The 57671-nt window shown below is 61.9% G+C and carries 40 protein-coding genes and 2 pseudogenes (2 of these 42 running past the window's edge); 15 read left to right on the top strand and 27 right to left on the bottom strand.

Annotation, left to right across the window (positions count from 1 at the left end; translation table 11 throughout):
* Together Q1W70_RS25230 and hppD are read left to right on the top strand one after the other, a co-directional pair.
* A protein-coding gene (locus Q1W70_RS25230; protein ID WP_182344492.1) for a DMT family transporter crosses the window boundary here: on the top strand, positions 1-478 show its 3' portion. It extends 464 nt beyond the left edge of the window; 478 of the gene's 942 nt are visible here — the last part of the coding sequence; its start codon lies off the left edge, out of view; its stop codon occupies positions 476-478.
* 246 nt (positions 479-724) lie between these two features.
* Positions 725-1802: pseudogene (gene hppD / locus Q1W70_RS25225) on the top strand (4-hydroxyphenylpyruvate dioxygenase).
* Between the two features lie 75 nt (positions 1803-1877).
* On the opposite strand, the gene rarD reads toward hppD, so the two are convergent.
* From rarD to Q1W70_RS25210, 3 genes are all read right to left on the bottom strand, one after another.
* Positions 1878-2759 (bottom strand): EamA family transporter RarD, encoded by an 882-nt coding sequence (rarD, locus tag Q1W70_RS25220; protein WP_166592775.1) that lies wholly within the window; start codon positions 2757-2759, stop codon positions 1878-1880.
* Positions 2760-2831: 72 nt separating this feature from the next.
* Positions 2832-3845 (bottom strand): aldo/keto reductase, encoded by a 1014-nt coding sequence (locus Q1W70_RS25215; protein WP_166592776.1) that lies wholly within the window; start codon positions 3843-3845, stop codon positions 2832-2834.
* A 114-nt stretch (positions 3846-3959) separates the two neighbouring features.
* A complete protein-coding gene (locus Q1W70_RS25210) occupies positions 3960-5270 on the bottom strand; it encodes an MFS transporter (RefSeq protein WP_166592777.1) in 1311 nt (436 codons plus the stop codon).
* A 166-nt stretch (positions 5271-5436) separates the two neighbouring features.
* Between Q1W70_RS25210 and Q1W70_RS25205 the strand changes: the two genes are divergently transcribed.
* Together Q1W70_RS25205 and Q1W70_RS25200 are read left to right on the top strand one after the other, a co-directional pair.
* Complete coding sequence (locus Q1W70_RS25205) at positions 5437-6558, top strand: sugar diacid recognition domain-containing protein (protein ID WP_182344496.1); 1122 nt, start codon at positions 5437-5439, stop codon at positions 6556-6558.
* A 126-nt stretch (positions 6559-6684) separates the two neighbouring features.
* The gene (locus Q1W70_RS25200) at positions 6685-7827 is read left to right on the top strand and encodes a glycerate kinase (RefSeq protein ID WP_166592779.1); all 1143 of its coding nucleotides are present in this window, start codon (positions 6685-6687) and stop codon (positions 7825-7827) included.
* 61 nt (positions 7828-7888) lie between these two features.
* On the opposite strand, the gene Q1W70_RS25195 is transcribed toward Q1W70_RS25200, so the two are convergent.
* The 6 genes from Q1W70_RS25195 to Q1W70_RS25170 form a co-directional block, all read right to left on the bottom strand.
* Complete coding sequence (locus tag Q1W70_RS25195) at positions 7889-8971, bottom strand: fimbrial protein (protein WP_166592780.1); 1083 nt, start codon at positions 8969-8971, stop codon at positions 7889-7891.
* 70 nt (positions 8972-9041) lie between these two features.
* Complete coding sequence (locus Q1W70_RS25190; protein ID WP_166592781.1) at positions 9042-11552, bottom strand: fimbria/pilus outer membrane usher protein; 2511 nt, start codon at positions 11550-11552, stop codon at positions 9042-9044.
* A gap of 37 nt (positions 11553-11589) precedes the next feature.
* The gene (locus Q1W70_RS25185) at positions 11590-12345 is read right to left on the bottom strand and encodes a fimbrial biogenesis chaperone (protein ID WP_166592782.1); all 756 of its coding nucleotides are present in this window, start codon (positions 12343-12345) and stop codon (positions 11590-11592) included.
* 92 nt (positions 12346-12437) lie between these two features.
* Positions 12438-12986: a fimbrial protein gene (locus Q1W70_RS25180; protein ID WP_185818015.1), complete on the bottom strand. Its 549-nt coding sequence runs from the start codon at positions 12984-12986 to the stop codon at positions 12438-12440.
* Positions 12987-13343: 357 nt separating this feature from the next.
* Complete coding sequence (locus tag Q1W70_RS25175) at positions 13344-18449, bottom strand: RHS repeat-associated core domain-containing protein (protein ID WP_302098279.1); 5106 nt, start codon at positions 18447-18449, stop codon at positions 13344-13346.
* Between the two features lie 77 nt (positions 18450-18526).
* The gene (locus tag Q1W70_RS25170; RefSeq protein ID WP_302098278.1) at positions 18527-19069 is read right to left on the bottom strand and encodes a hypothetical protein; all 543 of its coding nucleotides are present in this window, start codon (positions 19067-19069) and stop codon (positions 18527-18529) included.
* A 326-nt stretch (positions 19070-19395) separates the two neighbouring features.
* Between Q1W70_RS25170 and Q1W70_RS25165 the strand changes: the two genes are divergently transcribed.
* The 5 genes from Q1W70_RS25165 (at position 19396) to Q1W70_RS25145 (ending at position 30462) form a co-directional block, all read left to right on the top strand.
* The gene (locus Q1W70_RS25165) at positions 19396-21192 is read left to right on the top strand and encodes a hypothetical protein (protein WP_166592786.1); all 1797 of its coding nucleotides are present in this window, start codon (positions 19396-19398) and stop codon (positions 21190-21192) included.
* 50 nt (positions 21193-21242) lie between these two features.
* Positions 21243-23639: a hypothetical protein gene (locus Q1W70_RS25160; protein ID WP_185818018.1), complete on the top strand. Its 2397-nt coding sequence runs from the start codon at positions 21243-21245 to the stop codon at positions 23637-23639.
* A 16-nt stretch (positions 23640-23655) separates the two neighbouring features.
* Positions 23656-24996 (top strand): hypothetical protein, encoded by a 1341-nt coding sequence (locus tag Q1W70_RS25155; protein WP_302098277.1) that lies wholly within the window; start codon positions 23656-23658, stop codon positions 24994-24996.
* Positions 24993-26555 carry a hypothetical protein gene (locus tag Q1W70_RS25150; protein WP_302098276.1) on the top strand — a complete coding sequence of 521 codons (1563 nt, stop codon included), beginning with the start codon at positions 24993-24995 and terminating at the stop codon, positions 26553-26555. The genes Q1W70_RS25155 and Q1W70_RS25150 overlap by 4 nt, the downstream gene beginning before the upstream one ends.
* Before the next feature lie 79 nt (positions 26556-26634).
* The gene (locus tag Q1W70_RS25145; RefSeq protein WP_166591700.1) at positions 26635-30462 is read left to right on the top strand and encodes an RHS repeat domain-containing protein; all 3828 of its coding nucleotides are present in this window, start codon (positions 26635-26637) and stop codon (positions 30460-30462) included.
* A 5-nt stretch (positions 30463-30467) separates the two neighbouring features.
* Here the strand turns inward: Q1W70_RS25145 and Q1W70_RS25140 are convergent, their stop codons facing one another.
* The 7 genes and pseudogenes from Q1W70_RS25140 to Q1W70_RS25110 all read right to left on the bottom strand — a co-directional run bounded on the left by Q1W70_RS25140 (position 30468) and on the right by Q1W70_RS25110 (position 37117).
* Positions 30468-31202, bottom strand: a complete 735-nt coding sequence (locus tag Q1W70_RS25140) for a response regulator (protein WP_166591701.1) — start codon at positions 31200-31202, stop codon at positions 30468-30470.
* 51 nt (positions 31203-31253) lie between these two features.
* On the bottom strand, positions 31254-31538 hold the full coding sequence (locus Q1W70_RS25135) for a helix-turn-helix transcriptional regulator (RefSeq protein ID WP_166591702.1): 285 nt from the start codon (positions 31536-31538) through the stop codon (positions 31254-31256).
* A 278-nt stretch (positions 31539-31816) separates the two neighbouring features.
* Entirely contained in the window at positions 31817-32794 is a 978-nt protein-coding gene (locus Q1W70_RS25130) for a 2-hydroxyacid dehydrogenase (RefSeq protein ID WP_166591703.1), read from the bottom strand.
* Between the two features lie 20 nt (positions 32795-32814).
* Positions 32815-34114, bottom strand: a pseudogene (locus Q1W70_RS25125) (MFS transporter).
* A 111-nt stretch (positions 34115-34225) separates the two neighbouring features.
* The gene (locus Q1W70_RS25120; protein WP_166591705.1) at positions 34226-35212 is read right to left on the bottom strand and encodes a sugar kinase; all 987 of its coding nucleotides are present in this window, start codon (positions 35210-35212) and stop codon (positions 34226-34228) included.
* Entirely contained in the window at positions 35205-35987 is a 783-nt protein-coding gene (locus tag Q1W70_RS25115) for a sugar phosphate isomerase/epimerase family protein (protein WP_166591706.1), read from the bottom strand. The genes Q1W70_RS25120 and Q1W70_RS25115 overlap by 8 nt, the downstream gene beginning before the upstream one ends.
* An 80-nt stretch (positions 35988-36067) precedes the next feature.
* The gene (locus Q1W70_RS25110; protein ID WP_166591707.1) at positions 36068-37117 is read right to left on the bottom strand and encodes a LacI family DNA-binding transcriptional regulator; all 1050 of its coding nucleotides are present in this window, start codon (positions 37115-37117) and stop codon (positions 36068-36070) included.
* A 380-nt stretch (positions 37118-37497) separates the two neighbouring features.
* Between Q1W70_RS25110 and Q1W70_RS25105 the strand changes: the two genes are divergently transcribed.
* On the top strand, positions 37498-38439 hold the full coding sequence (locus tag Q1W70_RS25105; protein ID WP_166591708.1) for a fibronectin type III domain-containing protein: 942 nt from the start codon (positions 37498-37500) through the stop codon (positions 38437-38439).
* A 4-nt stretch (positions 38440-38443) separates the two neighbouring features.
* On the opposite strand, the gene Q1W70_RS25100 is transcribed toward Q1W70_RS25105, so the two are convergent.
* From Q1W70_RS25100 to Q1W70_RS25090, 3 genes are all read right to left on the bottom strand, one after another.
* The gene (locus Q1W70_RS25100) at positions 38444-39085 is read right to left on the bottom strand and encodes a DUF1345 domain-containing protein (protein ID WP_166591709.1); all 642 of its coding nucleotides are present in this window, start codon (positions 39083-39085) and stop codon (positions 38444-38446) included.
* Positions 39086-39219: 134 nt separating this feature from the next.
* Complete coding sequence (locus Q1W70_RS25095) at positions 39220-42318, bottom strand: multidrug efflux RND transporter permease subunit (RefSeq protein WP_302098273.1); 3099 nt, start codon at positions 42316-42318, stop codon at positions 39220-39222.
* Between the two features lie 16 nt (positions 42319-42334).
* Positions 42335-43492, bottom strand: coding sequence for an efflux RND transporter periplasmic adaptor subunit (locus Q1W70_RS25090; protein ID WP_166591711.1), 1158 nt, complete (start codon positions 43490-43492; stop codon positions 42335-42337).
* A gap of 251 nt (positions 43493-43743) precedes the next feature.
* Here Q1W70_RS25090 and Q1W70_RS25085 point away from each other — a divergent pair, with 251 nt between their 5' ends.
* Both Q1W70_RS25085 and Q1W70_RS25080 read left to right on the top strand, forming a co-directional pair.
* Entirely contained in the window at positions 43744-44445 is a 702-nt protein-coding gene (locus tag Q1W70_RS25085) for a response regulator (protein ID WP_185818022.1), read from the top strand.
* A 4-nt stretch (positions 44446-44449) separates the two neighbouring features.
* Positions 44450-45751 (top strand): ATP-binding protein, encoded by a 1302-nt coding sequence (locus Q1W70_RS25080; protein WP_166591712.1) that lies wholly within the window; start codon positions 44450-44452, stop codon positions 45749-45751.
* Between the two features lie 50 nt (positions 45752-45801).
* Here the strand turns inward: Q1W70_RS25080 and Q1W70_RS25075 are convergent, their stop codons facing one another.
* The 8 genes from Q1W70_RS25075 to Q1W70_RS25040 form a co-directional block, all read right to left on the bottom strand.
* Positions 45802-47196: an amidohydrolase family protein gene (locus tag Q1W70_RS25075; protein WP_166591713.1), complete on the bottom strand. Its 1395-nt coding sequence runs from the start codon at positions 47194-47196 to the stop codon at positions 45802-45804.
* Positions 47197-47226: 30 nt separating this feature from the next.
* Positions 47227-48579 carry a nucleobase:cation symporter-2 family protein gene (locus Q1W70_RS25070; protein WP_166591714.1) on the bottom strand — a complete coding sequence of 451 codons (1353 nt, stop codon included), beginning with the start codon at positions 48577-48579 and terminating at the stop codon, positions 47227-47229.
* An 89-nt stretch (positions 48580-48668) separates the two neighbouring features.
* Complete coding sequence (locus tag Q1W70_RS25065) at positions 48669-49721, bottom strand: CobW family GTP-binding protein (protein ID WP_185818024.1); 1053 nt, start codon at positions 49719-49721, stop codon at positions 48669-48671.
* The gene (locus tag Q1W70_RS25060; RefSeq protein ID WP_166591716.1) at positions 49718-50338 is read right to left on the bottom strand and encodes a UbiX family flavin prenyltransferase; all 621 of its coding nucleotides are present in this window, start codon (positions 50336-50338) and stop codon (positions 49718-49720) included. The genes Q1W70_RS25065 and Q1W70_RS25060 overlap by 4 nt, the downstream gene beginning before the upstream one ends.
* Positions 50335-51720, bottom strand: coding sequence for a UbiD family decarboxylase (locus Q1W70_RS25055; protein WP_166591717.1), 1386 nt, complete (start codon positions 51718-51720; stop codon positions 50335-50337). The genes Q1W70_RS25060 and Q1W70_RS25055 overlap by 4 nt, the downstream gene beginning before the upstream one ends.
* Positions 51721-51820: 100 nt before the next feature.
* A complete protein-coding gene (locus tag Q1W70_RS25050; RefSeq protein ID WP_129443729.1) occupies positions 51821-52726 on the bottom strand; it encodes an amidohydrolase family protein in 906 nt (301 codons plus the stop codon).
* A 4-nt stretch (positions 52727-52730) separates the two neighbouring features.
* A complete protein-coding gene (locus Q1W70_RS25045) occupies positions 52731-53660 on the bottom strand; it encodes an amidohydrolase family protein (RefSeq protein ID WP_166591718.1) in 930 nt (309 codons plus the stop codon).
* Between the two features lie 253 nt (positions 53661-53913).
* A complete protein-coding gene (locus Q1W70_RS25040) occupies positions 53914-54804 on the bottom strand; it encodes a LysR substrate-binding domain-containing protein (RefSeq protein WP_166591719.1) in 891 nt (296 codons plus the stop codon).
* Positions 54805-54922: 118 nt separating this feature from the next.
* Between Q1W70_RS25040 and Q1W70_RS25035 the strand changes: the two genes are divergently transcribed.
* The 3 genes in view from Q1W70_RS25035 to Q1W70_RS25025 are tightly spaced (at most 6 nt apart) and all read left to right on the top strand, a layout consistent with a single transcriptional unit that may run on beyond the window.
* Complete coding sequence (locus Q1W70_RS25035) at positions 54923-55387, top strand: (2Fe-2S)-binding protein (RefSeq protein WP_302098257.1); 465 nt, start codon at positions 54923-54925, stop codon at positions 55385-55387.
* Positions 55387-57585, top strand: coding sequence for a xanthine dehydrogenase family protein molybdopterin-binding subunit (locus Q1W70_RS25030; protein WP_302098255.1), 2199 nt, complete (start codon positions 55387-55389; stop codon positions 57583-57585). Before Q1W70_RS25035 ends, Q1W70_RS25030 begins: the two co-directional genes overlap by 1 nt.
* A gap of 6 nt (positions 57586-57591) precedes the next feature.
* Positions 57592-57671: the start of a LysR substrate-binding domain-containing protein gene (locus Q1W70_RS25025; protein ID WP_166591722.1), read on the top strand. It continues 856 nt past the right edge of the window; 80 of the gene's 936 nt are visible here — the first part of the coding sequence; the start codon lies at positions 57592-57594; its stop codon lies off the right edge, out of view.

Below are 57671 nucleotides of genomic sequence, written 5' to 3'. Positions count from 1 at the left end.
AGTGTTCGCCGGCGGGGCATGGTTTGCAGATCTGTTGCTTCTGGGCTGCGTGCTGGGCTGGGGCATCTATTCGTTGATCTCCAGAAACCTGAACCAGGCACTGGGCCCGCTGCACACCGTGACGTACTCGGTGGTCCTGGGCACCTTGATGCTATGGCTGACCTGCGCAGTGCGCGGTGAACTCCAGTGGCAGCTTCTTGCGCAGTTGCGCCCGGGACAAGTGATCAGCCTGTTGTACCTGGGTGTGCTGGGGTCGGCGCTGGCCTACATCTGGTACTACGATGGTATTCGCCGGATCGGCGCCACCCGCACCGGAGTGTTCATCGCGTTGAACCCGCTGACCGCAGTGATCCTCGGCGCGCTGCTGCTGGGCGAACAGATGACGGGCACGATGTACCTGGGGGGAGCGGTTATCCTGCTGGGCATCTACCTGTGCAACAAAGCCTTTGCAGCGACGGGAAAAAGGCGGATTTTATAGAGAAGGCGGACAAATTGTTTTACGCTGTGTAGAATCGGTTTACGCATATAAGAATAAGTCTTCTGGCAGCAGAAGCCTCGCCCACAAAAGCCTTGGGTCGACCATGAAGATATTTGGGTTCCAATTGATCTACGGTGATTTTCTCGCCCGCAGTGTGCGAGGCATCTCCTGCGCGCCACCCGCGCCTCTCAGCAGTGCTCACGACTAACGATCCGTTAATTAATAAAGCATGATGAGGCGTCAACCATGGCAGATTTATACGAAAACCCAATGGGCCTGATGGGCTTCGAGTTCATCGAATTCGCATCGCCAACCCCGAACACCCTGGAGCCGATCTTCGAGATCATGGGCTTCACCAAGGTCGCGACCCACCGTTCCAAGAACGTGCACCTGTATCGCCAGGGCTCGATCAACCTGATCCTCAACAACGAACCCAACAGCGTGGCGTCGTACTTCGCCGCCGAGCACGGTCCGTCGGTGTGTGGCATGGCGTTCCGCGTCAAGGACTCGCAACTGGCCTACAACCGCGCCCTGGAACTCGGCGCCCAGCCGATCCACATCGAGACCGGCCCGATGGAGCTGAACCTGCCGGCCATCAAGGGCATCGGCGGCGCGCCGCTGTACCTGATCGACCGTTTTGGTGAAGGCAGTCTCGATCTACGACATCGACTTCGTGTTCATCGAAGGAGTCGATCGCAACCCGGTCGGTGCCGGCCTGAAGATCATCGACCACCTGACCCACAACGTTTACCGCGGCCGCATGGCCTACTGGGCGAACTTCTACGAGAAGCTGTTCAACTTCCGCGAGATTCGCTACTTCGACATCAAGGGCGAATACACCGGCCTGACCTCCAAGGCCATGACCGCCCCCGACGGCATGATCCGCATCCCGCTGAACGAAGAGTCGTCCAAGGGTGCCGGGCAGATCGAAGAGTTCCTGATGCAGTTCAACGGCGAGGGTATCCAGCACGTTGCCTTCCTGGCCGATGACCTGATCAAGACCTGGGATCACCTGAAAAGCATCGGCATGCGCTTCATGACTGCGCCGCCGGACACCTACTATGAAATGCTCGAAGGCCGTCTGCCGAACCACGGCGAGCCGGTAGGCGAGTTGCAGGCCCGTGGGATCCTGCTGGACGGTTCGTCCGAGGCCGGCGACAAGCGCCTGCTGCTGCAGATCTTCTCGGAAACCCTGATGGGCCCGGTGTTCTTCGAATTCATCCAGCGTAAAGGCGACGATGGTTTTGGTGAAGGCAACTTCAAGGCACTGTTCGAGTCGATCGAGCGTGACCAGGTGCGTCGTGGTGTGTTGACCACCGACTAAGCCGTTACACCGATAAAAACTGTGGGAGCGAGCCGGGCGGCGCTCCGCTTGCTCCCACATTTGTTTTGCGTGTGCTTAAGGTCTACGTTGGCGAACCAGGTGCTTGAACCCCTCGAACACCAATACCAGCACCGCCAGCCAGATCGGGATGTAGGTCAGCCATTCCCCCGCCTTGATGCTTTCCCCCAGCAACAGCGCCACCCCCAGCAACAGCACCGGCTCGACATAGCTGAGCAGCCCGAACAGGCTGAACGGTAGCAGTCGGCTGGCAATGATATAGACCACCAGGGCCGAGGCACTGATGATCCCGAGCACGGGAATCAGCAGCGTCAGCCAAGGGTGCTGGTCGAACACGCCGAAGCCTTGTGCGCCGTTGTGCACGAACCAGTACGCCACCGGCAACAGCAGCGCCATGTCCAGCCACAGGCCGCCGAGGTTGTCGGCCGCCAGGCGTCGGCGCAGCACGAAGTAAGTCGGGTAACCGATGGCCACCAGCAAGGTCGCCCAGGAAAAACTGCCCACCTGGTACAACTCATTGAGCACGCCCAGGGTCGCCAGGCTCGCGGCAATCTTCTGCAGGTATGACAGGCGCTCGCCGTAGACGATACGCCCGGTCAGCACCATGGTCAGTGGCAGCAGGAAATACCCCAGGGACACATCCAGGCTATGGCCGTTCAACGGTGCCCACATGAACAGCCACAGCTGCACGCCGAGCAGGGCGGAAGACACCAGCAAGCCACCGACCAGCAGCGGTTTGGCCGCCAGCCGCCGCAGGATCTCCAGCACCCGTTGCCACTCCCCGGATACCAGCATGAACACGGTCATGCACGGCACGGTCAGCAGCATGCGCCAGCCGAAAATTTCCACACCGTCCAGGGGCGACAGCAGTGAGGTGTAGAAGTACATGACGGCAAACAGCACCGAGGCCGACACCGATAGAGCAATTCCTTTAGACAAGCTGTCCTCGCGACACTGAGCATAAACAGAGAAGGATACGTGGTTTGAGCGACGAACATCGCTCCAATGGCTTCAGCGACTCAGTGCCGTGCGCCCCGAGACAAAATGGCTCACATCGTTGAACCCCGGTGTCGAGGCATGCCCCGGCGTTACCAGTGAATCGATGAAGGCTTCGTCCTCGGCGCTGATCTTCACGTCCTGCGCCTTGGTGTAGGCGTCCCACTGCTCCTCGGTGCGTGGGCCGACGATGGCCGAGGTGACCGCGGCGTTGTTCAGCACCCAGGCGATGGCGAACTCGACCATGCCGACACCGCGCTGCTGGGTGTACGCCTGGATCTGCTGGGCGATGCGCAGTGACTCGACCCGCCATTCGGTCTCCAGGATGCGCTTGTCCTGGCGGCCGGCGCGGCTGTTGGCGTCGGGGCGGGTGTCGGGCGCGTACTTGCCACTGAGCACGCCACGGGCCAGCGGGCTGTAGGGCACGACACCAAGGCCGTAGGCGTTGGCGGCGGTGATCTGTTCGGTTTCGGCCTGGCGGTTGACGATGTTGTACAACGGCTGGCTGATCACCGGCCGGTCGACGCCCAGTTGCTCGGCGACGCGAATCACCTCGGCGATGCGCCAGCCCCGATAATTGGACAGGCCCCAGTAACGGATCTTGCCCTGGCGAATCAGGTCGCCCATGGCCGACACCGTCACGTGCAGCGGGGTGTTGTGGTCTTCGCGGTGCAGGTAATAGATGTCCAGGTAGTCGGTGTCCAGGCGGGTCAGGCTGGCATCGATCCCGTTGAAAATGTGCTTGCGGCTCAGGCCGCTGCGATTCGGCAGGCCGTCCACCGGGCCAAAGCCAACCTTGGACGCCACCACCCACTCATGCCGGTTGCCGGCAATCGCCTCGCCGACGATTTCCTCGGAGCGACCCTGGGTGTAGACGTCGGCGGTGTCGATGAAATTGATGCCCTGGTCCCAGGCCTTGTCGATGATTCGCAACGCGTCTTCGGTGCTGGTCTGCTCGCCAAACATCATGGTGCCCAGGGTCAGCGTGGACACTTGCAGTCCGGAGTGGCCCAGTGTGCGGTAGCTCATGACGAATTCCTTTTACCCGTGGGAAAGGCTCAATCAAATACCAGAAGGGCGATGTGGGCAACCGCAATTATCCAGAGGTGGGGACGGGCCGACCCGCACCCACCGTGGATCAGGTCAGACGCGCAACGTGCGGGTCATGCGCAACGCCAGCAGGCTGCCGCCGACAATCACCGCCGCCAGCACATACAGCGCCGCATCGGTGGAGCCGCTGGCGTCCTTGACCCAGCCCACCAGGTACGGGCTGAGGAAGCCGGCCATCTGGCCCATGGAGTTGATCAGCGCCAGGCCACCGGCGGCGGCACCGGCGCTGAGCATGGCGGTGGGCACCGGCCAGAACATCGGCAGGCCGGTGAGTGCGCCCATGGTGGCGATGGTCAAACCGAGAATGGCGATGGCCGGGTGCGCGGCAAAGTTGACCGCGATCAGCAAGCCCAGCGCGCCCATCAGCATCGGTACCACCAGGTGCCAGCGACGCTCCTTGTGCAGGTCCGCTGAGCGTCCGACGAGCAGCATGAACACCGCCGCCAGCAGGTAAGGAATCGCACTGAGCCAGCCGATCACCAGGTTGTCGCTGAAACCGAGGTTCTTGATGATCGACGGCAACCAGAAGTTGATCGCGTACACGCCACTCTGAATGCAGAAGTAAATCAGGCCGAAGGCCCAGATCGCCGGGTTCTTGAACACCGCCAGCAGCGAGTCGGTGGCCGTCTTCGGCTTGTTGGCGCGATCAATTGCCTGGTCGGCCTCGAGTACCGCGCGCTCGTGCGGCTTGAGCCATTTGGCGCTGGCAAAGTTATCGCTGAGCAGGAAGTACGCCAGTGCCCCGAGGATCACCGTGGGGATGCCCTGCAGCAGGAACATCCACTGCCAGCCGGCGAGGCCACCTTGACCCGCGGCGAAGTGGTTGAGAATCCAGCCGGAAAACGGGCTGCCCAGCAGGCCCGAGACCGGGATCGCCGACATGAACAGCGCCATGATGCGGCCACGGCGGAACGTCGGGAACCACTGCGACAGGTACAGCACCACGCCGGGGAAGAACCCGGCCTCGGCGGCACCGGTGAACAGGCGCAGGGTGTAGAACTCGGTGGGCGTGGTGACGAACAGCAGGCAGGTGGACAACGTGCCCCAGGTGATCATCATCAGCGCGATCCAGCGCCGTGGGCCGAAGCGGGTCAGCGCCAGGTTGCTCGGCACGCCGCACAGCACGTAACCGATGAAAAATATCCCGGCCCCGAGGCCGTACACGGTTTCGCTGAATTTCAGTGCATCGAGCATCTGCAGTTTGGCGAAGCCAACGTTGACCCGGTCCAGGTAGTTGAACAGGTAGCAGATGAAAATGAAGGGGATCAGGCGCAGGGTAATGCGCTTGTAGACGGCGTTTTTATCGTCATCGGTGGCCAGGGTGGCAGCGGCGCTCTGTGACATGGCGGGTCTCTCTTTATTATGATTTTTTGCGGTGCGAGGGTAACGTGACCGCCTGAAGAGTCTCGGTCACCCATTGGCGGAAGTCTTTGTGCCTGAGCACAGCGATTACGCCAAGCGCCTGTGCGGGTGAACAACCACAGCCCCAGGTTTTCCAGGAATACGCCCCATGTTCGAACTTGATCACGACCTGGCCCAGGATATCGTCGACCGGGCGATGGCCATTCTGCCCTACAACGTCAACGTCATGGACAGCCAGGGGCTGATCCTGGGCAGTGGCGAGCCGGAGCGGGTCAACACCCGGCATGAAGGTGCGCAACTGGTGCTGGCCAACGGTCGGGTGGTGGAAATCGACGCCCAGACCGCGGTGCACCTCAAGGGGGTGCAGCCGGGGATCAACCTGCCGTTGCTGCTCGATCAGCGCCTGATCGGCGTGCTCGGCATCACCGGTGAACCCGAGCAACTGCGCACCTACGCCGAACTGGTGCGCATGACCGCCGAAATGCTGGTGGCCCAGCGCAATCAACAGGCCGAACAGCAATGGCGCCGCCAGCGCTGCGATGATCTGCTGGCGCTATTGCTCAGTGAGGCGGGGGACTCGCCGCGGTTGATCGACGAAGCCCAGCAAATGGGGCTCAAGCCGCAACTGGCGCGCACCCCGTACCTGTTCGAGTTGGGCCTGGAGCACGGCAACGGCCAGACCGCCGAAGCCTTGAGCGCCTGGCTGAGCTCGCGCTACCCCGACAGCTGGTGCGTGAGTTCGGCCAAGTCCTCGTTGTTGTGGTGCCGCCCGACCAGCCACCCGGTGGAGAACCCGCGGCTGCTGGAGAAACTCGACGGTTTGGGCTGGAACATCCAGCGCATTGCCGTGGGAGGTCAGGCCGATGGCCTGCAAGGCCTGCGTCGTTGCTATCGGCGGGTCGGTGACTTGCTGGCCTACGGACGCGACGTGCTGCCGCACAGCCGCCTACTGACCCTCAACCGCTACCGTCTGCCGGTGATGCTCTGGCGCCATCGCAACGATGATGCACTCGATGAGCTACTCACCCCCCTACGCAAGGTCATCGCCAAGGACAGCAACGGCCAGTTGCTGGCGACCTTGCGCAGTTGGTGCGAGCACGACGGCCAGAGCCAGGCGTGCGCCGATGCCCTGGGGATCCACCGCAACAGCCTGCGCTATCGCATGGAGCGGGTAGCCGAACTCAGCGGAGTCGACCCGCTGCGGCTGGACGGCATGCTGGCGCTGTACCTGGGCGTACAACTGTTGCCCCAGCCCTGCGCAGACCTGTAGGCGCAAGGCTTTACCGTTGGGTTTTGTAGAAATGAACAATAAACCCTCTCCACCCTTGTGCAGCGGACTGGCGTCATTGGCTGGGGCAACTGGCAGCATGCTCTGCATAACCACCGGAGAAACCCCATGAAGATCGTCATCGCCCCCGACTCGTTCAAGGACAGCCTGAGTGCCATCGATGTGGCCGATGCCATCGCCCTGGGGCTGGCCGAGGTCTGGCCGGATGCGCAGATGGTCAAATGCCCGATGGCCGACGGTGGTGAAGGCACGGTCGAGGCGATTCTCGTGGCCTGCGCGGGGGCGTTGCGCCGTACCCGGGTGCAAGGGCCGCTCGGCGAGCCGGTCGATGCCCACTGGGGCTGGCTGCCTCAGAGCCAGACCGCAATCATCGAAATGGCCGAAGCCAGTGGCCTGCAGTTGGTGCCACTGGCACAACGCGATGCCTGCATCAGCAGCACTTACGGCACCGGTGAGCTGATTCGCGCAGCCCTCGATGCCGGTGCGCAGCGCATCATCCTGGCCATCGGCGGCAGCGCCACCAACGACGGCGGCGCCGGTGCGCTGCAGGCGTTGGGCGTGGGCTTGTTCGATCAACAGGGGCAGTCGATCCGCCATGGCGGTCTCGCACTCAAGGACCTCGCCCACATAGGACTCAATGAAATGGACCCGCGCCTGGCGCAGGTCCGTTTCGAAATCGCCGCCGACGTCAACAATCCACTCTGCGGTCCTCACGGAGCTTCAACGATTTTCGGTCCACAGAAAGGTGCGACGCCCGAACAGGTGCAGGCACTCGATCTGACCCTTGGGCATTTCGCCGATCTGTGTGCGCAGGTGCTGGACAAGGACGTGCGCGATGAGCCCGGCAGCGGTGCCGCTGGCGGCCTGGGATTTGCCGCCAAGGCGTTTTTGCAGGCGCAGTTTCGTCCCGGCGTGGAGGTGGTGGCGGAGTTGGTCGGCTTGGCGAATGCCATTCGCGGTGCCGATTTGGTGATCACCGGCGAAGGGCGTTTCGATGCGCAGACCCTGCGCGGCAAAACCCCCTTCGGTGTCGCGCGAGTCGCCCGGCAGCAGGGCGTGCCGGTCGTGGTGATCGCCGGCACCCTCGGTGAGGGCTACCAGCAGATGTATCAACATGGCGTCGATGCCGCCTTTGCCTTGCCGTCTGGGCCGATGAGCCTGGCGCAAGCGTGCAGCGAGGCGCCGCGCCTGCTGCGTGAGCGGGCAGTGGATATCGCCCGGCTCTGGTGCCTCGGGTTGCCCCGGGAATGACCTTGCGCCCGCCCGGTACCTGCCAACGGGTTGTCGGCCCCCTGCAAAGGGCCGATTCCGGCTAGCGGTAGGTGAGCGTGAAGTTCAGCGCGCCCTTGGCAACTCCGGGGCGGACATCGCGGCTCGGCCCGGTCTGGTATAAGCGCGCGGTAAAGTCCAGTACCGTTCCACTGGCGCTGATCGGTATCAGTGGCACTGGCGTATTGAGCTCCACGGGCGTCGTGCCATCTCTTTTAAGCAACTGAATCCCGATGCCCTGGGCGGTGGAGTCAGGAGACAGGCCGAACACGCCCGGCACCGATGGCGGTACCGGCGCGGCACTGGCGTCCTCGAACTGGATGGTGGCAGTGGCGATGTTGGCGTTGCTGGCATCCGCTTCGCAGTCATTGAGGGTAATGCTGAACGGGATCGCGGTAGTGGTGTAGCCGGGGCTGGTGAAGTCTCGCTGATCCCATTCGCCGAGTTGTACCGGGTCGGCGCTGACGGTGTTGCTGCCACAATGGGCCTGGATCACGGTACCGGCGAGTCCGGCAGTGAAGACCTTGCCGGCGATACCCGTGACGCGGCCACTGAACAGTTCTGTGCCGTCGAACGTCTGCGGGCCGGGAGGGATGGGCCCGGTCTTGATCAGGGTGATGCGACTCTCCAGCGTGGATATATGGATGAATGTCACGCCGACATTGTGCGCGTTGTGTGCATTGAACGGCACGGTGGTATCGCCATGGTCGGGGACAAAGGCGTTTGAAGCGCTGCCATTGAACGGGAAGCCCAGCGAGAACAGCGCGCCCACTCCCGGGATGTTGGTTCTCAGCACACTCAAGGGCGCCAGGCCACCGTAGATACCCGCCGCCGGTGGTGCGCTGGCTTGGGCATTGAAGATCAGGCGAACGTCACCGTTGTTATAGCAACGTGCGGTCAGTCCTTCGTTGTTGTGGGTTCTTTTAAACAGGCGCTCGGTACCAATGATGCTGCCGACGGGCGCGTCCCGTGGAACGTAAACGGTGCCCACGTCCTGGAAATGGGTCATGGGCCCGGGGACTGTTCTCCATTCGCAGGTGTTGAACGGGTCTGCCATTACCCATGAGGCCTGGCAACTGGCAACCAGGCCCAGGGCGGTAATCAGGCTGCGGATGGATGGTGTCATGGGGTCTCTCCGAAATGCACGGCTCGCACGGCAACAGCGCGGGCGGTGCGTGAGTGAGGCAAGATGAGGATCAGCGGCACGTCAGCGCCTGCAGGCGGTAGCCTTGCGCTTGCTCCATGCTCTGCGGGTCGATCGATAGCTGACATTGCGCCATGGCTTGTTCGCCCCAGTGCACATCGAGGGTTTGCGCCTCCATGCCGGTCGACAGCATGACCTGGCCGGCTTGACCGACCATGCCGATGACGTTGCCTTCGCGATCCTTCAACTGTGCGCCGAAAGGCAGTAGCTGCCCGCCAGCCGTTCGGCCGGTGATCACCAGGCGGGTGACCGTGCGGGCTGCGAAGCTGGCCTTGACCACGGCGCCACGCCGGGGCACGAGTTGCGCGGCAGCGTTATCGATTTCCACCTCGGGGCCCAATTGATCGGTGTTCAGTTCCAGATGATTGACCCGATACGGGCGCAGATACGGTGCCAGGGCATAGCCGCGCTCATTGGTCCTGGCCCCCGCTGCGTTCTGGATGCCGACGCCAGCGGTGTCCGGGACCTCCACCAGGGCCGCAGTCTCTCCCAGGTACGGCCCCAGTTCGATGCCACCTTCATGCACCAGCAGCGCACCGCTGGCATTGACCGATAGGTTGCGATAGTCGCTGCCTTGGGTGACGCCTGCGCCGACGCTGCCAAAGGCGGCCTGATAACCCAGGGAAAGGGCCGCCGAGCGTTGCTGGGCGTCATTGTTGCTGACGGCAGCCTGATAGCTCAGTTGACTGTCATTGAGGCTGCCGCCCAGGCTTGTCCGTTGATTGAACTGCTCGCCACTTTTCTGGAGGTCGAAGGTGGCGTTGGCCGAATGACCGAAATCCAGGGGCATGCTGATGCTCAGGCCGACCAGCCGGTCACTGGCGCGAGAGTCGTTGAGTGACTGCGAGGCGAACAGGTTGTAGCCGACGCGCTTGTAGTGAGTGCTGAAATTGAGCTGGTACTGGCGCTGCACTTCGCTGCTTTGCCAATAGTCCTGGTGGGACAGGGTCAAGCTCAGCGAACTGCGAGGGCCGATGTTCTGGTAGACCGACGCCTCCAGGCGGCTGCGTCGACTGCCATGCCAGCCTGAGTCCTGGCTGCGCTGGCGCACGGCCTCATCAAAATCGCGATAGCCTTCGGTGGAGTAGCGATAGCCGGCAAAGCGCAGGTTGGTCTTGGAGGCAAAGGACTTGCCGTATTTCAGGGCATAGCTCATGCCCTCCAGGCTATGGCTGTCGCGCCTGTCGACCACGGCGCTGGAGTGGGTCAAGTCCAGGGACAGTGCGCCCCATGGCCCCAGGTCCCTGGATGCGCCGATATTGCCAGCCTGGTAAAAGTCGCTCGCGATCACCCCGCCATACAGGGTCGAGTTCCAGGCGATGCCTGTCGCCAGGGTGCCTTGCCAGAACAGCGGATCATCCAGCCCGTAGGCGCCGTTGTAGTGACCCAGGGCACTGCTGTAACGCCAGACACCCTCGCGCAGGAGATTGCTGAGGGTGGAGAAGGATTGGCTGAAACGTCTGACCTGGCCGTCAGCCTCGGTCAGGACAATCTCCAGTTCGCCGCTGCCACCGTTGGTGCTGAGGTCGTCGATCTGGTACGGCCCGGCGCTGACATACGTGGAGTAGATCGGGTAACCGTTCTGAAAGATTTCGAGTTTCGCCCGGGTTTGCGCTACGCCCCGGATGATCGGGGAATAGCCTTGCAGGACATCCGGCAGCATGCCCAGGTCGGTGGCAATCATCGCGCCCTTGAACGGCAGGCTTTTGAACACTTCGCCGCTGGTGAACGCTTCACCCAGTGTCAGCGTGCCGAGGGTGCCCGGCAGGTCGCGCTGGGCGTAGGTGTAGGCGCTGCTCCACTCACGCTTCTCGCCGGCGTTCTGGCGCAACGACTGGTTGCTGCGCAAGCGCCAGCCCCCCAGGTTGATCCCGCTGTTGAGGTACAGATCGTCACTGTTCTGGCGGCCGCGATAGCGGTTGCTGACTTGTTGCGCGGAGGCCTGATAGTTGACAAAGGCGGCATTGATGCCGTGGTCCCAGCGTGCGGGGTCGACTTGACCGAGGACATCCCGGCGCATGGCAATCTGCGGGATCGAAAGACTCAGGAGCAGTTGGCTGCTATCGAATTCGACCAGGGCACCGGGTATCAGCGCCAGCAGGTCGACACAGGAAGACTGCATCAGCGCCGGATCAGCCAGGCTGTCGATGCGCACGCCCATTTCGCTGAGCAGCTCGGCGCTCAGGCAGGGCTGGAGTTGATCACCTGCGGGGCTGAGCACGAATTCGAGTTCGCGGCGACCGAAGTACACCCGATTGACCTGGATATCGACCTCATAGCGTCCCGGCCCCAGGTCGTTACCCAGGGTCAAGGCGTTGAGCGCCAGCACGCCGGCGTCGCTGGCATGGTCGGCGTTCTGGCGCATGAAACCGGATTGAAATTCAACGACAGTGGCCATGGCAGGCCGGGTATCCATCAGGCTGGCAATACCGATGCCGGTCACCAGCAGGTGGGTCGCGCGCAATCGAAAGGGCGCCCGTTGGTGTGCAGGCAATAGAGTCATGGGCAGGTTCCTGGCCGTGAGCGTGTTCGATGCTGTTTCAAGGGACGGTTTGAATCGGCAAGGTCAGCGCCTGGGTGTAGCCGCCGTAGTCGTTGATGGTCGAGAACTCCACCTGCAATCCCGCGTGCGGCTTGATGCCGTCAAGGGTGTAGGTCTGAGTGCTCAGGGGGGCGAGCATCTGGGCGTTGGGCAGAGCCTGTTGTTGACCGTGGCCCTTGACTTCAAGGCGGGCGAAAGAGACATGAAAGGGGGTTGGGTTGTTGACCCGCAATTGCGTCTTGCCGTCGGCCTGGGTGATCGACCACTGCAGATCCTTGAGGCGCGCGACGGGGTTGTCCTTGAGTTCGGCCGGTCGATAGAACAGTTTGATTCGGGTGCGCAGGGCGATGTTCAGGACGTTGCCTTGCTCGGTACTGGCCTGGGGAATCTCCTGGACGTTGAAGTAAAACAGCGACTCGCGATCCGTGGGCAGGGTATTGGGCAGACCGTTGATCTGCACGTGCTGTTCCTTGCCCGGATTGAGGCGGAACAAGGGCGGGGAGGGGATGAACGGGACTGCAGTGCGGGTGTCATCGGCGGCCGTGTTGACCCAGGTCTGTACCGCAAAGGTGCGGTCACTGGGATTGGCGACGATCATCGAAGCGCTGCGCTTGTCACTGTCGAACACCACACGGGTGCCATTGAGCGTGAGGGCCGCTTGGCTGGCGGGGAGGTAGGCGGTGAGCATGAGCGCAGTCATGCAGGCTGCAAGGGTCGGGCGGACAGCGGCCGCCTGTTTGATCGAACCGAACATAGGTCTTTACCTTTGGCCTGGCTGAAAGCGCCAGCCAGGACACGTGTGGATACCCCTTGTTCAGCACGGCGAACAAGGGGCAGGAGCGGGGATCAGTTGATGGCGACAACGAACTGGATATCGGCCGACGCCACGCCCGCGGTGACCGTGGTGGCTGTCGAGCGGTAGTAGGCGTTGAACTGCAGGTCGGTTGGTGCGCCGACGTTCAGGTCATAGTCGGCGGAGGCCGCGCCCGGTGCGAGTGCGGCGCCGCGTTGGTCGCGCATGGAAATCACCACGCCTTTGGCGCCATCCAGCCCGGGGGTGACCTGGAAGTAGTTGCCGCTAGGGTCGGGTATGCCGTTGAAGGTGGTATTGGCCACGCTGCCCGCGGTGATCGCGCAGCCCGCACCACCGCTGACACGCAAGGAAAAGCGCTTGCCGCTGTGTTCCTGGCCCACGGCGGTGAAGCGACTGGCGTCGACGCTGCCCATTTTTACCAGGTCGCCGACCGAGCCGTCATCCGGGTTGACGATTTGAATCGGGCAGGTGCTGCTGGTGACCTTGCCCTCGAACTTGACTGTGCCGCTGCTGGCGAACGCCGAGGCACCGAGCAGGCTGGCACTCAGGCCCAGCGAAAGGGCAAGTAAAGATTTTTTCATGGTTTGAATCCTTTTGGTCTAGGTCGCGCCAGGCATTGAAGGATCGAGACAGTGCCGAGGTAGCGCTGTTGGAAAAATGCGGTGTCAGGAACACCGGGTGTCTCGATGGCGGCGATTCTAGGAAGCCCACAGGGCTGCGGATATGAGAGATCTCTCAGTCTTGCGGGGCGTGTGTAAGTGATTGCGAATGGGGCAGCCGGTCAGGGGCAGCGGGCATGGCTGGGGCTGGAATGCAAAAGGCCCCGCATCGTTGGATGCGGAGCCTTTTACTGGATGGCCACCTAATGGCCGGGTTTTAGAAAGGGCTGCTCAGGTGTGGAGCATGGTGCGCCTGAGTGGCTGCTGTGGGTCAACTGATTAATCATTGAATGCATCAATGTAATTAGGGCCCCAGCCTTGTTGCCGATTGTCAGCGGTGTTGAGGGCTTTGCCCCGACCCAATACCCCCTTGTACCAACCAATTTGGTTCTTGACAGTCCAATTCTTGCGAACCGGTGTGACTGGCTCAACAATCGGCCCTGAAGCATCGCTACTGCCACTGAGGCTGCTGGTCCGGCTTGGCGATCTGATTGGATTTACTGCTGAGTGGGGGTTGCCGTCCAGAATGTCCGAGAGACTCGGGCCATTAAGCGAAGTACCAGATCCTGTGCTAGCCCTGGATCTGGATGACCCCACGCTGCCAGAGCCAACACCGATAGATCGAGTTGACCCACCGATTACACCAGAGCCTGCGCCAGCCGATCGAACCGACGCCGTTGCGCTCTGAATAGCATAGGTAGTCCCGGCGATTGCCGGAACTGCAACAAGCCCAGCTACCGCAGCAGTCTTCAAGCCCGCTGCGAGACTCGCTGCTGCCTTCGCCGCTGCCTTCGTCGCCAAGTGCGCCATCGCTCTTGTGACCAGCCCCGCTCCAATGGTGACGAAGCTGCCCGCGAGTCCGGCCCACATGGCGATACTCATCACGTCTTCGTTCTCATCCAGAGTGGCCCAGATCGCTAAACCCAGTGCGCCGACGCTCAGCAATATCCCCAAGACGCCCGCCACCAAACCCAATGACAGGCCACCTGTGAATGGAGTGAATGCCACTGCCACAATCAAGGAAATGACCATCCCTGCCACCGCCAACCACTTCTGCCACCACGGTCTCTTGGGCTCTACGATAGGATCTACATACCCTGGTCCAATCGGTCGCCTGTTGTTGATGGCTCGATGTCCATTGGGGTCGCGGAAGGCGATAGGGTTACCCTGGCAATAGACATAGGGGTTGGGCCCGCCAGTACCAAACGGGCTGAACGAGTCGGGACTGTGAAAACGCAACAGGGCCGGGTTGTACACTCGATAGCCTCGGCCCAGCAGGTACCAGCCGCAGATGGCCTCGCGCACCTCGCCGTTGAACGCCAGCAAAGTGGTTACTTCCTCCTCGGCGCTGCGTTGCCCATAGGCGCTGTAGACGATGCTGTGCAGTGTGCCTTGCAGGCATTCGCCAATCACGCTGGGGCTGGCATCGGTCATCAGCAGCAGCGTGCGGTCGTGGGTGTGCAGCTGCTGTTCGGCCAATGGCAGGTCGCCATGGAACAGGTACTGGGTGTGGACGCTGCCCTGGCGGGTGTGGCTCAGGCTGTACCCCTCGTAGTTGCGCAGGGTTTCTTCCTGCAGGCCCTCGCGTACGCCAATCAGGTGATTATGCCCGTCGTAGCGGTAGGTGCTTAGAGTCTGCTCGTTGTCGGCGTCCTTGACCGACAGCAGGCGTCCCTGGCTGTTGTAGTTCAGGCGCTGACCCTGTTCGTCATTGAGCATATGGCCATCGGCGTCGTACTCGAAGGCCTGCCGCGCCTTGTAACCGCCTTCGACGTAAGTGTGGGTCACTTCCTTCAACTGGCAGGAATCGTCGTCGGCGTAGGTGAATTGCGCCCTGTCATTGCGCCCATTGGCGAAGATTGTCAGGCAAAGCTGGATGTTATCCAGCGCATCGAAGCGAAAGGTCTGACTGGTGATTGGGTTGCCATAGGCGTCCCTGGGTAATTGTTCGCCGGAGCAGGCATGGCGGATCAGACGCTTGCGCGGGTCGTAGGCAAACTCCTCCTTGAGCAGACTGCGAGCGCCGATGTGCAGGTGCCGGCTTTTGAGCTGGTCGTCGTCCTGCCAGACCTGGCTGATGGTCCGTGTGGGATGACCGTTGAGGGTCATTTGACGCTCGATTTCCCGACCCAGGGTGTCGTAGCTGAGCACGGTTTTCAGGGTGGTGGCGCTCTGCAGGTTATGGGTGGTGATGCACCGGGTCTGACCAAGGTTGTCGTATTCGAATTCGGCCCGTAGTGAACCCTGGGTGGCGCTTTCGGGGCGGCCAAACTCATCGTAGGCATAGACGGTCTCTAGCACGCTGGTGTGATGGCGGCTGATCGGCCGTCCTTGCAATGAGCTGAGCTGGACGGTCTCGTGTTCAACGTTGTCGCTGTCGGTCCAGGTTTCGCTGTGCAAATCGCCATGGTGGGTATAGGCATACTGGTAAAACCCCTGGTCATTGGCCGCGTTGGTCAGGCTCGCGGTGGTGTGATCATAGTCGAAGCGCGCCTCGCCTTCGGCGGTCTTGATGCTGATGGGCTGGTCGGTCAGGTGCAGGTTGTATTCATAGTCGATGAGCTTGCTGGACGGGGTGATGCGCCGGCAGACCTGCATTTTTCCGGGTGCGTACTCATAGCGCTCCAGACGTGGGCCGACCGTCAAGCTGGTTTGTCGCAACAGCCCGTCGAAGGTCTGTTGGCCGCTGTGGACTTCAGGCAGCTCTTGGTTGGCCGGCTTGACGCTCAGGCTGGTCGGCATATCCCCGCTGGTGTGCTCGGCAAAGGTTCGGCTGACGAGGGTGTCGTCGGGCAAGGTAGTGCGCGACATACGTTCCCACACATCGTATTCATAGCCAGTGGCGAACTCCATGTCATCAACCCGTTCCAGTTGCTGGAGGCCGTTGCCATAGCCGTTGTAGGCATACTCGATGGAACCGACGGTCGCCAGCGCGCGACGTGCCAACAACGCCTTGACCTGTTGCTGCACTGGGCCTTGACCCGGTGCCTGCTGCAGGTGCTCATTCAGGGGCTGGGCATCGAACCGCGTGACCCGGTCAAGCTTGCCAAAGCGATTGAAATGACTTTCGCTCAATTGATTGACCTGGGTCGGTTGTCCGGCGCTTTCACGCCAGGTGCGTTCTATCGGCCCGTCGCTACCGAACGGTGACAGATCACTGACGCTGGCGGTGCCGTCAGGCCCAATCACCCGCAACTGATCGCCCCACGGGCTATATTCGAAACGGCTGTGCAATGTCAGCGGTTGATCGGCGAGCCAGTCGAGACTGGTTTGCCGGACCAGGTTGCCCAGCGCGTCGTACTCTGCGGCAAAGGTCTGGCGGAACTGCGTCGCCTGTGTGCCATCTACGGCGTATTGCTGCTCTTCATAGACACTACGGCCGATGCCGTCCAGGCGGGTACGGGTGATCAGGCCCTTGGCGTCTTCGACCTCCTGGCTGGCTTGCTGCCCGTCCAGTGCTGTCAGGGTGTAGCGGTAATTGCGCGTGGCCCGGTACTCGGCAACCTCCGGAGCGACAGTCTCGCGGATCACCCGATGCAAGGCGTCGTACTCGGTCAAGGTGTAGTTACCATTGAGGTCGTCCTTCAATACGGGCAGGCCATACAGCAGCGACTGCTGCTGGCGGATGACCTTGCGCGAATCATGACTGCCTTCAACGTGATCGAAGCCTACAAAGGTCTCGACGATTTCCAGCACCTCTTCATTGGCCAGGGTGCTGTTGAAGCGGTTGTAGGCATAGCTGGTGGTGCTGGTCTTGCCGTTCAGGGTTTCGCTCTGGGTCAAGGGACGACCGTGCAGGAACGGGGTGTCCACGGCTTCGATGCAGGTACGCAACGTGTGCTTGAGGGGGATTTCGTCATTGCCCTGCAACTCCAGCACCAACTCGCTGTCGTTCACCAACCATTGCCCGAGTCCACTGCCCCGCAGCGGCTCCTGGGTGCGGTAGCGAAAGCGGGTGCGCAGGGTGGAGGCGAGTTTGCCATTGTGGGTCACGGGCGCGGGGATGACCGTGCTGTCCTTGCGGTTGCGGATAAAACCTTGCGGGTCGGCGGGGCAGCCGTCGCTGGCTTCCTTGGGGTAGTAGGTGTGTAGCGTGCGGATGCCGCTGGCTTCGATCTCTTCACGCAGGTTGCCGTTTTCATCAAATACCGTACTGCTCGATTCTTCGCGGTACTGGGTTGGATCGTTGTCCATTTCCCAGGACGTCTTGAGGTGTTTGGGGGACTGAAATTGCGCCACTTGCCGGTCGAAGGGAACGTCTTGGGCATAGTAGGTGGTCACCTCCCGTTTCACACAGTGATCCTGGGTGGTTTTCTCTTCGGTCATCGCGTGAAAGCGGCTATAGGTGCGCTCCACCTGGCGCACCACCTTGCCGCCCGCCATCAGGCTGGCGGTACTGCCGTAGCTGTACCCGTGGGGCGCGTTGTACAGCGAGTCCATACCCTCTTCGGTGCTGACCGTAATGCCAGCCCCAAGAAAATTTCTCGACGTGTAGCTGAAGATGACTTCCATGATCGGCTGGCCAAAACCGGGGTCGGTGCGATGGCGAGTAACCCGTGGCAGTTTGGGCAAGTTGACGCCGTCGGAGAAGGGGTGGCCATCGTCCTGATAATCAATGGTATCGACGCCGCCGAGTGGGCTGTTGACCTTGTGCAGGCAAAGTATGCCCCGGATCAGGTCATTACCGTAGTCGAAACGCCAGGAGGGTTTCTCCTCGCCCGGCAGGACAATCTTGGTCACCCAGCCTTTGCCGTTCAACTCCATTTCATAACGCGCCAACGGCTCGCCGTCGGCGCCACTGCCGGGTTTTATCAGGATGTCCACCGAGGAATCACTGCGATTGATCCGCACCAATTCGCCCTGGGCATCGCTGATCGATTGCAAGCGCTGTCCGCCGCGGAACACTGCGTAGGTCAGGTCGATACAGTGGCCAGTGGGGGCGTAGAGGCGAGTGGGCAAGGCCACCCGATTATCGCCACTGCCGCCCACGGTCAGGATTTCGATCAACCCTGAGCGATGCACCACGCGATAGGTGCCGTCCTGGTTGTTGTAGAAATGGAAGGTGTCGAGTTTCTTTTCCCGGATCGCCGGTTCGCTGCCGCTGCCGGTGACCTTGAAGGTTTCCCCGGTGCACAGGGCCAGAATGCTGTTGTGCGGGGTGAACTGGCTCAGATTGAGGTTCCAGCCAAGGCCAAAGCCGGAGTCGAGAATGTTCATCGGGTTGAAGCTCAGGGCCAATGGCACGGCGGGGCCGCACAGCCAGTTGCTCTTGAGTTCGGGGAAGCTGACGGACAGGGTGTATTGGCCGGTTCGGGGGTCTACACCGTTTTGCAGGAAGCTCATGAAGCCGAACGCTTGTGAGTGGACGGAACTGGACAGGGTCATGTTGATGAACCTCTGAGGTCACAGGGGGCGGAAGCTGAAGAAGGGGCACGCTTGTGCCGGGACTGTTGAAGTGGCGGTCACGGGGTCGGTGGCGCTACGGATGTCTTGATTTGTACGCACGCAAGTTTATCGCGCACGACTGGATTGCCCGGTTTCAAAAAACGATCGATAAGTTGTAAGCCAGGGCCGACGATGTTTGGGGGGGTAAAACTTTTTAGGTACTCCATCTCTATATAGTTCAAAGTGGTTGGGTTTTTTATAGTCTTAAATCTGAACCAGAATTCTCCTTCTTCGCCCGGTTGTGTGTTGCAGAGTTTGTTTGCTGAAAACAGTATTTCAGTAGCAGAAGGGATTCCGATAAGCCCGAACTCTCTGGCTTTTACGAGATGGCATGGTGGAGGTGGTGGAGGTGGAAGTGGTGGAGGTGTTATTACAACTGCGGATACCAAGTCGTAGGTTATTGTTTCCCCTGCTGCCGGAACGGGAATAAAGCACTCGAACTTGTCTTTGTCCATGAGCGCAATCGAGCCTACTGCTTGAGTGGCTGCCAGCGCAGGTTGTGCGTGGATTATTTGGCTGCTGAGCAGTAATCCACAAGTTATTGTTTTGATGTGGTTCATCGGTGCAGCCCTCTTCCAGGCGTGTCATTGAGCGAATGTCTCACGGTAATTTATCAGTTGAATGGCCGTGGAAAACCTAGCAGTTCTACCAGTGGACACGGGTATCGGCTGAGTCTAGGGTCAAAGCAATAACTGCGGGCGTTAACTTCATGGGCTATCCGCGACTGAAAAAAGAACTAACGCTAGCAGTGATTTCCCGTTTGGCAACCTGTTAGTTCTGCTAGTAGTTGAGCGGGCCGTGCAGGAGTAAAAGTACGCCATCACGGCATCAGCGACTGCTCAGAAGTTGTTTCGTTATTGGTACGAGCCCCCATGGAGTTGAGTCAATGGCACAGTCAAACCCGCTTCCAGACATACCGGACCTCAAGGACGACGATTGGGTCGACCTGGATGAATTGGGGGGGCAGGCGTTGCGCACGTACATCAAGTACCCCGGGATCACGGTCGATGAGGATGTGATCTGGCCCAGGTGGATAGGCTGCGGCGCGCTTGGTGAAACGGCTGACTACGTGACGTCCCGGATCGATGTCACCGTGTCGGGGGGCTACACCGCTGCACGGGGAATGCCGGTGGATATTTCCAACGCGCTGTTGAGGCAGCTCGATCAGGGCATTGCGTTGTTTTCCTACAGCAGTTCCAAAAACAGTGATCCGGATAACCGTGGCCCGGAGTCACTGCGAAGGCTCTGCCGTATCGGCCGGCCCTCCGTACGCCTGGAAACCTTGCCCGTGGCGCAGATCAAGGAGTCCCACGGGCTGGCCCTGGATCCCGATGCCGTTGGGGCTGTTGGCGCCAGCGCCGTGGTCCCCTCGTATGCTGCCATGAGCGTGGGTGACAAGGTCACTTTTACCTGGCAAGGATTCTTCGAGGGGTTCCCGGATACCCCCATCAGCCGGACCCTGGAGCTCAAGGCTGAACATATTGGCTGGCCATTGACGTTCACCGTGCCGCAAGACCAGGTGCTGTTCAACGACAGCGCCGACATCGGCTACAGCATTCAATATGCCGATGGCACGGGCGAGCGCGGTGAGTCGGAGCGCCAGACTCTGCTGATCAGAAAGCCGGCAGTGGCCCGGTTACCCGCACCGCAGATCCTCAACCACAGCGATGGCCCGATCAATCCGGGATTGTTCCCCAACGGCCTGATCTTGCGCATCCAGCCTTCCTACGCCGACATCCAGCAGGGCGACCGTGTGCTGGTCTATGGCAACGCCAATCGGGCCGATAGAAGCCTGCTCAGCGCATTGCGCGTCGATCGTTCAATACTCGACCGCGGCCTGATCGAGTCGCATATCCCACAGCAATGGCTGCTGGACAACAGCAATACTCGGGTCACGTTCACTTATCAGTACGCACGCGCTGGTAGTGCGCTGTCCAGCGAATCACTGGCGCTGGACATCAGCAAGCCGCTGGATCTGCCGGCCCCCATCGTCGAGGATGCCGTGGCTGACGGCGACCTGAGGGGCAGTCTGCCGGCTGATGTTTCAGGAGCCTATGTCAACGTGCCGGCGCAGGCTGAGATTGGCTCAGGCAAGGTGGAAATGCATTGGTTCGGCCATGCCGCAGGGGGGCGCCACATCGCGCCGAACCCGGTCGGCGGCGCGGGCCGACGCTTTTTCATTCCGGCGACGGCGATTGCCGCCAACATGTCGGCCACCCAGCGTTTTCAGGTGTTCTATCGCGTGACCCCGCCGGGGCAGACCGCGAGCGAGGACTCCGTCGCGTTCAATCTGCGAATCGTGCCGTTGCCGGCATCTCGCTACCCGGACACCCAATGCACTCAGGCCCAGGGCACTTCGACCCTGTCATTGGCCAGGGTACCTGCGGCAGGCGCCGATCTGACCGTGGCGCAATGGCCGTTCATGGCCGCCGGGCAGTTGTTGAAAATCGTCGCCCGCGGGGTCAGGGCTTCCGGTGGCGGCTCAACGTCGATCACCGTGCGCAATGCGCTGCCGGTCACTCAGGCGGAGTTCAACAGTAAACGGGTGACCGCCGTCCTGGCCCGCACTTTCCTTGCTTCTCTGCGGCTCAATGAAAACTTCACCCTGGAGGCCAGCGTCAGTTTCGATGGCGGTGAGACTTACTGGCCGTTCAAAGATGGCAATCTCAAACTATCTGCATGAATCAGTGTTGGGCATGGGGCCTGGTCAAACCAATCGCAAGGATATCTATCATGAGCAATAACTCTCTGGATGAAATGTATAAATGGCTGAATGTCGAGCCACGTACCCGTGGCTGGAACGCTATTCTGGCCTATGACCGGTCGAAGACCAATGCGGTGCTGTTGCAGGAATATATTAATCGGTTCAGCACGGGGAACTACCTACCGCCCATTACTGAGCTGCTCCAGGATAATCAGACGCCAACGTATCGAGAGTACATGGTCAATTATGTAATGGATGCTCCACGCCTGTCGTTTACCAATTCAAACCTGGAAAACTCCAAGGCACGCATCCGGCAGAAAGTCATGGGGGGCACGCACATGGCTTTTGAACGGCCACTGGGCGCGTCGGCCTGGCGTACCACTAAAGTGGCGCTGTGGGGGCCGATAGATGGGCCGACCCTGGAATACGATATTGACCTCAAAGTCACTCAGGGAGGGGTAGACCGGCAGGGGACGGTATCGCTGAATATTGCCGAAGGGCTGAACTATCGGATGACGTACGCGCAAACCGAACACTTGGCGAAGTTTACCGGTGAACGCTTGAAGGCGCACTTCAATAAGTTGCCGGAGGCGCAAAAAAACTTTGTGTTGAATGAGATAACGATTGATCAGAACCAGCTATTGAAGCCCGTGCACTTTGTGGTCCGGACCCATAATAAGAAAGGCAGCGGGGCTACACTGGCGGCTAATGAAAACGAGGAAGAAGGCGCGGTACTGCTGTTTGTGACGATGGAAGGGCAAAGTGATGGTGCGCTGCCTGCCAGGAGCAGTGACTTGAAGTATCTGCTGCCGGATGGGGTTTCGGCCACTCTGTTGCTGGGGCATCATTTTTTCTACGACAAAATAGTTGTTTCCGGAATGCGGCGACTGTTGAATCAGGATTCTTTTCAGTATGAATATGAAATGCAGGCGGGTGGCAAATCGATTCTTGCTGCTTATGCGATACGCGGGGCTCGTACGGTTGAAAAGGCTAACAGGCTGGTGATTGATGATCACCAGTATCGCTGTAATGTCTTGAATTTTTTTGTCTCTGCTCCGGATGAGAAAAGTTACTTTAAGGGCTTTCAGGTCGTAGATTCAACCGTTAACTCTCTCAGGCATTTATTTGTTGATTGGTTGAAGGAGGGCGAGTTCATACAGGTTGTTGTGAACTCGCCGGGTCATGTAGGAACTATGCATATTCCTACACGCTTTCGATTTCATACGACGTTAACATTGGCGGTTGATTCTGAAACGATGGATCTGGTGTTCAAATATTCTCAGGGTGCGCACAAGTTGGAGTTTTATCCTGACTTCTCCAATCAATCACTGCTGCCGCCCGCGCATCTGTCAAGAGTAAGGGACGCGTTAGTTGAATGGGTTCGCGAGTACTTCAGGGATGCCGACAAAGATTATACGAGAGCCGTAGGTGACCTCAATGTGTTGATGCTCAATAGCTTGTTGTTCCGTGGGCTAAATCGGGTTCAACCGCAAGACGTCAAATTTTTCCATGACCTGGCCATTTTCGGCCAGGTCGGCCCCACGCTGACCGCCTTCACCCTGAACAATCTGGAACCGGTTATCGGTCGCGGCGATACCTTCCAGTTCAGCACCATCCCGGCGATGAGCAATGTGACCTGGAAGGTCGAGAACATTCCCGGCAGTGATGGTCAGCCCGGCACCATCAACACCTTGGGTCGCTACACGGCGCCGAATGCCGGTCAGTTCGCGGGCGACTACACCCGGGTCCGGGTGACGGCCACGGCCGGTGGCAGCAGCAGTTCCGCGCTGGTCAGCGTGCTGCGCTACGACATCGTGATCAACCCGCTGGTGCAGGTTGTTGGTGTGGAGGAAGTAGCCGGTCGCGAGGTGTCGGCCGGGGCCTTGAACGGCGAAGCGCTGGTTTGGTCTGTCGCGGATCCGAGCACGGGGGCGAAGGTGCTGCCGAGCAGCAAGGAGGGGGGCGATCACACCTATTATCCCGGACCCCGGTCTGACGACAGTAAGCTGGTGTTCAGCGTGGATCAGATCGTCGTGACCAATCCCCGCACCAAGAAGACTGAACGGTCCGCCGTGCTGAAATTGCACCAACTGCCGAATATGACGGTCAGCATCGTGCCAGGATCGGGCGGGCCGGCGAATCAGGTCAGGCTACAGGCGAGCATTGGCGATTGGGTGGCTGATCCCGAGACGGAAGACATGAGTTGGGCGGTGATCGCAGGTTCAGGTCACGTGGACCCCAAGACCGGTGTGTTCACGATCGACGCCATGGGGGCGCACAAGTTCGCCGTGATCACTGCGCACATTCCGGACGTTAGAGGGCGAGCCCCGGATGATGGATATATCATCCTGCCCATCCCGCTTTACACCGTGCCAGAGGCGATCCGCATGTTAACTACGGATCAAATGGCACTCAGCGCCGACTAATTTTGGGAGCAGCATCATGTCGAATTCTCTGGCAAATCTGTTGGCGCGGATGAGGGCGGGTTCAGTGGTTCTGGGCTGGGGGGCGGTGGCGGCATTCGGTCGTGCCCAGCTCAATCGGCTGCTGGAAGAGCAGTACCTGCGCTGGTTGAGCGATTCGCGTTTCATACCGCCCATGAGTGGTTATTTGTACGTGACCCCGGACCACACCGAATCGGTACAGCTCGACTCGCTGTTGCTGGGCAAACCGGTGCTGTCGTTTGCCTCGGCCTCTCTGCACAGGTCCAGGGTCACGGTGACCATGAACCTGATTGGCGGTACCTACACCGCCATGAGTTACCCGGTGACCGGGGTGCCTGCTCTGATGTCGAGCTTCAGCATTACCGAGGACATGGGCTACAGGATCGAGATGCAAATCGAATTGGGCCACATCGAGGGCGAGGTCGATAAACGCGGGCGGGTGACCCTCGATCTGGCCAGCGACCCCAACCTTAAATGCAATCTGGGTGAGCTGCCCGGGGTACAGAATAAAATTGCCGAGTTCATCCAGGGCTTCCTTGCGGCCCAGCCGGATGACCGCCGCATGTTCGAGTTGGGGCTGTTTGATTTCAGCGGCTATAACCCCCTCAGCCCCACAGGCTTTTATATCCGCACGCAAAAAGCCCCTGGTTCCGGCGATTCGGCTGATGGTGCGGTACTGGTCTTCATTCGTCTGAAGGCCAGGGATGAGAATGGCCAGGGCTTGCCCACCGATGGCAGTAATTTCCCCTACCTGATTCCGGACGACACCAATGGGGCGAATCAACCGCTGTACAGCGCAGCCCTGGTGTTGAATCAACAGTGGCTGGAGTTGGTCGACGAAACGCAACTGGACGTGCTGAAGAATCTGCTGTTTCCCGGTGAAAACATCTTTGTCGAGACGCCGGGCGGTCGGCATCGTCCTGCGGACATGCTGATCCTGGGGAACGTCAAGGCCGCAACCGAGCACGTGGCGGTCGAGCCAGCTTTCGTCAATATGAAGGGCAGCAAGGTCCAGCAGTTCACCGCGCGCAAGAGTGACGGCAGCGTGGTCAGGGCCAGTTGGAGTGTGAGTAACCTGATCAGTCCGCTGGCGGTCGGCACGATTACCGCCAACGGCGGCCTGTACACCTCGCCAGCGGCCTCGCGGTTGGGCAAGGAGCGCCAGCCGGTGCTGGTGACTGCGTCTTACACCCAGGACGGACGCCAGCAAACGCGCTCCGCCATGGTGCTGGGGGTCTACGAAAACATGAGTATATCGCCCCGGGTATGTACCAGTGGGGTGGGCAGCACGGTTGACAAGATTCCGCTGCGCGTCACCACCGTGACGGGGGGGAGTTGATCTGGCCTACGCTGTTGCCGACGCAGGGCACGCTGACCCGGATTGATAATAATCGGGCGTTGTATACCCCGCCGGTGACGCAGGCTGAACCGCTGCAACTGGTCAGGCTCACCGTACAGGACAGAAGCAGTAACGAGTCGATCGAAGCGACGATTGTCGTGGTGGCGTCGGCGCAGACGCTGCAGGTGGATCCGCCCTATGTCTCGGAGATCAGCCAGTCCGAATTGGTTTACCTGCGGGCCGAGGACTATCAGAAGGAAGATTGCCAATGGAGCGTCATCGGTGAAGGGGAAGTCAACGAAGATGGCGTTTTCACCCCGCCGGCGTTCGGCGCTTCACGGATCAGCGTGGTCAGGTGTGACATTCAATACGATGGTGTCGGGCCCATCCGGCGTCGCGGTTTCAGCATCATCCAGCTCACCGAACGGGCGGAACCTGAGTTGCGTTGGAGCGAGTTGCAAAACTTCGATGTTTCAATCAATGGTGACGATAACCGCTGTTATGCCAACGGTCGCCAGCAAGTACCCGTGGTCGTGAAGATCGAGACGAAGCCGGTGAGAATCGATGGCCGCGATCATTACGTTCCGGTCAGTGATGCGGACCTGGCGACATTGAAACTGGTCCACAAACTGACGGGCGCGGAGGTGCCGTTCATAACGCTTGGCGAGGAAGGCATCGAGCACAACAGCCCGTTGAAGTGGGCAGCAAACAAGCAGAGGAACCGTTTCCGCTATTTTCCCACCATGGCGCAACAGGCCCCAGCGGTGGTGCTGCCCAAGCCAGACAACAATGGCACGCGCTATCGCGAGCTCTACATCCACATGGCTGTTGAAGGCAATCAAACGTTTTTTGCCCGATTTCAAGGCAATGGGGCGACCTTTAGTTCGGGGGGGGTGGCGGCTGGCGAGGTGTCGGTGCGCGGTGTGTTTTCCGCTGCACCGTCGGAGGCGGAGTACCAGCTTGACCGTGAGCGTGTCGCTCAGGATCCCAACGGTCATGATGAGCCGAACGATCCGAGCAATCCGAATCGGGATGTGTTTAGTTACTACCTCTGGTCAACGGACTACTGGCGCCTGAGCTATCGGCGGCTTGGCTCTTACCCGGTGAGATTCTCGACCCTGCATATCGAAAAGAACATCTCGACGATTCAATGGGAAAGTGAACTGCTGGATGAAACCTTCTTCAGCTACACCTGTTATGCGTTTAACCCGGCGAACGGTGTCAACAGTGATTCACCTGCCCCCGAAGGTTTGTCATTCGATCTGTACTTGAGAAATTTGTTCAAGGAAACCGGCAAGGTCTTGAGCGGCGCCTTTGAGGGTGGTTCCAAGCCTTCTCCGGGTCAGTTGCTGATCAGTTTGCATCGCACCCATGACATGAAGTTCTGGTATGACGGCATGGCGGGGGGAGATGTCTACCGGCTTTATCGAAAACTCCTGGATCCAGCGGTCATCTTTGTGTTGCTGGATGAGGACGGTAATCGCCATCGGTTGCAAATCGGCTTCGCGCCCCCGAGTACTGCAGACAGTCGCAACCGACTGGTGTTGTTGCCGCAATAACAGGCCTTCTCGAAGTCGCAGGCGCGCACTCGGTGGTGCCTGCGGTGGATTCCGTCATCTATGTAAAAGGGTATGGAACATGACCACATCCAGTGCGGTGCATTCCCAGGCGTTTGCCTTCATGAGTTACTTGCAAGGCGGCGTCGACCCGCGTACCGGGCAATACACGCTGTCCCTCGACTTTCCCGAAATAAAAAGCAACTGGCTATGCGGCCCGGACTTTATGTTCAAGTTGAGTTTTAATCCCATCAATATCATTGACTCCGGTTATGGTTTTGGTTGGAACCTCAATCTGAGCCAGTTCACCGCACACAACAGTATTCTATCGCTCAGTACCGGGGAAACATTCAAAGTTACCGGCAGTGGCACTGAGCCGGCGATCAGGGAAAAGAAACTCGACAGCTTCCATTTCTACAACAATCAGGACGGTACCTACCGCGTGGTGCACAAGTCCGGATTGATCGAAGTGCTCACGCTTGGCGGCAGCGGCGAGGACCGAGTGGCGTTGCCCAGCCAGATCTACGCCCCCAGTGGTCACAGCATCCACTTGACTTACGCCAGCTTCAGAGGCGGCCAGCGCTTGCAGTCGGTCAGAGATGCCCAGGGCGAGTTGTTGCGGATCAATCGCCCCAACGACTCGCAGGTCGAACTGCTGCTGCGCCCCTTCGACGGCCCTGGCGGAACCCCGCTGGCGCGCTATGAAATGGAATTGAACGGCAAAGGCTGGGTGACGAAGATTGTCCTGCCGACCCAGGAAAAACCCTCCTGGCGTTTCGACTATGGCAACGACCCGATCCGTGGCATCCTTTGTCTGCACGAGGTCAAGACGCCCGCCGGTGGCCGTGAAACCATTGAGTACCAGGACGATGGGCACCCCTATCCGAACGGCGTGACACGACCCAACCTGCCCCGGGTGACGCGCCACCGCACGTATCCCGGCTTCGGGCAACCGATGATGGAAGTCGTGTACACCTATTCGGTAAACAACTTTCTGGGCAACCGGGAGACGGTCAGTTGGGAAGACGGAATGGACCCGCTGTACAACGTTCCGCACACCTATGTGTACAGCAGTCACGCTGCTGAGCGGGTGGGTAGCGCGGTCGTTCGCCAGGTCGATCGCACCTTCAACCGCTTTCATCTGCTTACCGAAGAAAAGATCACTCAGGACCATTGCGTCCAGTTGCAGGCGACCCTGTATTACGCCGAAGACAAACCCTTTGCCCAGCAGCCTGCGCAGTTCCAGTTGCCCCGGCAAACCTCCAGCAGTTGGCGAATGGACAATGATGCCAGCAGGTTCCGCGAAGAGGTCACCCTCAGCGCGTTCGATGTCCATGGCAATCAGCTTGAGCAGGTCGAACCCAACGGCGTGCGCACGGTTCACACCTACTACCCGAAAGAAGCCAGCGACGGTTGCCCGGCCGATCCGCAAGGATTTGTCCGCAACCGCAAGGACAGCACGGTTTTCCCTTCGTCGCTCGAACAGCCAGGCGCCCCGACATTACGCATGCGCTTGCGCTACCTGGCGCTCCCCGCGTTGACCGGCAGCGGCCAGGCGCCTTGGCTGAGCAGTGAAAGCGAGACCCTGCAGCAACTGCAGGGCAGCAACGAAGTCGAGCTGCAACGGACGCTGTACGCGTATCACGATCAACCCGGTGCGGTGTTCCTGCATGGTCGTCCAGCCAGTCAGCGCACGATGCTCAATGGTCTGACCAGCACCACTGAATATGCCTACCGCACTCTCGACAGCGTATTGGCAGGTGAGACGGTACTGGAAACTATTGAAACCCTGACCGGTTTCGACCATGGCGCCGAACCTGTGCGCAAGGTGACCACCCGTGAGGACTCGCTGGTCCACGGCCAGCCATTGCTCAGTTACGACGACAACGGCGTGAAAATCCGCAGTACGTATGACGAACTGCAACGGGTGACCAGTGAAACCGTATCGCCGGATGATGATGAGTTCAAAGCCACGCGGGCCTATACCTACTACCTGACCTCGCTGGATGGACAGCAAGCCCAGCAACAGGTCACGGATGTCAAGAATGTCACTACCCGCACCTATTTCGATGGCCTGAATCGACCGATCAACGAGCAACGGCAGAACGCCGACAGTCTCACCCGCGCCGATGAATACCGCACAACCTGGTCAGCGCGATACGACGCGCTGCAGAACCTGATCGAGGAAACCCAGTTCGACTGGCGGGGCGAGGAGCAAGTCCCCCTGACTCGCACGTTCGATTACGACGCCTGGGGTATGCAGTGCTGCGTCACCGGCCCGGATGGTGTGCAGCTCCATGAACAGACCGACCCGATTGGGGCGGTTGACTGGAAAGGACCGATCCAGCGGAGTTGGCGGCAGGGATCGGGCGTTGCGGCGAAGCGGGCCGGGATGACCGTGACCTATGTCAATCTGTTTGAAAAGCCGGCGCACATCGAGCGCTTCGATACCGCCGGTGGCGCGATCAGCTTGCATGAGTACGGCTACGATGGCCTTGGCCAGACCGTGCTGGAAATCGATGCCCGGTCCGGCAGGACCGAATACGCCTACGACAGCTTTGGTCGGATGATTCGTAACACGTTGCCAGACGGGGCCGTGGTCCAACGTCGCTACGCGTTGCACAGCGCCGAAGACTTGCCGACTGAAATCAGTGTCAACGATGTCGTCCTCGGCAGGCAGGAGTTTGACGGGCTTGGCCGCATGAAGGCCTCGACCACCGGAGGCCGCAGGCAGGTCTTCAGTTACCTGCCCGGCATGATGCAGCCGGACACCGTCACGACGGCGAGCCAGCAACGGATCCACTACCAGTACAATCCGCAGCTCAGTGAAGAGCCAATGCGTCGACAGTTGCCCGGGCAGGTCACGGCCGACTATGTCTACGACAAACAAAACGCCCGGCTGGTCAGTTGTCAGGAGCAGGCGCTGGGTATCAGTCGCCAATACTTCTCCACGGGTGAGCTCAAGAGCGAGCAGCGCAATCAACCGGGTGAATCCCATGCCATGCACTACGACTACAGCCGCCTGGGCCAGCTCTTGAGTTACACCGATGTGCTGCAGCAGGTGCAGAGCTATGACTATGACGTTGCTGGGCGCCTGGAGTCGACGCAACTGGGCAGCACTCACTCGGACTTCAGTTATGACGAGTTGGGGCAGACGGCAACCATCACGACCCGTGACAGTGCCAGTGGGCAGCAGGTGATCATTGCGCTTGAGTACGATGATTTGGGTCGAGAGATCCAGCGCACCTTCGACCTCAATGGCATCGAGCAACAATTGACCCAGGTCTATAACGCTGCCGACCTGGTGGAGCGACGAACCTTGAAGCAGGGCGACGCTGTGCTGCGTGACGAGACGTATGGCTACGACCTGCGGGGGCGTCTCACGCTCTATACCTGTGAGGGTAGCCAGCCCCCTGTCGATCCCTACGGTAAGGCGATCGCGCGGCAGGTGTTCAGGTTCGATGTCCTGGACAACCTGACCCAGGTGTTGACGACTGCGACGGATGGGCAGCTCAATCGCGCGCTCTACCGTTTCGAGAACCCTCTGGACCCCGCGCAGTTGACCCGCGTCGAGAACAACGCGGGAGCACCTTACCCCGCCGAGATTCTGCTCGAGTATGACGCCGATGGGCATTTGATCCACGACGAGGAGCAGCGTGTCCTGGAATACGACGCCCTGGGCCGCTTGACCCGCATCAGCGGCTTGTCAGGTGAACCTGGGAGCAACCTTGATTACGACCCTTTGGACACCCTCGTCGGCAAGGATGGCCCTGAAGGAGCGGAGCGACGTTTTTATCGAGATGGCGAACTGGCGAACCGAATTCAGGGGGCAGACGGCAGCACGTTCGTACGCGCGGCGGGAGTGGTACTCGCCGAGCACCAGACGGGGGATGTGCAAACACCTTCATGACCGCGCTATACATGGAGTCCACTGACCCGTGCAAACTCCACCAGGCCACCGTCATGCTCAAGTCCCAACTTGTCCATGGCGGTGCGTTTCTGCCGACTGATGGTTTTTTCGCTGCGGTTGAGCTGCAGGGCGATCTGGCGGCCAGACAGACCCTGGACAAACATCCGCACCACTTCAAGTTCTCGTTCGGAAAGACTGGCCGAGGGTTTATCCGCGCCGGCGGACAGCAGCGTCTGGGCGTGCAGAATGCGCGCAAAGGTCGGGCACAGATAACGACGACCGTGTAGCACGCTTTCTGTTGCACGCTTGAGCTCAGGCAAGGCACTGCGTTTGTCGAACAGTGCGCAGACGTCCAGGTTGAGCAACGCCTGCAACAGGCAGGGATGGCTGAGCATGGTCATCACAATCAAGCGGACATGGCCGAAGTGACGTCTGATGTAGCCGATCAACGCCAGACCATCGGGAAATTCGCCGTAGGGCATCGCGTAGTCAGTGATCAGGATGTCACAGGGCTTTTGCTCCAGGTGCTCGACCAACTCCTCGGCGCTTTGGGCCTGGGCGACGATCGCGAAATCCTGGCTGAACGGCGGACACAGGGCCATTTCTGCGCCCATCAGCACCACCGGGTGATCGTCGGCAAGGATAATGCGAGTCCTGCCCGGCATGCCAAGGACAGGTGTTTCAGGTGTGTCGCCCCACAGTAGGGGAGCAGCAGAGAACAGCGGTTGCGCAGGGTTCATGCGGTGTCTCGACAGGGACCAATAGCACGCCGGACACCGCAGGCCGCAGGTTCAATTCAGTTGAATCAAACCTTGCTCGAGGGCCTTGAACACAGCGATCCAGCGCGATTTAACGTCGAATTTTCGACGGATGTTGTCTAAGTGATAATTCACGCCCGATTCAGTGCAATTGACAATCACTCCTATTTCCCACGACGACTTGCCTCTGGCAGTCCAGCCCAGCACCTCCTTTTCACGCTGGGTCAATGTGATTGCAGGCCCTTCAACGCTAGGTGGCTTCTCCCGGTGAGGTTGGCGGTCACGGGTACGCTTGGTCGTCGCAGTTGAATGGTTCATGACAGGCACTCCCATTTATCAATTACTGGAGTGGGCGCGATGGATCCTTCCTAAAATGGGCGTGGTCCTTGCGTCCGGCTGACAGACGCCTCGTAAGGCGCTGTAGGTTCAGCTCCGTTATATCGCGGAAACAGCGCCTTGAAACCTGTAAGAACTAACAGGTGGAGCACATTAATGCAGCGAATGGAGTGGTTTCTGTCGGGCGTTTCACCTGCTCATGTAGAGGTTTTCCTGTTATTGGCAAGGCTTTAGTTTCAGATCTACCGTCTATCGCGTTTTTACCGCTGCCACGCGTCCCCGTTGACCAGATTCGCCGGCCGCTGCCCAGCCAACGCCGCGAGCAGATTGTCGACCGCGCAGCGCGCCATGGCTTCGCGAGTTTCATGGGTTGCCGAGCCGATATGCGGGGTCGCCACCAGGTTATCCAGTTGCAGCAGGGGTGAGTTCGCGGGCAGCGGTTCACGTTCGAAAACATCCAGCCCGGCCGCGCGGATCTGCCGCTGTTGCAGGGCCTGGATCAGTGCCGGTTCATTTACCACCTTGCCCCGGGAAATATTGATGAAGATGCTGTCCGGGCGCATCAGGGCAAACTCCTTCGCGCCAATCAAGCCTTCGGTGGCGGCGGTCAGGGGCAAGGTCAGGCAAACGAAGTCCGCTTGTTGCAACAACTCGGGCAGGCTGCGGTACTGCGCATCGAAGCGTTTCTCCACGGCAGGTTTCGCGCTGTTGCTGTGGTAGAGGATCGGCATGCCAAAGCCGAAATGCCCGCGCTGGGCCAGCGCCTCGCCGATGCGGCCCATGCCGATGATGCCCAGGGTCTTGCCGTGTACGTCGCTGCCAAAGTGGGCCGGGCCGATATTGCCGGTCCAGCCGCCCGCACGCACCAGGCTGGCAAGTTCCACCACGCGCCGCGCCGTGGCCAGGATCAGTGCGAAACCGGTGTCGGCGGTGGTCTCGGTCAACACGTCCGGGGTGTTGCTGAGCAGGATCCGGCGCCGGGTCAGGTAATCGATGTCGTAGTTGTCGACACCCACCGAGACACTGGCGACGGCCTCAAGCTTGGGCGCCAGGTCAAGCAGCCCGGCATCCAGGCGCAGACTCGCGCCCAACAGGCCATGGGCGCCGGGCAAGGCATCGCGCAGGCGCATCAGGCCATCGTTGTCCAGGCGTTCGATCAGCGTCACCTCAACCTGCGCTTGCAGGCGCGCCATCAGCGCGGGAGACAGTTTCTTGTAGAGCACGACGTGCTTGTTCATCCGTTCACCTTCAATTCGATTCAAGAGTGTGCGCTCGCCAGCGGTTGCGGGCTCGCCTTGGGGGCTTCGCGGTCACTGGCGCCGGGCTTGAGACAGAGCGTCAGCAGCACCGCCAGCAGCAGCGACACGCTCATCAGCAAAAAGGACGCACCGGGCGAACCGGTAGCACTGTTCAGGTAGCCCACCAGGTAGGAACCGCCGAACGAACCGAGGGCGCCCATGCTATTGATCAGCGCCATTGCGCCACCGGCGACGTTGGCCGGGAGGATTTCCGGAATGATCGCGAAGAACGGTCCGTAGGGGGCGTACATGCACGCGCCGGCAATCACCAGCAAGGTGTAGGACCACCAGAAGTGTTCGGCGCCCAGGGCATAGGAGCCGTAGAACGCAATCGAGGCAATCAGCAACGGTGGCCAGACAAAACGTTTACGTTTCTGCAGTTTGTCCGACCCCCAGGACACCAGCAGCATGCCGATCACGGCCGCCAGATACGGCAGGGCCGACAGCCAGCCGGCCTCGATCATGTCCATCTGCGCGCCTTGCTTGAGGATCGACGGCAGCCACAACACGAAGCCGTAGACACCGATGCTCCAGCAAAAAAACTGCAAGGCCAGGACGATGACTTTCGGCGAGCGGAAGGCTTCGGCGTAGTTCTTCACCGCCTTGATCCCGACCTGTTCGGCCGCCAGGGCGCTTTCCAGGTGGTGTTTTTCCTGGTCGTTGAGCCATTTGGCCTGCGCCGGACGATCGTCGGCCAGGCGCCACCAGATGAAGGCCCAGAGCACCGCCGGCAAGCCTTCGATGATGAACATCCAGCGCCAGTCTGTAATGCTGCACCAGATAGCCGGAGACCACCGACATCCAGAGCATGGTCACCGGGTTGCCGAGGATCAGGAAGGTATTGGCGCGCGAGCGTTCGGCGCGGGTGAACCAATGACACAGATAGATCAGCATCGCCGGCATCACCGCGGCTTCGACGACGCCGAGCATGAAGCGGATGACGATCAGCCAGTAGGCGTTGGAGACCACCCCGGTCAGGGTCGCCAGGCTGCCCCAGAGGATCAGGCTGACAAAGATCAGCTTCTTCACGCTGTTTTTCTGTGCGTAGATCGCGCCGGGGATCTGGAAGAAAAAGTACCCGAGGAAGAACAGCGCACCGAGCAACGACGACAGGCCTGGGGTGATCATCAGATCGGCGGCCATTCCGGAAGCGGCGGCGAAGCCATAGTTGGCGCGGTCCAGATACGCCAGGCTATAGGTGATAAAGACAATGGGCATGATGTACCACCAACGGCGGGCGGCGAGTTTTGGCGTTTGCATGGTAGTGCTCCTGAGCTTGTTGTTTTTGTCGCAGCAGGTATCGGAATCTTCAGTGATCGGGTTGGCCTTATCGTAAGCAGGCCGCAAACGGGCGCTAGCCCCACAGGGTTTCTATGCCCGGCACAAATCCCCAGTGGGAGCGAGCTTGCTCGCGATGGCGGCCTCAAATTCAGCAGACATCTCAAGCCGGGTCGGCAGGCCCTCCATGTCGCCACGGCTCTGCACGGCGCGGCTGCCAATCCAGTTGGCCCGTTGCACCGCGTCGCTGACGCTGTGGCACTCCAGCAATGCGCTGATCAGGCCCACCGCAAAACCATCGCCGGCACCGACGGTATCGACCACCTGCGCCACCGGCACGGCGGCGACAAAGCCCTGGTCCTGCGCCGTGCGGTAGTAGGCACCGTGGGCGCCGAGCTTGATCGCCACGACCTGGGCGCCTTGATCCAGATAGAACGCGGCAATGTCCGCCGGGTCGTCGAAGCCGGTCAGCAGGCGGCCTTCGCCCAGGCCCGGCAACACCCAGTGGGCGAGGGCGGCCAGGCGGTTGATCTCTGTGATCATCTGCTGCTCGCTGGCCCACAACGCCGGGCGCAGATTGGGGTCGAACGACACGGTGCGGCCGGCAGCGCGCATCTGCGTCATCAGCTCCAGAGACAGCTCGCGGGCGGTCGCCGACAGTGCCGGCGGAATGCCGGTGGCATGCAGGTGCCGGGCTTGCAGCAACGGCGTCTGGATCGCCTGGGGCGACAGGTGACTGGCGGCCGAACCCCGGCGGAAGTATTCCACCTGGGGATCGGCGCCGGCTTCCTCGCGGGACTTGAATTGAAAGCCGGTCGGGTGCAACGGATCGACGTCGACCTGGGAGCAGTCCAGGCCTTCACTTTGCAACGTGTCGAGGACAAAGCGCCCCAGGGAGTCAGCGCCGACCCGGCTCAGCCAGGCCACCTTGAAGCCCAGTCGCGACAGGCCGATAGCGACATTGCTGTCGGCCCCGGCAATGCGTTTGTGAAAGTTTGCGACCTGCGCCAGGTCGCCGGTTTGCTCGGCGACCAGCATCGCCATGGTTTCGCCAAACGATAGGATATCGACTTCAGACATGGGCGTGCTCCGGGCCGGGTTGACCCAAGCGGGCGAGGACGGCCACGTGCTCGGTGGTCAGTTGCTGCAGGTCATCGGCCTGCAACGGGTATTCGGCGGCGCGGGAGATGCCCGGTGCCATGTGCGTGAGCAACTGTTCCCACTGCTGCAGGTCGGCGGCGGCCGGTGCAATCGCCACCAGCTTGCTGTCGGCGCGGCGGGTCACCGCCTTGCAATGCACGTAGGCGACATGCCGGCCCAGCAGGCGCGCAGCAGTGGCGGCGCTCTGGTCCTGCCAGGACCAGTTGCCGATATCGAAGGTCATCCGCACCGGCAACACGTGTTGCTCTACCTGCGCGAAAAAACGCTGGAACGGCTCGATGCGTCCGCCGTGCAGGGTCTGGTCGTTTTCCACCAGCAACTGCACCGCGTGCTCGGCCAGGCACGCGGCCAGGCTGTGCAGGTCGTTGGTGTCGGTGAAGTAGCCCAGGGACACCTTGAGCCAACGGGCACCGAAGCTCTCGGCGCGTTTGAGGGTGGCGGCCAGCAACGGGTTGGGCTGGGCGCGACCGGCGACCCACAGTTCCAGCGGCGAGGAAAACACCGCCTCAAGCCCCTGTTGCTCAATGGCGTGGGCCAGTTCCCGCGGGTCTTCGCTGGTCAGCAATTCTTCGCGCCACTCAATCCGCTGGGCGCCGGCCTTGGCCAGGACCTCGACAAATGCCAGTTGGCCCACCTGGCGAACCAGATCGGCGCCGTAGCTGGACAAGCTGATGGAAACAGGTGATTTACTCATTGTTATTGACCTCTGAAACCGGTTTCATTTTTGTTCAAAAAAAATCTGCACACCTGTGTAGCAACTGCCACCTGTAGGGATCAGTGGCGGGTGCCTGAGGATCGTGGTGAACGGGACAATTGCGTCGACCCGCGCACAACCAACTGCGCCGGGTAATCCAGGGTCCGCACGGGGCCGTCGTCGCCGCGCAAGCGTTTGAGCAGGCAGTCGAACGCACTGGCGCCAATGGCTTCGGTCGGCTGGGCGAGGGCGGTGATGCCGCTGCCCACCAGCGGGTACCAGTCCAGATCATCGAGGGCGATCAGGCCGACGTCGGCGAACAAGTCGCAACCCAGTTCACGCAGCGCCCGAGTGGTCGCCAGGGCGGCAATGCCGTTGGCACAGAACAACGCTTTAGGCCCGGGTGCCGGGGCGTCGAGGAAGGCTTGCAGATGGCCACTGAGTTCGACACCGGTCTCGACCACCGCCCCCCGCAGCGCCGGGCGCTGGCCGATTTGCTGCTCAAAGCTGGCAACGCGTTCGATCCGCGAACTGGTGCCGTCATAGGGCTCGCTGACCAACAGCACGTCGCGGTAGCCCTGGTCCTGCAGATGGCTCAAGGCGGTGTGGACGGCGGCCGGGTTATCCAGGCCGACCAGGTCGCTGTGCAATGACTCGACCTTGCGGTCCACCAGCACCATCGGCATCTCGCGGTGCAGTTCGCGCAACAGGTCCGGGTGGTGACCCAGGGTGTTCACGATCAGGCCTTCGATGTTGTACGAGCGCAAGGCTGCCAGGTGCTGGCTTTCCTGCTCGTCATCGCGATCGGTGTTGCACACCACCAGGCTGTAGCCGTGCTGGCGGCAGGCGGTTTCCACGCCATGCATCACGGCAATTGAATAGGGGTTGCGGATATCGGCCACCAGCATGCCGATCAGGCGGGTGCGCCCGCGTTTCAGGCCGCGGGCCATCTGGTTCGGGCGGTAACCCAACTCGTCGATCGCCTGCTCGATGCGCAAGGCAATGGCATCGGACAGCAAGGCGCGGTCTTCGCCGATGAAGCGTGACACGCTGGCCTTGGATACCCCGGCGCGTTCGGCGACATCGAGCATGGTCACGCGGCTGCGTTGGGCGGCAGAAAAACTATTCACGGCGACGACCTTATTATTGGAGTTATCGGCAGCAGCGTCTGTTAGCCCTCGCTGAAACCGGTTTCAGGAGACACCAAAAGCCTTTGGGTCGTCAAGCGCGAAAATGCGGGTTTCGAAAAAAGTTGATCAAGCGCGTGCGCCATCGTCTGGATCACGGGTTGGGCACAAAGGCAACTGGCAGATCTGTCAGGTGCGCAACAGGTCGGTTTGGTCAGACACTGTGCGACACAAGGTTAACGTGCACAGGAGCTTCAATCACGATCTGCAGTCCCGGTGGAATACAAGGAGAACGAACCAGCCCCACAACCGCGCGCCTGACGTGGGATGAGCCCTACACTCAGTGTGTGTATTGCCCCTATAACGCCTCGGGTTATGAGGTCATGGCCGAGGGGCTTGCGACCCTTACCGTGAGCCGCCCACCGTGTGTCATCAACGGATTGAACCCTAATCAAGAGTACTTTTTTTATCTCTATGCCAAGGCGGCGGGCAACATCCGCTCCAACCCGAGTCGGGCTCGCATAGGGCTGTATGTGCCGGATCGCACGCCACCGAGCAAGCCAACGCAGTTACGCACTGAAAGTGTGGCGAGTAAGAGGGTCAACCTGGCGTGGATGGCGTCGGTCGACAATGGAGGGGTCGTTGAGTATCAGGTTTTCTGTGACGGGAAACTGATGGGCAGTACTGATAGCACTCGTTATACGGTCGCCAATCTGAATGATATGACGACTTATATTTTCATGGTGCGGGCGAGGGATCCCGTTGGAAACTATGCCGATTCCGACCCCTTGACGGTCTCCACCCCAGATTGGACAGCCCCTTCCACGCCTGGAAACTTGAGGGCTACCACGATCACCAGCAATTTCGTCGCTCTTGCATGGGACCCGTCGCAAGACAATGTTGGAGTCGTCGGTTATGAGGTCTATCAAGGTAGCATTCACTTGGCGACAGTCCCGGATACTCAGTACGGTGTCGGCGGCTTGAGTAGCTCCAGAAATTACAGCTTTGCGGTGGCTGCTGTGGATGGTGCAAATAATCGTTCGGTAATTTCAGCCATCCAGGTGACAACGCCAGTGAGCAATGCGCCACCAATAAACCTTGAGTTTGTTCGGGTTAGCTTCCAGGTGGGTACCCTCACATGGAGTCCGCCGAATCAAAGTGATGGCGTCACCGGTTACCAGATATCGCGAGATGGCGTTGTGATCAGAGAAACTCCAGAACTTTACACCCTCTTTAATGATTTGAAACTTGGCACGATTTATCTTTTTGAGGTGCGTGCAAGACGCAATGGTGAGCTCTCCGAACCAGCTTCTATCCGTGGGTAACGACTTACCCAAACAACCCCGCCGCGATATTGATCGAAAACCCCAATATCGCGGTGTTGAATACAAAACCAATCAACGACTGGGCCAGGACAATTTTGCGCAGACCTCGGCTGGCCACGCCGACATCGGCGGTTTGCACGGCCACGCCAATGGTGAAGGAGAAGTACAGAAAGTCCCAATAGTCGGGGGTTCGCAGGCCTTCGGCAAAGCGCAGCGGCGGTTCCTTGCCTTCCCAGGTGTAGAACAGGCGGGCGTAGTGCACGCTGAAAATGGTGCCGATCAGCAGCCAGGAGCCGATCACGGTCAGGCCGGTAAAGCCGTAGCGCAGGAGCTTTTGAGTGGCATGCGTGTCGCCGATTCCCGCCAGTTCGAAGGTAATGGCGGCGAGGCTGGCAATCGCGGCAATGCAGACGATGAGCAGCACCAGCCCGGCATTTTCGTCTTCGACCTCGGCGATGCGTTTGACGTCATCGGCCTTGGCGCGGACAGTGAGCCACAGCATCAGGGCCAGGTAGGTCCAGACGCCGGCATTCCAGCCAATGAGGATGTTGCTGATGAAGGAGTCGGCGGGAGCCAGAATACCTGCCGTGATGCCAATCAGGCTGGCACAGGTGAGGCGAGGGTGGGTGCGCACGAGGTGGGGCATGGGGGCTCACTGCAATGGGACTTGAAAGAACCATAGCGCAGCGCAGCCCGTTGTGGCCATAAAGGTGAGCCTGATGAAGCCCTGTGGGAGAGCGAGCGGAGCACCGCCCGACCCGCCCCCACAGGTGAGGTTGCTCAGATGTCCTTGTGACGCTTGCGCACCAGTTTCATCACCACCACAAAAAACACCGGCACAAACACCACCGCCAACGTTGCGGTGATCATCCCGCCGATTACCCCGGTGCCAATCGCTTGCTGGCTCGCCGAGCTGGCGCCGGTGGCAATGGCCAGGGGCACCACGCCGAGGATGAACGCCAGGGAGGTCATGATGATCGGCCGCAGGCGCAAGCGCGCAGCTTGCAGCGTGGCATCGATCAGGTCGTGGCCTTCGTCGTACAGGCTCTTGGCGAATTCGATGATCAGGATCGCGTTCTTCGCCGACAGGCCGATGATGGTGATCAAGCCGACCTTGAAGAACACGTCGTTGGGCATGCCGCGCAAGGTCACCGCCAGTACCGCCCCCAATACCCCCAGGGGCACCACCAGCAGCACCGAGGTGGGGATCGACCAGCTCTCATACAACGCCGCCAGGCAGAGGAACACGATCAGCAACGACAGGCCCAGCAGGATCGGTGCCTGACTGCCCGACAAGCGTTCCTGCAACGACAGCCCGGTCCATTCCTGGCCCAGCCCGGCAGGCCCCAGGGCCACCAGGCGCTCGATCTCCGCCATGGCCTGGCCGGTGCTGTGGCCGGGGCTCGGTTCACCGGAAATGCTCACGGCTGGGTAGCCGTTGTAGCGGGTCAACTGGGTCGGGCCCTGGGTCCAATCGGCCCGGGTGAAGGCCGACAGCGGCACCATACTCCCACTGCTGTTGCGCACATGGATCTTGAGCAGGTCTTCGACCTGGCTGCGACGATCGCCCTCGGCCTGCACCACCACCCGCTGCATCCGTCCCTGGTTGGGGAAGTCGTTGATGTAGCTTGAGCCGACCGCCGTGGACAATACGCTACCGATGTCGGCAAACGATACGCCCAGGGCATTGGCCTGCTTGCGGTCGACGATCAGTTGCACCTGCGGCGCTTCGGCCAGGGCGCTTTCGCGCACATTGGCCAGGATCGGGCTTTTTTCGGCGGCGTCCAGCAAGGCCGTGCGCGCTTGCATCAACGCGCTGTGCCCCAGGCCGCCACGGTCTTGCAGGCGGAACTCGAAACCGCTGGAAGTGCCCAGCCCATCCACCGGCGGCGGCAGCACCGAGTAAGCGACCGCGTCCTTGATCTGGCTGAAGGCAATGTTGGCGCGCTCGGCAATCGAGTCCGCCGAGTCATCGCTGCCGCGCTGCGACCAATCCTTCAGGGTACTGAAGGCCAGCGCTGCGTTCTGCCCGCTGCCGGAGAAACTGAAGCCGAGGATCACCGTACTGTCGCCGATCCCCGCTTCGGTGGCGTTGTGCGCCTCGATCTCTTGCACCACCTGCACCGTTCGGTTCTTGCTGGCGCCCGGCGGCAGTTGAATGTCAGTGATGGTGTAGCCCTGGTCTTCGGTGGGCAGGAACGAGGAGGGCAGGCGACTGAACAGTACGCCGAGCGCCACCAGCAACACGCCGTAAATCAGCAGGTAGCGGCCGCTGCGTTTCAGCGCATAGGCCACCCAACCCTGATACCGATCGGTGAACTGCTCGAAGCGTCGGTTGAACCAGCCGAAGAACCCCGTCCGGGCATGCAGCTCGCCCTTGGCGACCGGCTTGAGCAGGGTCGCGCAGAGGGCCGGGGTCAGGGTCAGGGCGAGGAACGCCGAGAACAGGATCGAGGTGGCCATCGACAGTGAGAACTGCTGGTAGATCACCCCCACCGAACCCTGCATGAACGCCATCGGGATAAACACCGCCACCAGCACCAGGGTGATACCGATGATCGCCCCGGTGATCTGGCTCATGGCCTTGCGGGTCGCTTCCTTGGGCGACAGACCCTCTTCGGCCATGATCCGTTCGACGTTCTCCACCACCACGATGGCATCGTCCACCAGGATACCGATGGCCAGCACCATGCCGAACATGGTCAGCACGTTGATCGAAAAACCCAGCGCCAGCATGGTGGCGAAGGTGCCCATCAGCGCCACCGGCACCACCAGCGTCGGGATCAGCGTGTAGCGGATGTTCTGCAGGAACAGGTACATCACCGCGAACACCAGCAGCATTGCCTCGCCCAGGGTGTAGACCACCTTGGTGATCGAGACTTTGACGAAGGGCGAGGTGTCGTAGGGAATCTTGTATTCGACGCCGGCCGGGAAGTAGCGGGCCAGTTCGTCCATCTTCTCGCGCACCAGGGTGGCGGTGTTCAGTGCATTGGCGCCGGGGGCCAGTTGCACACCGACCGCGGTGGAGGGCTTGCCGTTGAGGCGGGTGGCGAACTGGTATTCCTGGCTGCCGATCTCGACCCGCGCCACATCGCCGACGCGCACGGTGGAGCCGTCCGGGTTGGCCTTGAGCACGATGTCGGCGAACTCTTCGGGCGTCGACAGTTGCCCCTTGACCAGCACGGTGGCGGTGATTTCCTGGCTGTTGTGGGTCGGCAAGTCGCCGATGCTGCCCGCTGACACCTGGGCGTTCTGCGCGACGATCGCGGCGTTGACGTCCGCCGGGGTCAGATTGAAGCCGATCAGCTTCTGCGGGTCGATCCAGATCCGCATCGCCCGTTCGGCGCCGTACAACGAAGCCTTGCCGACCCCGTCCAGGCGCTTGATCTCGTTCATCACGTTGCGCGCCAGATAATCGCTGAGCGCCACGTCATCGAGCTTGCCGTCACTTGAGGTCAGGGTGATCAGCAGCAGGAAGCCGGAAGACACCTTCTCCACCGACAAGCCTTGCTGAATCACCGCTTGCGGCAGGCGCGACTCCACCACCTTGAGGCGGTTCTGCACATCGACCTGCGCCAGTTCCGGGTTGGTGCCTGGCTTGAAGGTGGCCTTGATGGTGGCCGAACCGAGGCTGCTCTGGGATTCGAAATACAGCAGATGGTCGGCGCCGTTGAGCTCTTCCTCGATCAGGCTGACCACACTTTCGTCGACGGTTTGTGCCGAGGCACCCGGATACACGGCGTAGATCTCGATCTGTGGCGGCGCCACATCCGGGTACTGGGCCACCGGCAACTGCGGGATGGCCAGGGCACCGGCCAACAGGATGAACAGCGCAACCACCCAGGCGAACACCGGGCGGTCAATAAAGAAATGCGGCATAAAATCTGCGTCCTGCCTACTGCCCGGTGACCAGGGCGTGCGGAAGAGGGGTGGCGTCGATGGCTACTTTGTCGCCGGGACGGGCGTGCTGCAGACCTTCGATGACAATGCGGTCGCCGGGCTTGAGGCCGGCGCTGACGATCCAGCGGTCCTGTTGCACCTGGCCCAGTTGCACGGCTTGCTGGCTGACCCGGTCCTCGCTGTCGAGCAGCAACACCTGGGCAATGCCGGCGCTGTCACGCTGGATCGCCCGTTGCGGCACGCTGATGCCTTGCTGGTTCACCGCTTGCTCCAGGCGCACGCGAATGAAGCTGCCGGGGAGCAGGTCGAGGTCAGGGTTGGGGAATTCGCTGCGCACAATGATCTGGCCGGTGCCGGGGTCGACACTGATCTCCGAGAACAGCAGCTTGCCCGGCAACGGGTAGTGGCTGCCGTCGTCCTGGATCAGCGTGGCCTTGGCCTGGTCCTGGCCGACCTGCTGCATCTGCCCGGCGCGGAAGGCGCGGCGCAGTTCGTTGAGCTCGCGGGTCGACTGGGTCAGGTCGGCGTGGATCGGGTCCAGTTGCTGGATCAGCGCCAGGGGCGTGCTTTCGTTCTGGCCGACCAGTGCGCCTTCGGTCACCAGTGCGCGACCGATGCGCCCGGAAATCGGTGCGGTCACCGTGGCGTAACCCAGGTTCAGCCGGGCACGGGCCACGGCGGCCTGGTTGGCGGCGACGTCGGCATTGGCCTGCAGCGTGGCGGCACGGGCGTTGTCGTACTCCTGGGCGCTGATGGCCTGGTCGTTGATCAACTGGGCGTAGCGTTTTTCCTGCAAACGCGCCTGGAACGCATTGGCCTGGGCCTTGCGCAACGCCGCGTCGGCGCTGTCGAGGTCGGCCTTGAACGGCGCCGGGTCGATGCGAAACAACACCTGGCCCTGTTTCACGTCGCTGCCTTCGCGAAAGGCGCGTTGCAGCACCACCCCAGCGACCCGGGCGCGTACTTCGGCGATGCGCGGCGCGGCGATCCGCCCGCTCAGCTCGCTGCTGATCGACAGGGGACGCGCTTCGATGGTTTCGATGCGCACGCTGGCCAGCGGCTCGGCCTCCTCAAAGGTGGAAGACTTGTCGCAGGCGCTCAGCATCAATGCCAGTGCAATCAGGCTGAGCGGTGCAAGCAGGTTCTTGGACATGTAAATACCCCAATAATGACCCGGGCATGCTACGGGCAGCCGGCTAGGGTAGCGGTGAAGCTTTGTAGTGGCTGTGTGAAATTGTGTGAAGGTTTTGCTCAGGCGCGCGTGAGGGCGTATATCCTTGACTTCTTTTGTGTCTGTTCAGCCGCCTTCGCGGGCAAGCCCGCTCCCACCTGCCACACCCTGTGGGAGCGGGCTTGCCCGCGATGGAACCGGTCCAGACGCCATCGCTATTTCTGGAAACACCCATGCCCAACATCCTCCTGGTCGAAGACGATTCTGCGCTCTCCGAACTGATTGCCAGCTACCTCGAACGCAATGGCTATCAGGTCAACGTGATCAGCCGTGGCGATCAGGTGCGCGAGCGGGCGCGGGTCAGCCCGCCGGACCTGGTGATCCTCGACCTGATGCTGCCCGGGCTCGATGGCCTGCAGGTGTGCCGCCTCTTGCGCGCTGACTCGGCAAGCCTGCCAATCCTGATGCTGACCGCCCGCGACGACAGCCACGATCAGGTGCTGGGCCTGGAAATGGGCGCCGACGACTACGTCACCAAACCCTGCGAGCCCCGGGTCTTGCTGGCGCGGGTGCGCACCTTGCTGCGGCGCAGCAGCCTCAACGAACCGCAAAGCGCCAGCGACCGGATCCTCATGGGCAACCTGTGCATCGACCTGTCGGAACGCACCGTGACCTGGCGCGAACAGCCGGTGGAACTGTCCAGCGGTGAATACAACCTGCTGGTGGTCCTGGCCCGACATGCCGGCGAAGTGCTGAGCCGCGACCAGATCCTGCAACGCCTGCGCGGCATCGAGTTCAATGGCACCGATCGCTCGGTGGACGTGGCGATCTCCAAGCTGCGGCGCAAGTTCGATGACCACGCCGGCGAAGCGCGCAAGATCAAGACAGTGTGGGGCAAGGGCTATCTGTTCAGCCGTTCCGAGTGGGAATGCTGACCCCATGCTGCGTATTCTGGTGCGCCTGTACCTGATCACCATCGTCACCTTCAGTGCGGCGATCTACCTGGTGCCAGACCTGGTGGTCAGGGTCTTTCACGAGCGCTTTTCCAGCTACAACCTGGACCACTCCCGGGGTGTGCAGAGCCTGCTGGTCAAGCAGTTTCAGGGGGTGCCGAGCGCTCAATGGCCGGCGCTCGCCGCTGAGCTGGATCAACAATTCAGCCCGTTGCAGATCGCCGTGGTACCGATCAGCGACGCGGGTTTCACCGCTCACGAACGCGAGCGTCTGCAGCGCGGTGACATGGCGGTGCGCACGGGCGACTGGGGCTGGCGCACGCTGGCCGCGGCGCCATTGAATGAGACGCAGGCGGTCAAGCTGGTGGTGCCGCCGGATCCGCTGGACGTCAGCCTGCTTTACTGGGGCATCAATGTGCTGATCGGCGCGGCGCTGCTCGCCTGCCTGCTGGTCTGGCTGCGTCCTCACTGGCGCGATCTGGAGCGCCTGCGCAACACCGCCGAACGGTTCGGCAAAGGCCACTTGAGCGAACGCACGCAGATCGCTGCCAGCTCCAACATCGGCAGCCTGGCCCACGTCTTCGACACCATGGCCGGGGACATCGAGAACCTGCTGAACCAGCAGCGCGACCTGCTCAACGCGGTGTCCCATGAACTGCGCACGCCCTTGACCCGCCTGGACTTCGGCCTGGCCCTGGCGCTGTCCGATGACCTGCCGGCCGCCAGCCGCGAGCGCCTGCAAGGCCTGGTGGCGCACATTCGTGAACTGGACGAGTTGGTCCTTGAGTTGCTGTCCTACAGCCGCCTGCAGAACCCGGCACGTTTGCCGGAGCAGGTCGAGGTGGCACTGGACGAGTTCATCGACAGCATCCTGGGCAGCGTCGATGAAGAGCTCGACTCCCCGGAAATCGTGATCGACGTGCTGCTGCACGGCCATTTCGAACGCTTCAGCCTCGACCCGCGGCTGACCGCCCGGGCCATCCAGAACCTGCTGCGCAACGCCATGCGTTATTGCGAGAAGCGCATCCAGATTGGTGTGCAGGTGCAGCCCGAGGGGTGTGAAATCTGGGTCGACGATGACGGCATCGGCATCCCCGACGACGAGCGCGAGCGGATTTTCGAGCCGTTCTACCGCCTCGATCGCAGCCGTGACCGCGCCACCGGCGGCTTTGGCCTGGGCCTGGCCATCAGCCGCCGCGCCCTGGAAGCCCAGGGCGGCACCCTTACCGTCGAGGCGTCGCCGCTGGGCGGGGCGCGGTTCCGGTTGTGGTTGCCGACCTCGGCCTGACCACCGGGCGGTCGGTGGTCAGGTAGTCCAGCGCCATCAGGAAGGACGGTTCACCCTTCGATCACCTCCTGCAGCAACTGCTGCACGCCCTCATGGGCTTCGGCGCGCAGTTGTTCCAGGTCCAGCCCCGGGATCACTCCGTTGTCCACTACCAGGCGGCCGCCGACCAGGCTGTAACGCACCGTAATCGGTTCGCCCGCCACCACCGGGGCCACGGCGAGGTCGTGGAAGCCGAGGAAGCGTGGGTGATCCAGGCCGTACAGCACCAGGTCGGCGGCTTGCCCGACCTGCAAGGTGCCGACGGCACCCAGCCCCAATACCTGCGCGCCGCCGGCCGTGCCCCAGTGGATCACTTCTTCGGCGGTGGTGGCCGCTGCGCCCTGGGCGGCGCGGTGGATCAGCCAGGCGGTGTGGGCTTCGCCGACCATGCTTCCGGATTCATTGGACGCCACGCCGTCGACGCCCAGGGAGATCGGCACGCCGGCCGCTGCCATGGCCGGCACCGGGGCGATACCGCTGCCCAGGCGGGCGTTGCTGACCGGGCAGTGGGAAATCCCGGTGCCGGTTTGCGCCAGCAGGCGGATTTCCGAGGGCTGCAGATGCACCGCATGGGCGAACCACACGTCGGGGCCGAGCCACTCGTTTTCGGCGACGAACTCCACCGGCAGGCAATTGTATTGCTCGCGGCAGAAGTTCACGTAGTGCTGGGTCTCGGACAAATGGGTGTGCAAGCGCAAGCCCATGCCACGGGCGGTGTGGGCCAGTTCGCGGAGCAGGGTGGGCGGCAGCGAGAAGGTCGGGGTCGTCGGCGCCACCACCACCCGGCGCATGGCATCCGGGCTGTCCTGGTGGTAGCGCGATTTCAGCCGCTCGATGTCGCCGACCATCTGTTCGAGGCTTTCCGGTTGCAGCGCGGTTTTCGAGAACCCGGGGTGGGCCGTGGCCGACTCCAGCGCGCCCCCCCGGCACAGCACGAAGCGCATGCCGAACGCCTCGGCGATGTCGAACAGCTGGTCGCCGCTCTCGGTGCTGCCATGGGCGTGATACAGGTAGTGGTGGTCGGCGCAGGTGGTCACCCCCGACAGCAGCAACTCGGCCATGCCCAGGCGTGCGGCGATGCGCGTCAGGTGTGGGGTAAAGCGGTTCAGGCGCGGGTAGGGGACGCTGGCCAGCCAGCCTTGCAGGTCCTGGTTGATCCCGGCCGGGACGGCCTTGAGCAGGTTCTGGAACAGATGATGGTGGGTGTTGACCCACCCGGGGTAGACCACACAGTGGCGGGCGTCGATCAGCCGTTCGCCCGGTTGCGGGCTGAGGTTGGCGGCCATCTCGCTAATGCGCCCGTCGACGATGCGGATGTCGACAGCGCCCGCGCGGGCGTGCTCGCCCCGGCGGCCGGTCATCACCGCCGTCGGGTTCTTGATCAGGATGTTCTGGGTATGAGTCATGGACTTCTCCAAGGCAGAAAGAAACGCCAATCAAAGGCTGTGGGTCGCGGCTTCTTTGGTCGCGGCCGGGCTGCTGACGCCGTTGAGCGCGGCGTTGAGCAGTACCGACACCAGGCAGGCGATCACCACGCTGCTGTGCAGGAACGGCTGGCTCCACTCGGGCAGTTGCTTGAACAGCGCCGGGGCCAGTACCGGGACCAGTGCGGCGGCGATGGTGAAGCCGACGATCAGCACGTTGTAGCGATTGCGCTCGTAATCGACCTTGGCCAGGGTCTGGATTCCCGCTGCCGCGACCACACCGAACATGGCGATCCCGGCACCGCCGAGGGCGGCGGTGGGCATCGAGGCGATGATGGCGCCGGCCTTGGGCACCAGCGCCACCGCGCACATCAGCAGGCCGCTGACGGCCACCACCCAGCGGCTGCGCACCCCGGTGAGGATCACCAGGCCGACGTTTTCCATGAAGGCAATGAACGGAAAGGCCGCGAACATGCCGGCGATGGTGCTGGCCAGGCCGTTGGCACGCAGGCCGTTGACCACCTGTTGGTCTTCCACCGGCTTGTCGACGATGTCACCGATGGCGACAAACAGGCCCATGGATTCGACCATCTGCACGATCATCACCACCACCATGGTGGCGATCGGGATGATGCCGAAGGTCGGCAGGCCAAAATAGAAGGGATAAGGCACGGTGAGCCAGGGCGACTCCTGCACGCTATGGAAGTTGCCCATGCCCAGCCCATAGGCCAGCGCCGCGCCCACCAGCATGCCGATCAGCACCGCCATGTTGCGCAGCATCGGCCCGGCGTAGCGGTTCACCAGCAGGATGGTCGCCAGCACCACGGCGGCCACGGCCAGGTAGGCGGGTGCACCGAAATCACTGGCATGGCGCCCGCCGCCAATCCATTCGTAGGCAATCGGGAACAGCTGTAAACCGATCACGGTGACGATGCAGCCCGTCACCACCGGCGGGAAGAAGCGACGCAATCGGCCCACAAAGGGCGCGGCGAGGATAGTAAAGATCCCCGCGCCGATCACCGCCCCGCAGACCCCGGCAAAGCCCACCTCGGGGTTGGTGCCAATGGCGATGACCGGGCCGACGCTGCTGAAGGCGACACCTTGGAGAATCGGGAGGCGCACGCCGAACTTCCAGAAACCGACGGTTTGCAGGAGGGTGGCGATGCCGGAGCAAAACAGCGTGGTGCTGATCAGCACCACGGTTTGTGCCTGGGTCATTTTCAACGCACTGGCGACAATCAACGGCACGGCAATGGCGCCGATGTACGAGACGGCCATGTGTTGCAGGCCCAGGGTAAGCATCTGGCGGACCGGCAGGATCTGGTCCACCGGGTGAATGGCGCGAATCACGGAATCTGAAGACATGGTGAATCCTCTGGCTGTTTTTATGCTGTAGAGAGGGGTACCCGTTCAGTCTGTCCAGAGCCGCCATCCACCGGCTCCAGCGTCTGTTGCTAGCCTGCCAGGCAGGCGGCGAAACCTTGGTTCAGCGCCGCCCGATCCAGGTCGCGGCCAATGAACACAATCTTGCTGGAGCGCGGTTCACTGCCCCACGGGGTCGATGCACGAAACTCCACCAGGCTGTGCACCCCTTGCAGGACATAACGCTGGTCCTGGTCCTGGACCGCCAGCACACCTTTCATGCGGTAGAGGGAGTCGGCCTGGTCATCGCGCAACTGGCTGATCCAGCGATGGAAGGCCAGCAGGTTGACCGCGCCGTTCACGGCAATGCCCACCGACGACACGCTGGGGTCGTGATCGTGGGCCAGTTCGTCATGCTCGTGGGCGTGCGCGTGTGGATCGGCGTGGTGGTCATGTTCGGCACCGATCTCCATGAGTTTCTGGGTGGCTTCAAAGGCACCGATGCCAAGGATCCTCGACAGGTCGATCTGTGCGTAGCTGCTGGTCACCAGCTCGGCGGTCGCATTGAGGCCGCGGATTTTGCCGCGCAGCGACTCGACTTCAGCCGGCGTCACCAGGTCGACCTTGTTGATGACGATGCGGTCGGCGCAGACGATCTGGTCCACGGCCTGATTGTCGACGCCGTCCAGTTGCAGGTCTTCCAGGTGCTGGGCGACGTGCTTGGCATCGACCATGGTGACAATGGCGTCGAGTTCCACTTCAGCGGCGATCGGGTCGTTGATGAAAAAACTCTGGGCCACCGGGTACGGGTCGGCCAGGCCGCTGGTCTCGATCAGAATGTGGTCCAGGCGCACCGGGCGTGCCACCAGTTCGCGGACGATGCGCACCAGGTCCTCGCGGACCTCGGCGGTGCAGCACACGCAGCCATTGACCATCTCGTAGATTTCTTCGGTTTCCGAGCTGAGCACCAGGTCGCCGTCGATCCCGACTTCGCCGAACTCGTTTTCGATCACGGCGATTTTGCGGCCGTGGTTTTCCTTGAGGATGTAGTTGAGCAGGGTGGTTTTTCCGGCGCCGAGAAAGCCGGTAAGGATGGTCACCGGAATCTTGCGGTTGGGCGTTGGTGCATTGAATGGACTGTTCATAGGAGCTCCTTGGGGGTCGCAAAAGGGCGGGCTGGATCTTGGCTGGCGGGGGTGGGTTCACCCCAGCGCAAGGCGGTGCCGGCATCGAGGCCAAACAGGTCGAGGACCCGGCCCAGGCTGTGGTCGATCATCTGTGAGAGGTTCTGCGGCCTGGCATAAAACGCCGGCACCGGGGGAGCGATGATCCCGCCCATCTCGGTCACGGCCGTCATGTTGCGCAGGTGCGCCAGGGTCAGCGGGGTCTCGCGGGCCATCAGCACCAGGGTGCGGCGCTCTTTCAAGGTGACATCGGCGGCGCGGCTGATCAGGCTCGAGGAGGTGCCCGTGGCAATTTCCGCCAGGGTGCGCATCGAACAGGGCGCGACCACCATGCCCAGGCAACGGAACGAGCCACTGGCGATCCCGGCCGCGACGTCGTCGCAGCGGTGGTAATGGCTGGCCAGGGCGCTGACGTCGGCCAGCTTGTAGTCGGTCTCATGGGCCATGGTCAGCAGTGCCGCGCGGCTGATCACCAGGTGGGTTTCGACCCGCAGTTCGGCGAGCAACTGCAGCAGGCGGACCCCATAGACAAACCCCGAGGCGCCGCTGATGCCCACCACCAGGCGTTGCGGGGTCATGAGTGCAGGCCCTGGAGCAGGTCCCGGGCACGGGCCTGGACCGCCTCGCTCAATTGCGCGCGAATGCCTTCGAACCCCGAGCCGCGGGTGGCGTCCAGGCCCATGCGCGAGGTGGTGCCGTTGACCGAGGAGGAAGGGTCGAGCGGGCTGCCGGGCAAGCCGTCGATGACGAACAGGTCCTGATGGGGCTGAAAGTGCGTGGCCAGGGCCCAGAGCACCTGGCTGTCGTCACTGATGTCGATGTCGCTGTCCACCGCAATCACGCTTTTAAGGTAGGGGTCCCAGCCCAGCAGGGCGAGCATGATCTGCCGGGCCTCGCCGTCGCGGCTCTGGTCCAGGGCCACGTAGCAATGGAAATGGGTGCCGGAGTTGGGGTAGTGCACGCCAGTCACCGCCGGGAAGCGTGCCTTGAGCTTTTCGCTCATCTCGGCTTCGCGGGGCAGGCGGGCCAGGGTCAGGTGTTCGGCGTAGCGCCCGCCGACCACATCCACCAGCCAGGCGTCCTTGCGCCGCATCAGGGTGTCGACCCGCAGCACGTTGTTGGTCGAGCGGTCCGAGGAGTAACCGCTGAACTCACCGAAGGGGCCTTCTTCGGCGTAGGCCGTGGGGTCGATGGCGCCTTCGAGGACGAATTCGGCGCAGGCCGGCACGCCGATGCCGTAGCGTGGCGTCTTGACCAGTTCCAGCGGGGCGCCGAACAGTCCGCCGGCCACCGCTCGCTCGTCGCTGCCAAACGGCAGGCGCGCGGCGGCGGCGAGCATGAACAGCGGATGGGCGCCGACCACCATGGCCACGGGCAACTCCTCGCCGCGCTCGCGGGCCGCTTGCAGCATGCGCCACAGGTGCCCGCGCGAATGCAGGCTGGTGGCCAGGGCCTGGCGGGCGTGCTTCATCGAGCGGTGGTAGCTCATGTTGGCGATACCGGTCACCGGGTCCTGGGCAATGATCACGGCGTTGGTGATGTAGGGCCCACGGTCGCTGTCGAAGTGCTTGAGCATGGGCAGCAGCGCCAGGTCGACGGCTTCGCCTTCGAAGATTTCATCGAGCACCGGGCCGGTTTCCAGGTAGCGCGGTGCGATGGGCTGGTTGGCGCGGGTCTGGAACGTTTCGTGCAGCTGCGCCGGGGTGACGCCGAACATCCGCGCGATACGGATGCGTGAGGCAAACAGGTTGGTCACCACCGGCACGCCCAGGGCGCCAACCTGCGAGCAGATCAGCAAGGGGTGGCGGCCCTGGACGGCCAGCGCGTCGACCAGGGCGGTGACGTCCTGGTCGGCCGACAGTGGTGCGTCGATGCTCAGCACATCGTCCGGGAACTGGCGGCGATAGGCGTCGATGAAATCGTGGAAATCCTGGGTCTGGCCAAGCGTGTAGAGGGACATGGTTTCACCTCATGGAGTCAATTCTGGTCACTCAATAAAACCTAAGCCAGGCACATTCCCTGTGGGAGCGAGTAGCTCGCTCCCACAGGGGGCGGCGTAGCTAGAGGTAGGTGGTGGTCAGGCGAATGTCCGCCTCGATCAGGTCCTTGGGTGGCGGCGTCGGTTCGATGCCGCACAGCCGGGCGATGTTGTTGCCCAGGTAGTCCTCCAGGTGATCCTCATCGATCCCCAGGCCCTGGGGCGCCGGGGAGCACAGGACTTCCAGTTCCCGCAACCACATGCCCGGTTCGTTGGGCGGCGAGTCGGTGCCGAACACGATCTTGTTGCGCGGCAGTTCCTTGGCGAACTCGACAATCCGCGACTGGAAGCACCAGCCCGATTCGCAGTAGACGTTGGGCGTGTCCATCGCCATCCAGAACGCCTCGAACGAGTAGTTGCCACCGGTCTGGATGCCGAAGTGACCGATGATGAAATTGACCATCGGGAACTCGCGGATGATCGGGTAGAACATGGTCGGGATGGTGTACGGCCCGTCGCCGGTGTGGATCAGCACCACGATGTTGTACTTGGCGCAGACTTTCATCGCCGGGCGCAGCCAGTCCAGGGCGCGGTCCGGACGGTAGCCGTGCATGTTGGCGTGCAGCTTGAGCATCTTGAAGCCGTACTCCTTGATGTGGAATTCCAGCTCGGCCGCACCGTTTTCCGGTCCCCAACGCGGGTTGAAGTTGAAGTTGCCGATGAACCGGTCCGGGTACTTCACGCACAGTTCGGCGATGTAGGACATGTAGTCGCGCACGCCTTCGCGGCCCCGGCGGTTGCCGTCGCGGTAGCCGGTGTTGCCCGGTGGCGGCTGGATAAAGCCCATGTCGATGCGGCGTGGCTTGCCGTTGATCATGTAGGGGCCGTCCATCAGCTTGAGCATGCGCTCGCCGGTGAAGGGCTCGCCGGTGTGGCGCCAGGCCTCGTCGACCAGGTTGGTGGGGTGCAGATGGGTGTCGATGATCATCGGTTCAGCTCCTGGCCGGTTGAGGGGTGACGGGGCGTTTGAGGTACGCCTCTGCTTCGCTGACGCTGCGCGGCGGGGGCGACGGTTGCAGGCCGATCATTCGTGCAGTGTTGTTGCCCAGGTAGTCTTCGAGGGTGTCCTCGTCCAGGTTCATGCCCTGGGGCGGTTCGTGGCACAGCACCTCCAGCAGGCGCAGCCACATGCCCGGCTCGTTTGGCGGGGTGTCGGTGCCGAACAGAATCTTGTGGGTCGGCAGGACCTTGGCGAACTCGACGATCCGCGACTGCAGGCACCAGCCCGACTCGCAGTACACGTTGGGCAGCTCCATCGCCCATTGCATCGGCTCGAACACGTAGACGCCGCCGGTCTGCACGCCGAAGTGGGCCATGATGAAATCGACGTTGGGGAATTCCTTGATCATCGGCACCCATTCGGACGGGATGCTGTAGGGGCCGTCGCCGGTGTGCAGCTTGACCGGGATGCCCAGCTCGGCGCATTTCTCGAAACACGGCCGCACCCAGTCCAACGCTCGGTCGGGCCGGTAGGCGTGCATGTTGGCCTGCATCTGGACCATCTTGAAGCCGTGCTGGGTGACGTAGCGCTCGATCGCCTCGACGCCGTTCTCCACCCCGCAGCGCGGGTTGTAGACGAAGCAGCCGATGAACCGGTCGGGGTAGGTCTGGACCATCTTCAGGGTGTACGCCATGTAGGCGTCGATGGATTCGCGCCCCGACAGGTCGCCGTCGGTCCAGGTGTAGATGGTGTTGCCCTGGGGCGGCTGGATGAAGGCTTTGTCGATGCGCCGGGGTTTGCCGTTGACCATATAGGGGCCATCCATCATCTCCAGCAGACGCTCGCCGGTGAAGGGGTCACCGTCGTGCCTCCAGGCGAGGTCCACCAGGTCGGTGGGATAGCAACTGATATCGATGATCATTGAAGTCGATCTCCTGATAGAGCGGGGAAGGGAACCTTGCGGTTCACAGCAGCCACGTCCCGGGCAATCGGCCGTTTCTATGCGCAACGGATCGCGCATTCCCTCGCCTGGTCGCATCCGGCTCGGGACGCTGTCTGCATGGCGGGAAGTATTGGAAGCAGGGGTTGGATCCGTACAATATTAATTGGACGAGGGGGTGATACCGGTTCGATATCGGGGCAATGGACGATCACGCCATGCCCCGTGGCGGCCCTTAGGCGAGGGTGTGGCTGGCGAGGGTTCTGATGACTTCCACCACCGGCGCCACTCGCTCGGCGTGGCCGTGGGGCCACACGGCGTAGAGGTTGTAGTGGGCCGGGATCCGGGCGCTGGTCAGCTCCACCAGGCGTCCGCTGCGCAAGGCGTCTGCCGCCAGCAAGCCGCGCACCAGGCCGGCACCCACCCCGGCCTCGGCCGCGGCAATCAGGTTGGCGGCGTTGTCGAAGATCACCCGCGCCCGGGGTTCGTTGGGCGCAAGGCCCGCGGCGTCCAGCCAGGGAATCCAGGAGCGGCGCGTGTAGCCCAGCAGCGGCAACTCCAGCACCTGCGCCGGGTCGATCGGCCCCTCGATGCCGTGGCGTGCGAGCAAGGACGGAGCCGCAACCGCGGTGACCCGGTCGCCGCAGATCTGGCTCATTTCACAATCTTCCCAATCGCCATAACCGTAGCGCAGTGCCAGGTCGACCCGTTCGAAGGCGCTACGGTCGGAGCGGGGCATCGACAGCAGCACCACCTCGGTGTCCGGCAAGGCTGCCAGCAGTTGGGGCAGGCGAGGATTGAGCCAGCTCTGGGCCAGTTCGCTGTCGACGTCCAGGGTCAGGCGTTGGCTGAGGCTGCGGTTCTTCACTGAAGACAAGGCCCGGTCGACCTGGGCCAGACCATCGGACAGCACGCTGGCAAACAGTTGGCCGGCGTCGGTGAGGGTGCTGCCGCCCCCTTCGCGGACAAACAGCGGCTGGCCGATGAACTCTTCCAGGGAGCGGATCTGCTGGCTGATGGCGCTGTGGGTGAGGTCAAGCTTGCGCGCCGCGCTGGAGAAACTGCCACACCGGGCGGCCTGGATGAAGGCACTCATGGACTGCACCGAGGGGTATCGCTTGTACATGCTGTTAGTCCTCCTTACACAGGGTGGCAGAAAACGTCGCTGGCCCGATTTGCCCGGGCCTACCAATAATCCGGCACCAGGCCCGCACAAAGACGGGCCGCTCTGCTGGAGCCTGACAATGATCGACATCACGGTAAACGGCGTACGTCACGAGCAGGTCGAGGCTGAACCCTCGATGCCCTTGTTATGGGTCTTGCGCGACCGCTTGCACCTCACGGGCAGCAAATTTGGCTGCGGCATGGGCCTGTGCGGTGCCTGCACCGTGCACCTGGATGGCGTCGCGGTGCGTGCCTGCCAGTTGCCGGTCGGCGCTGCCGTCGGGCACCAGATCACCACCATCGAAGGCTTGTCACCGACCCAGACCCATCCGCTGCAACTGGCCTGGGTGGCCGAAGATGTGCCGCAATGCGGCTACTGTCAATCCGGGCAGATCATGTCCGCGGCTGCCTTGCTCAATACCGGCGCGGCGGTGACCGATGATTCGATCCGCAATGCGATGTCCGGCAATCTCTGTCGTTGCGGCACCTACGGGCGTATCAACAAAGCCATCAAGCGCGCGGCTGCCGCGTCGAAGGAGGTCTGATGAACCTGGCGCGCCGCACATTCCTCAAACAGTCCGCGACCCTGGCCTCAGGGTTGGTCGTGGCGTTCTATCTGCCGCCCAGCCTGGCCGGCACCGACCCCAAGGCACCCGCCGCGGCCAGCGAGTTCGAACCCAACGCCTGGGTGCGGATCTTTGCCGACGGCACGGTCAAGCTGGTGGTGCACAAGCACGACTCTGGCACCGGCACCCACACCGCCCTGGCGGCCTGCGTGGCGGAAGAGCTGGATGTGAACCCGATGACCGTGCAGGTGATTTCCCCCGAAGACCCGTTCTTCGAGGCCTACATTCACCCGGTGTGGAAGGTGTTTTCCACCGGCGGTAGCACCAGCGTCTCCCTGGAGTACGATCGCCTGCGCCTGGCCGGGGCCACGGCGCGGGCCTTGCTGGTGGCGGCAGCGGCCCGGCAATGGCAAGTCAGCCCGGCCAGTTGCAGCACCGCCGAGGGTCGGGTGCTGCACGGCAACGGCCGACACAGCCTGGACTACGGCGAGCTGGTGGCGGTGGCCGCGCATTTGCCGATGCCCGAACACGTCAGTCTCAAGGACCCGAGTCAGTTCAAGTACATCGGCAAACTGCGGCACAAGCGCGACGCTGCGGCCAAGGTCTGCGGGGCGTTCCAGTACAGCCTCGACCTGCGCTTGCCGCAGATACTGGTGGCGCTGCTGCAACGCACCCCGGTAGTCGGTGCGCGGGTGCTGGATTTCGACGCCCGCGCGGCGCTGCAAGTGCCCGGGGTACGCAAGGTGTTGGCGATTCCCGGGCGCCCCGATGTGCTGGGGGGTAATCAGGAAAGTGTCGCGGTGCTGGCCGATGACTACTGGTCGGCGCAACAGGGCCGGGCGTTGCTCAAGGTGCAATGGAGCGATTCGCCCTTGGCGCAGTTTGCCAGCGACCAGCTCCCCGCAGCCCAGGCTGCGGCCATTGACGACCCCAAGGCGCTGCGGGTGCCGAGCCTGAGCGCAGGTGACGTGGCGGCCCAGTGGCCGTTGGCCAAGCAGTTGCTGGAAGCCGACTACGTCATGCCCTACAAGGTGCAGAACCCGCTGGAGCCGATCTGCATCACCGCCCACGTGGCAGACGGCGCGATCACCTGGTGGGGCGGGGTGCAGGTGCCGTCGTCGGCGCTGGAAGCGGCCCAGGTGGTGTGCAAGATCCCCAAGGACAAGGTGACCATCAATGAAAGGGTGTCCGGCGGTAGCTTTGGCGCGCGGGAATCCAAGTACTGGCTGTTCGAGGTGGCTTACCTGGCCCAGCAGGTCGGGGTCCCGGTAAAACTGATGAACAGCCGGGAAGACGAGATGCGGGCCCTGTTCGCCCATCCGGCGACCTTCCACCGCCTGAAGGGCGCGCTGGATGGGCAGGGCGCCTTGACCGCACTGCAGCTCCACGCGGTGTCCCCCGCATCGCCGGAGCAATGGGAGCCGGGCTACTTCGAGCGTGCCGATCACATGGACTACAGCACCACCGAAGCCATCACCGCCTGGGATTTTGCCTACCGTCCCGCTCACCTGGACCTGGCGTGGGTGCGCCACGAGAGCCAGGTGCCCAGTGGCTGGTACCGTTCGGTGAGCTTCATTCCCAACGTGTTTGCCGTGGAGAGCTTCATGGATGAACTGGCCCATGCGGCCGGCCGTGATCCGCTGCAGTTTCGCCTGGCCCACATGCACGACCGGCCGCGCCACGTCGCGGTTCTGCAGCAGGCCGCCGCCCGCGCCGGTTGGGGTCAGCCGCTGCCGCCCGGTACCGCGCTGGGGATCGCCACCAACCAGGGCTACACCAGCTTCATCGCAGTGGTGGCCCGGGTGGTGCAAGAGGAGGGCGCGATCAAGGTGCAGAAGCTGACCTGTGTGGTTGATTGCGGCCTGGCGGTGTCGCCGGGCGGGGTCGAGGAGCAGATCTATGGTGGCCTGATGTGGGGCCTTGGGCATGCTTTGTTCGACCGCATGGAGATGAAAAATGGCCAGGTACTGCAGAGCAACTTCCACGATTACCGGGTGCCGCGAATGTCGGACATGCCGCCCGTGGACATCCTGGTGCTCGACGGTGAGCCGTCCAAGCCCGGTGGCGTCGGCGAACTGGGCAGCCCGTCGGTGGCGCCAGCGATCGCCAACGCGCTGTTCAGCCTGACCGGGGTTCGCCAGCGCGCAACGCCGCTGGACCTGAGCAAACGGGGATAAGTCGCCATGGACCTGCGCCTGCTGCGTTACTTCATGGCCCTGGCCGAAGAGCTGCACTTCGGCCGCGCTGCCACGCGCCTGCACAT

The organism is Pseudomonas kielensis, assembly GCF_030505375.1.
GTDB lineage: Bacteria > Pseudomonadota > Gammaproteobacteria > Pseudomonadales > Pseudomonadaceae > Aquipseudomonas > Aquipseudomonas kielensis.
Note: the sequence above shows the minus strand (reverse complement) of the source record. Positions and strands in the feature narration are given on the sequence as shown.

Bases quoted from the DNA above. Each gene is read 5' to 3' on its own strand.
- Q1W70_RS25215 (WP_166592776.1), bottom strand. From the start codon at position 3,845: ATGAGCTACCGCACACTGGGCCACTCCGGACTGCAAGTGTCCACGCTG.
- Q1W70_RS25210 (WP_166592777.1), bottom strand. From the start codon at position 5,270: ATGTCACAGAGCGCCGCTGCCACCCTGGCCACCGATGACGATAAAAAC.
- Q1W70_RS25205 (WP_182344496.1), top strand. From the start codon at position 5,437: ATGTTCGAACTTGATCACGACCTGGCCCAGGATATCGTCGACCGGGCG.
- Q1W70_RS25200 (WP_166592779.1), top strand. From the start codon at position 6,685: ATGAAGATCGTCATCGCCCCCGACTCGTTCAAGGACAGCCTGAGTGCC.
- Q1W70_RS25195 (WP_166592780.1), bottom strand. From the start codon at position 8,971: ATGACACCATCCATCCGCAGCCTGATTACCGCCCTGGGCCTGGTTGCC.
- Q1W70_RS25190 (WP_166592781.1), bottom strand. From the start codon at position 11,552: ATGACTCTATTGCCTGCACACCAACGGGCGCCCTTTCGATTGCGCGCG.
- Q1W70_RS25185 (WP_166592782.1), bottom strand. From the start codon at position 12,345: ATGTTCGGTTCGATCAAACAGGCGGCCGCTGTCCGCCCGACCCTTGCA.
- Q1W70_RS25180 (WP_185818015.1), bottom strand. From the start codon at position 12,986: ATGAAAAAATCTTTACTTGCCCTTTCGCTGGGCCTGAGTGCCAGCCTG.
- Q1W70_RS25175 (WP_302098279.1), bottom strand. From the start codon at position 18,449: ATGACCCTGTCCAGTTCCGTCCACTCACAAGCGTTCGGCTTCATGAGC.
- Q1W70_RS25170 (WP_302098278.1), bottom strand. From the start codon at position 19,069: ATGAACCACATCAAAACAATAACTTGTGGATTACTGCTCAGCAGCCAA.
- Q1W70_RS25165 (WP_166592786.1), top strand. From the start codon at position 19,396: ATGGCACAGTCAAACCCGCTTCCAGACATACCGGACCTCAAGGACGAC.
- Q1W70_RS25160 (WP_185818018.1), top strand. From the start codon at position 21,243: ATGAGCAATAACTCTCTGGATGAAATGTATAAATGGCTGAATGTCGAG.
- Q1W70_RS25155 (WP_302098277.1), top strand. From the start codon at position 23,656: ATGTCGAATTCTCTGGCAAATCTGTTGGCGCGGATGAGGGCGGGTTCA.
- Q1W70_RS25145 (WP_166591700.1), top strand. From the start codon at position 26,635: ATGACCACATCCAGTGCGGTGCATTCCCAGGCGTTTGCCTTCATGAGT.
- Q1W70_RS25140 (WP_166591701.1), bottom strand. From the start codon at position 31,202: ATGAACCCTGCGCAACCGCTGTTCTCTGCTGCTCCCCTACTGTGGGGC.
- Q1W70_RS25135 (WP_166591702.1), bottom strand. From the start codon at position 31,538: ATGAACCATTCAACTGCGACGACCAAGCGTACCCGTGACCGCCAACCT.
- Q1W70_RS25130 (WP_166591703.1), bottom strand. From the start codon at position 32,794: ATGAACAAGCACGTCGTGCTCTACAAGAAACTGTCTCCCGCGCTGATG.
- Q1W70_RS25120 (WP_166591705.1), bottom strand. From the start codon at position 35,212: ATGTCTGAAGTCGATATCCTATCGTTTGGCGAAACCATGGCGATGCTG.
- Q1W70_RS25115 (WP_166591706.1), bottom strand. From the start codon at position 35,987: ATGAGTAAATCACCTGTTTCCATCAGCTTGTCCAGCTACGGCGCCGAT.
- Q1W70_RS25105 (WP_166591708.1), top strand. From the start codon at position 37,498: ATGGCCGAGGGGCTTGCGACCCTTACCGTGAGCCGCCCACCGTGTGTC.
- Q1W70_RS25100 (WP_166591709.1), bottom strand. From the start codon at position 39,085: ATGCCCCACCTCGTGCGCACCCACCCTCGCCTCACCTGTGCCAGCCTG.
- Q1W70_RS25095 (WP_302098273.1), bottom strand. From the start codon at position 42,318: ATGCCGCATTTCTTTATTGACCGCCCGGTGTTCGCCTGGGTGGTTGCG.
- Q1W70_RS25090 (WP_166591711.1), bottom strand. From the start codon at position 43,492: ATGTCCAAGAACCTGCTTGCACCGCTCAGCCTGATTGCACTGGCATTG.
- Q1W70_RS25085 (WP_185818022.1), top strand. From the start codon at position 43,744: ATGCCCAACATCCTCCTGGTCGAAGACGATTCTGCGCTCTCCGAACTG.
- Q1W70_RS25080 (WP_166591712.1), top strand. From the start codon at position 44,450: ATGCTGCGTATTCTGGTGCGCCTGTACCTGATCACCATCGTCACCTTC.
- Q1W70_RS25075 (WP_166591713.1), bottom strand. From the start codon at position 47,196: ATGACTCATACCCAGAACATCCTGATCAAGAACCCGACGGCGGTGATG.
- Q1W70_RS25070 (WP_166591714.1), bottom strand. From the start codon at position 48,579: ATGTCTTCAGATTCCGTGATTCGCGCCATTCACCCGGTGGACCAGATC.
- Q1W70_RS25065 (WP_185818024.1), bottom strand. From the start codon at position 49,721: ATGAACAGTCCATTCAATGCACCAACGCCCAACCGCAAGATTCCGGTG.
- Q1W70_RS25060 (WP_166591716.1), bottom strand. From the start codon at position 50,338: ATGACCCCGCAACGCCTGGTGGTGGGCATCAGCGGCGCCTCGGGGTTT.
- Q1W70_RS25055 (WP_166591717.1), bottom strand. From the start codon at position 51,720: ATGTCCCTCTACACGCTTGGCCAGACCCAGGATTTCCACGATTTCATC.
- Q1W70_RS25050 (WP_129443729.1), bottom strand. From the start codon at position 52,726: ATGATCATCGACACCCATCTGCACCCCACCAACCTGGTCGACGAGGCC.
- Q1W70_RS25045 (WP_166591718.1), bottom strand. From the start codon at position 53,660: ATGATCATCGATATCAGTTGCTATCCCACCGACCTGGTGGACCTCGCC.
- Q1W70_RS25040 (WP_166591719.1), bottom strand. From the start codon at position 54,804: ATGTACAAGCGATACCCCTCGGTGCAGTCCATGAGTGCCTTCATCCAG.
- Q1W70_RS25035 (WP_302098257.1), top strand. From the start codon at position 54,923: ATGATCGACATCACGGTAAACGGCGTACGTCACGAGCAGGTCGAGGCT.
- Q1W70_RS25030 (WP_302098255.1), top strand. From the start codon at position 55,387: ATGAACCTGGCGCGCCGCACATTCCTCAAACAGTCCGCGACCCTGGCC.